Source organism: Chondromyces apiculatus DSM 436 (genome assembly GCF_000601485.1).
In the GTDB taxonomy this organism is placed as follows: Bacteria; Myxococcota_A; Polyangia; order Polyangiales; family Polyangiaceae; genus Chondromyces; species Chondromyces apiculatus.
The window spans coordinates 57,210-105,964 of sequence record NZ_ASRX01000049.1 but is presented as its reverse complement, the minus strand read 5'-3'; the positions used below and the strand labels follow the sequence as shown (position 1 = coordinate 105,964).

The 48,755-nt window shown below is 70.0% G+C and carries 48 protein-coding genes and 1 pseudogene; 24 read left to right on the top strand and 25 right to left on the bottom strand.

All coding sequences use genetic code 11. The features are described 5' to 3' along the window. Positions 1-15 precede the first annotated feature (15 nt). Together yddG and CAP_RS27695 are read left to right on the top strand one after the other, a co-directional pair. Positions 16-930, top strand: coding sequence for an aromatic amino acid exporter YddG (gene yddG / locus CAP_RS27700; protein WP_063748762.1), 915 nt, complete (start codon positions 16-18; stop codon positions 928-930). Between the two features lie 51 nt (positions 931-981). Beyond that, complete coding sequence (locus CAP_RS27695) at positions 982-2,097, top strand: STAS domain-containing protein (RefSeq protein WP_052376095.1); 1,116 nt, start codon at positions 982-984, stop codon at positions 2,095-2,097. A gap of 80 nt (positions 2,098-2,177) precedes the next feature. Here the strand turns inward: CAP_RS27695 and CAP_RS27690 are convergent, their stop codons facing one another. From CAP_RS27690 to metG, 6 genes are all read right to left on the bottom strand, one after another. Further along, positions 2,178-2,888: a hypothetical protein gene (locus CAP_RS27690; protein WP_052376093.1), complete on the bottom strand. Its 711-nt coding sequence runs from the start codon at positions 2,886-2,888 to the stop codon at positions 2,178-2,180. Between the two features lie 63 nt (positions 2,889-2,951). Beyond that, a complete protein-coding gene (locus CAP_RS27685) occupies positions 2,952-3,653 on the bottom strand; it encodes a hypothetical protein (protein ID WP_052376091.1) in 702 nt (233 codons plus the stop codon). Positions 3,654-4,002: 349 nt separating this feature from the next. Further along, positions 4,003-4,701, bottom strand: coding sequence for a hypothetical protein (locus CAP_RS27680; RefSeq protein WP_052376090.1), 699 nt, complete (start codon positions 4,699-4,701; stop codon positions 4,003-4,005). Between the two features lie 44 nt (positions 4,702-4,745). Continuing rightward, the gene (locus CAP_RS45650; protein ID WP_052376087.1) at positions 4,746-5,465 is read right to left on the bottom strand and encodes a hypothetical protein; all 720 of its coding nucleotides are present in this window, start codon (positions 5,463-5,465) and stop codon (positions 4,746-4,748) included. Between the two features lie 63 nt (positions 5,466-5,528). Continuing rightward, positions 5,529-6,257 carry a hypothetical protein gene (locus tag CAP_RS27670; RefSeq protein ID WP_052376085.1) on the bottom strand — a complete coding sequence of 243 codons (729 nt, stop codon included), beginning with the start codon at positions 6,255-6,257 and terminating at the stop codon, positions 5,529-5,531. Between the two features lie 360 nt (positions 6,258-6,617). Next, entirely contained in the window at positions 6,618-8,735 is a 2,118-nt protein-coding gene (gene metG, locus CAP_RS27665) for a methionine--tRNA ligase (protein WP_044246499.1), read from the bottom strand. Positions 8,736-8,920: 185 nt separating this feature from the next. Between metG and CAP_RS27660 the strand changes: the two genes are divergently transcribed. After that, positions 8,921-11,446, top strand: coding sequence for a penicillin acylase family protein (locus tag CAP_RS27660; RefSeq protein ID WP_044246440.1), 2,526 nt, complete (start codon positions 8,921-8,923; stop codon positions 11,444-11,446). A 149-nt stretch (positions 11,447-11,595) separates the two neighbouring features. On the opposite strand, the gene CAP_RS27655 is transcribed toward CAP_RS27660, so the two are convergent. After that, positions 11,596-12,318, bottom strand: a complete 723-nt coding sequence (locus CAP_RS27655; RefSeq protein ID WP_044246439.1) for a polyprenol monophosphomannose synthase — start codon at positions 12,316-12,318, stop codon at positions 11,596-11,598. A gap of 233 nt (positions 12,319-12,551) precedes the next feature. On the opposite strand from CAP_RS27655, the gene trxA reads away from it, so the two are divergent. From trxA to CAP_RS27600, 11 genes and pseudogenes are all read left to right on the top strand, one after another. After that, entirely contained in the window at positions 12,552-12,878 is a 327-nt protein-coding gene (gene trxA, locus CAP_RS27650; RefSeq protein WP_044246438.1) for a thioredoxin, read from the top strand. Between the two features lie 174 nt (positions 12,879-13,052). Continuing rightward, complete coding sequence (gene gap, locus CAP_RS27645) at positions 13,053-14,072, top strand: type I glyceraldehyde-3-phosphate dehydrogenase (RefSeq protein WP_044246437.1); 1,020 nt, start codon at positions 13,053-13,055, stop codon at positions 14,070-14,072. 188 nt (positions 14,073-14,260) lie between these two features. After that, a complete protein-coding gene (locus CAP_RS27640) occupies positions 14,261-15,433 on the top strand; it encodes a phosphoglycerate kinase (protein ID WP_044246496.1) in 1,173 nt (390 codons plus the stop codon). Next, the gene (gene tpiA, locus CAP_RS27635; protein ID WP_269324687.1) at positions 15,430-16,221 is read left to right on the top strand and encodes a triose-phosphate isomerase; all 792 of its coding nucleotides are present in this window, start codon (positions 15,430-15,432) and stop codon (positions 16,219-16,221) included. The genes CAP_RS27640 and tpiA overlap by 4 nt, the downstream gene beginning before the upstream one ends. A 73-nt stretch (positions 16,222-16,294) precedes the next feature. After that, positions 16,295-16,567, top strand: a complete 273-nt coding sequence (secG, locus tag CAP_RS27630; protein WP_044246436.1) for a preprotein translocase subunit SecG — start codon at positions 16,295-16,297, stop codon at positions 16,565-16,567. 7 nt (positions 16,568-16,574) lie between these two features. Then, positions 16,575-18,146, top strand: a complete 1,572-nt coding sequence (locus CAP_RS27625) for a hypothetical protein (RefSeq protein ID WP_052376083.1) — start codon at positions 16,575-16,577, stop codon at positions 18,144-18,146. Next, positions 18,143-18,862, top strand: a complete 720-nt coding sequence (locus CAP_RS27620) for an acyltransferase (RefSeq protein ID WP_044246435.1) — start codon at positions 18,143-18,145, stop codon at positions 18,860-18,862. The genes CAP_RS27625 and CAP_RS27620 overlap by 4 nt, the downstream gene beginning before the upstream one ends. Further along, a complete protein-coding gene (locus tag CAP_RS27615; protein WP_044246434.1) occupies positions 18,859-19,998 on the top strand; it encodes a DegT/DnrJ/EryC1/StrS family aminotransferase in 1,140 nt (379 codons plus the stop codon). Before CAP_RS27620 ends, CAP_RS27615 begins: the two co-directional genes overlap by 4 nt. A gap of 64 nt (positions 19,999-20,062) precedes the next feature. Next, positions 20,063-21,469, top strand: a complete 1,407-nt coding sequence (locus tag CAP_RS27610; RefSeq protein ID WP_231511726.1) for an ABC transporter substrate-binding protein — start codon at positions 20,063-20,065, stop codon at positions 21,467-21,469. 11 nt (positions 21,470-21,480) lie between these two features. Then, a pseudogene (locus CAP_RS55840) lies at positions 21,481-22,408 on the top strand (carbohydrate ABC transporter permease). Then, the gene (locus CAP_RS27600; RefSeq protein ID WP_044246433.1) at positions 22,408-23,250 is read left to right on the top strand and encodes a carbohydrate ABC transporter permease; all 843 of its coding nucleotides are present in this window, start codon (positions 22,408-22,410) and stop codon (positions 23,248-23,250) included. The pseudogene CAP_RS55840 and the gene CAP_RS27600 overlap by 1 nt, the downstream one beginning before the upstream one ends. A 10-nt stretch (positions 23,251-23,260) precedes the next feature. Here the strand turns inward: CAP_RS27600 and CAP_RS27595 are convergent, their stop codons facing one another. The 7 genes from CAP_RS27595 to CAP_RS27565 all read right to left on the bottom strand — a co-directional run bounded on the left by CAP_RS27595 (position 23,261) and on the right by CAP_RS27565 (position 29,018). Next, positions 23,261-23,620 (bottom strand): 2Fe-2S iron-sulfur cluster-binding protein, encoded by a 360-nt coding sequence (locus CAP_RS27595; RefSeq protein WP_044246432.1) that lies wholly within the window; start codon positions 23,618-23,620, stop codon positions 23,261-23,263. Further along, positions 23,620-25,560, bottom strand: coding sequence for a Fe-S protein assembly chaperone HscA (gene hscA / locus CAP_RS27590; RefSeq protein WP_063748761.1), 1,941 nt, complete (start codon positions 25,558-25,560; stop codon positions 23,620-23,622). Before hscA ends, CAP_RS27595 begins: the two co-directional genes overlap by 1 nt. Further along, positions 25,557-26,108, bottom strand: coding sequence for a Fe-S protein assembly co-chaperone HscB (gene hscB, locus CAP_RS27585; protein ID WP_044246431.1), 552 nt, complete (start codon positions 26,106-26,108; stop codon positions 25,557-25,559). The genes hscA and hscB overlap by 4 nt, the downstream gene beginning before the upstream one ends. A gap of 73 nt (positions 26,109-26,181) precedes the next feature. Continuing rightward, positions 26,182-26,622 carry a HesB/IscA family protein gene (locus tag CAP_RS27580; protein ID WP_044246486.1) on the bottom strand — a complete coding sequence of 147 codons (441 nt, stop codon included), beginning with the start codon at positions 26,620-26,622 and terminating at the stop codon, positions 26,182-26,184. An 11-nt stretch (positions 26,623-26,633) separates the two neighbouring features. Next, positions 26,634-27,071, bottom strand: coding sequence for a Fe-S cluster assembly scaffold IscU (gene iscU, locus CAP_RS27575; protein WP_044246430.1), 438 nt, complete (start codon positions 27,069-27,071; stop codon positions 26,634-26,636). Between the two features lie 94 nt (positions 27,072-27,165). Then, positions 27,166-28,383, bottom strand: a complete 1,218-nt coding sequence (locus tag CAP_RS27570; protein WP_197041385.1) for an IscS subfamily cysteine desulfurase — start codon at positions 28,381-28,383, stop codon at positions 27,166-27,168. Positions 28,384-28,403: 20 nt separating this feature from the next. Then, positions 28,404-29,018, bottom strand: a complete 615-nt coding sequence (locus CAP_RS27565; RefSeq protein WP_231511724.1) for a MerR family transcriptional regulator — start codon at positions 29,016-29,018, stop codon at positions 28,404-28,406. A 208-nt stretch (positions 29,019-29,226) separates the two neighbouring features. Here CAP_RS27565 and CAP_RS27560 point away from each other — a divergent pair, with 208 nt between their 5' ends. Next, positions 29,227-30,597 (top strand): hypothetical protein, encoded by a 1,371-nt coding sequence (locus CAP_RS27560; RefSeq protein ID WP_044246428.1) that lies wholly within the window; start codon positions 29,227-29,229, stop codon positions 30,595-30,597. Positions 30,598-30,669: 72 nt separating this feature from the next. On the opposite strand, the gene CAP_RS27555 is transcribed toward CAP_RS27560, so the two are convergent. From CAP_RS27555 to CAP_RS27545, 3 genes are read right to left on the bottom strand one after another with little or no spacing between them, the layout of a single operon-like run. Then, entirely contained in the window at positions 30,670-30,981 is a 312-nt protein-coding gene (locus CAP_RS27555; RefSeq protein WP_044246427.1) for a polyhydroxyalkanoic acid system family protein, read from the bottom strand. Beyond that, positions 30,978-32,228, bottom strand: coding sequence for a carcinine hydrolase/isopenicillin-N N-acyltransferase family protein (locus CAP_RS27550; protein ID WP_052376081.1), 1,251 nt, complete (start codon positions 32,226-32,228; stop codon positions 30,978-30,980). The genes CAP_RS27555 and CAP_RS27550 overlap by 4 nt, the downstream gene beginning before the upstream one ends. A gap of 11 nt (positions 32,229-32,239) precedes the next feature. Next, positions 32,240-34,141 (bottom strand): polysaccharide biosynthesis protein, encoded by a 1,902-nt coding sequence (locus tag CAP_RS27545; protein ID WP_044246426.1) that lies wholly within the window; start codon positions 34,139-34,141, stop codon positions 32,240-32,242. A 464-nt stretch (positions 34,142-34,605) separates the two neighbouring features. Between CAP_RS27545 and CAP_RS55190 the strand changes: the two genes are divergently transcribed. Beyond that, positions 34,606-37,191, top strand: coding sequence for an O-antigen ligase family protein (locus CAP_RS55190; protein WP_052376079.1), 2,586 nt, complete (start codon positions 34,606-34,608; stop codon positions 37,189-37,191). Positions 37,192-37,270: 79 nt separating this feature from the next. Here CAP_RS55190 and CAP_RS27535 read toward each other — a convergent pair whose 3' ends face one another. Further along, positions 37,271-37,867 carry a Uma2 family endonuclease gene (locus tag CAP_RS27535; protein WP_044246425.1) on the bottom strand — a complete coding sequence of 199 codons (597 nt, stop codon included), beginning with the start codon at positions 37,865-37,867 and terminating at the stop codon, positions 37,271-37,273. A 330-nt stretch (positions 37,868-38,197) separates the two neighbouring features. Here CAP_RS27535 and CAP_RS27530 point away from each other — a divergent pair, with 330 nt between their 5' ends. Beyond that, positions 38,198-38,941: a hypothetical protein gene (locus CAP_RS27530; RefSeq protein WP_044246424.1), complete on the top strand. Its 744-nt coding sequence runs from the start codon at positions 38,198-38,200 to the stop codon at positions 38,939-38,941. Between the two features lie 162 nt (positions 38,942-39,103). Continuing rightward, complete coding sequence (locus CAP_RS27525; RefSeq protein WP_044246423.1) at positions 39,104-39,649, top strand: EF-hand domain-containing protein; 546 nt, start codon at positions 39,104-39,106, stop codon at positions 39,647-39,649. 48 nt (positions 39,650-39,697) lie between these two features. Here the strand turns inward: CAP_RS27525 and CAP_RS27520 are convergent, their stop codons facing one another. Beyond that, positions 39,698-40,633 carry a LysR family transcriptional regulator gene (locus tag CAP_RS27520; RefSeq protein ID WP_044246422.1) on the bottom strand — a complete coding sequence of 312 codons (936 nt, stop codon included), beginning with the start codon at positions 40,631-40,633 and terminating at the stop codon, positions 39,698-39,700. A 213-nt stretch (positions 40,634-40,846) separates the two neighbouring features. Here CAP_RS27520 and CAP_RS27515 point away from each other — a divergent pair, with 213 nt between their 5' ends. Continuing rightward, positions 40,847-41,425 carry a sugar O-acetyltransferase gene (locus CAP_RS27515; protein WP_044246421.1) on the top strand — a complete coding sequence of 193 codons (579 nt, stop codon included), beginning with the start codon at positions 40,847-40,849 and terminating at the stop codon, positions 41,423-41,425. Here the strand turns inward: CAP_RS27515 and CAP_RS27510 are convergent. From CAP_RS27510 to CAP_RS48760, 3 genes are all read right to left on the bottom strand, one after another. Next, positions 41,418-41,861 carry a hypothetical protein gene (locus CAP_RS27510; protein ID WP_156041194.1) on the bottom strand — a complete coding sequence of 148 codons (444 nt, stop codon included), beginning with the start codon at positions 41,859-41,861 and terminating at the stop codon, positions 41,418-41,420. The two genes, CAP_RS27515 and CAP_RS27510, sit on opposite strands and share 8 nt — an antisense overlap. A 78-nt stretch (positions 41,862-41,939) precedes the next feature. Next, positions 41,940-42,251, bottom strand: coding sequence for a type II toxin-antitoxin system RelE/ParE family toxin (locus CAP_RS27505; protein ID WP_044246476.1), 312 nt, complete (start codon positions 42,249-42,251; stop codon positions 41,940-41,942). Continuing rightward, a complete protein-coding gene (locus CAP_RS48760) occupies positions 42,229-42,480 on the bottom strand; it encodes an addiction module protein (protein WP_081865313.1) in 252 nt (83 codons plus the stop codon). The genes CAP_RS27505 and CAP_RS48760 overlap by 23 nt, the downstream gene beginning before the upstream one ends. 174 nt (positions 42,481-42,654) lie before the next feature. Between CAP_RS48760 and CAP_RS27500 the strand changes: the two genes are divergently transcribed. After that, positions 42,655-43,236, top strand: coding sequence for an EF-hand domain-containing protein (locus CAP_RS27500; protein WP_231511723.1), 582 nt, complete (start codon positions 42,655-42,657; stop codon positions 43,234-43,236). Positions 43,237-43,315: 79 nt separating this feature from the next. Here CAP_RS27500 and CAP_RS27495 read toward each other — a convergent pair whose 3' ends face one another. Continuing rightward, positions 43,316-43,651: an alpha/beta fold hydrolase gene (locus CAP_RS27495; protein WP_052376075.1), complete on the bottom strand. Its 336-nt coding sequence runs from the start codon at positions 43,649-43,651 to the stop codon at positions 43,316-43,318. A gap of 39 nt (positions 43,652-43,690) precedes the next feature. Between CAP_RS27495 and CAP_RS50980 the strand changes: the two genes are divergently transcribed. Further along, positions 43,691-43,849 (top strand): hypothetical protein, encoded by a 159-nt coding sequence (locus tag CAP_RS50980; RefSeq protein ID WP_156041193.1) that lies wholly within the window; start codon positions 43,691-43,693, stop codon positions 43,847-43,849. Positions 43,850-43,854: 5 nt separating this feature from the next. Here the strand turns inward: CAP_RS50980 and CAP_RS27485 are convergent, their stop codons facing one another. Further along, on the bottom strand, positions 43,855-44,646 hold the full coding sequence (locus CAP_RS27485) for a hypothetical protein (RefSeq protein WP_044246419.1): 792 nt from the start codon (positions 44,644-44,646) through the stop codon (positions 43,855-43,857). Between the two features lie 189 nt (positions 44,647-44,835). Between CAP_RS27485 and CAP_RS27480 the strand changes: the two genes are divergently transcribed. From CAP_RS27480 to CAP_RS27470, 3 genes are all read left to right on the top strand, one after another. Continuing rightward, positions 44,836-45,699 (top strand): hypothetical protein, encoded by an 864-nt coding sequence (locus CAP_RS27480; RefSeq protein ID WP_156041192.1) that lies wholly within the window; start codon positions 44,836-44,838, stop codon positions 45,697-45,699. Between the two features lie 85 nt (positions 45,700-45,784). Then, positions 45,785-46,753 carry an alpha/beta hydrolase gene (locus CAP_RS27475; protein ID WP_156041191.1) on the top strand — a complete coding sequence of 323 codons (969 nt, stop codon included), beginning with the start codon at positions 45,785-45,787 and terminating at the stop codon, positions 46,751-46,753. A 113-nt stretch (positions 46,754-46,866) separates the two neighbouring features. Next, entirely contained in the window at positions 46,867-47,535 is a 669-nt protein-coding gene (locus CAP_RS27470) for a hydrolase (RefSeq protein WP_044246415.1), read from the top strand. A gap of 105 nt (positions 47,536-47,640) precedes the next feature. Here CAP_RS27470 and CAP_RS27465 read toward each other — a convergent pair whose 3' ends face one another. After that, the gene (locus CAP_RS27465; protein ID WP_197041379.1) at positions 47,641-48,534 is read right to left on the bottom strand and encodes a helix-turn-helix domain-containing protein; all 894 of its coding nucleotides are present in this window, start codon (positions 48,532-48,534) and stop codon (positions 47,641-47,643) included. Between the last annotated feature and the right edge of the window lie 221 nt (positions 48,535-48,755).

Below are 48,755 nucleotides of genomic sequence, written 5' to 3'. Positions count from 1 at the left end.
CACCCCCCCGCCCCCATGACCGCGCCCACCCTCTCCGGCCTCCTCGCCATCACCTTCTGGTCCACCCTCGCCCTCCTCACCACCACCACCGGCGCCCTCCCTCCCTTCCAGATCCTCGCCATCACCTTCGCCGTCTCCGCCCTCCTCGGCCTCGTTCTCCTCCTCCGCCCTGGTGGCCCTGGCCTCCTTGCCCTCCGCCAGCCCCCGCGTGCGGCTGCCCTCTCCACCCTCGCCCTCTTCGGCTACCACGCCCTCTATTTCGTCGCCCTCAAGCGCGCCCCTGCCGTCGAGGCCAACCTCCTCAACTACCTCTGGCCCCTCCTCATCGTCCTCTTCGCCGCCTTCCTCCCTGGCGCGCGCATCCGTGCCCCCCAGATTGTCGGCGCCCTCCTCGGCCTCCTCGCCGCCGTCCTCCTCCTCGGCCGCGGCCGCGTCCCTCACCTCGACCCTGCGTACCTCCCGGGCTATGCCGCCGCCCTCGCTGCGGCCCTCACCTGGTCGGCGTACTCCGTCGCCAACCGCCGCTTCAGCCACGTCTCCAGCGCTGCCATCGTCGGCCCTTGCCTTGCCGTCTCCCTCCTTGGTGCGGCCGCCCATGTCCTCGTCGAGCGCACCATCGCTCCCACCCCCTCCCAGTGGATCGTCCTCGCCGCCATGGGCCTTGGACCGGTCGGCGCCGCCTTCTGGCTCTGGGACACGGGCACCAAGCGTGGCGACATCGGCCTCCTCGGCACCCTCTCGTACGCTGCGCCCGTCCTCTCCACGGGCCTCCTCCTCGCCTTTGGACGTGCCGAGCCTCACTGGACCCAGGCTGCTGCCCTCGCGCTCCTCCTCCTTGGCGCCACCCTCAGCGTGCGCGCCTCTACAGCGCGCGGTGGCCTCGGTGAGCGTGGGGACCGCGGCGCGGGGGGCACGCACGCGCGATCGTGAAGATCTCGCGTGAAGGGGTGCATCGCCCTCGCGGTCTGGTAAGCCAGCCCGATGATCCTCGAGGAGCGCCTCGCCGCGCTACATCTCCTCGGCACGCCGGTCTGGGTGTACGACGTCACGGTCTATCGCATCCTCTGGGCGAACCGCGCTGCCGTCGCCCTCTGGCAAGCCGGGAGCGTCGAAGCGCTCCTCCAGCGGGACTTCTCGCCCCTGACCGACCTTGAGCGCACCCGCCAGAGCGTCAACCAGGAGTCCATCGAGCGCGGGCAGGTCCTGATCCAGGACCTCTCCATCTTCCCGAGCGGCGATCCCGTGAGGCTGCGCTGCATCCTCTCGGGCGTCCCCCTCGACGACGGCCGCATCGCGATGATGTGCGAGGCCCACGTCAAGCATGGTGTCGACCTTGTACAGCTCCGTGGCATCGAGGCCATCCGGCACACCTCGGCCCTGGTCACCCTCGCCACGCCCCTCGGCGAGGTGCTCATGCAGAACCCCGCCTCGCAGCGCGCTTACGGCGTGAGCGCCACGATCGAGGGCTGGTTCACGGATCCGGCGGTACTGCGGCGGATTCTCGAGCGCGCTGCCGACGAGGCTATCTACCGGGGCGAGGTGCAGATCGCCACCACCGAGGGGGCCCGGTGGCACCTGACCGAGTCACGTCCCACCCGGGATCCTGCCACGGGGGCGCCTGCGATCCTGATCCAGCAGGTCGACGTCCACGGCCTTCACGAGAGCCGCGCCCTCATCGACGCGCAGCGCGAGGAGATCCTGGCCCTCTCTGCTCCCATGCTCGACGTGGGCCAGCGCAGCCTGGTGATGCCGATCATCGGTGCCCTGGACCGCGCGCGGAGCGCCCAGATCTCCGAGTCGCTGCTCGCGCGCATCGTCGACCAGCAGGTCGAGAGCGTGATCCTCGACTTCACGGGCGCGAGCGCGATCTGCGTCCCGGAGCTCCTCTCGCTCCTGCGCGCGCTCTCCCTCCTCGGTGCTCGCCCCATCCTCTGCGGCGTGCGCCCCTCGCTCGCCCAGGAGCTGGTGGCGGGGGACGCTCCTCTGGGCGACGTCCTCATCCTGCGCGACCTGCGCCAGGCCATCGCCGCGTGCGTCAGGGCCGGGCCGCGCGGGCGGCGGCCCTCTCCTCCGGCCAGGGCGACCACGGGCGGTTGACCGAAGCTGGCAGCCCCGGGCTCGGCGGCCGGAGCGGTGGCCCACCAGGGCCATGCCGTCCCTGGACCCTCGGTGCCGGCTCAGTACACGATCTCGCTGAAGGGGCACTGCGCCGCGAGGTCGGCGGGGCAGTCGCTGGGCGGCATGCAGTTGTAGGTCTGCTCGCACTCGGCGCTCTGCTCGCAGCCGCAGCCGCAGGTGTTGCCGAACATGGTGGTGTTCTCGGGGCACACGTAGTCCGTGGTCGCGCAGGCTTCGGGGCTGTCGGCCACGTAGTCGCGGTACCACTCCTCCTCGGGGTTGCACTCGCAGGCCATCTCGGTGCAGCTCACGGCGCCGTTTTCCCCGCAGGTGCAGGTGTTGCAGCCGTCGATGGAGGGGAAGCTCTCGTAGGGTTGATAGGGCGTCCCCTCGTAGACGCACCCCTCGTCGCACCACATCGCGGTGCACGAGATGCCGTACTCGTCGCAGGTGCAGCTATTGCAGTCGTCCTGGAAGTCGGTCCCCCAGGGCACTGGGCCGCTGGGGGTGTCGCACGTCTCGGATGTCGAGGGGCAGCCCCTCTCGGTACACCCGACGCTGCCGTCGCTGTCGCAGAAGCAGGTGTTGCACCCGTCGTCTGCGGGGAAGGTCTCGCCAGCGTCGTACGCCGCGTCGCCGTAGAAGCACACCCCTTCGTCGTCGCCGCCATCGCCCCCCGAGACGACGACACAGCCCGTGAGCAGGGCGGGGACGAGCGCGGTGAGGGCGAGCAGGCTGCTTCGGAGGAACGAGGAAGGCGAGGTGTTCATGGCGGGTATCCCAGGGTCGGAGGTCAGGGTCGGAGGCGCTGCGTCATCGCGCTGCGCCCGGGATCAGTGGAGGATGGTGCTGTAGGGGCACTGCTCGGCGAGGTCGGCGGGGCAGTCGTTGGGCGGCTGGCAGTCGTAGGTCTGCTCGCACTCGGGGCTCTGCTCGCAGCCGCAGCCGCAGTCGTTCCCGAAGGCCGAGGTGTGCTCGGGGCAGTTGTAGTCGATGACCTCGCACTGGGCGGGGTCCAGGGAGACGTAGTCGCGGTACCACTCCGTGTCGGGATCGCAGGCGCACGCCGTGTCGGTGCAGGCGACGTTGCCGTCATCCATGCAGGTGCAGGTGTTGCAGCTATCCGCGTCGGGGAAGCTCTCACCGACGTGGTACATCTCCCCCTCGTAGTAGCAGGTATCGACACACCCGATGGCGGTGCACGCGACGTCGCCGGACGGCTGGCAGGTGCAGGTGTTGCAGTCGCTGGAGTAGCTCTCGCCAGCGGCAATCGGGCCCTGCGGGGTGTCACAGACCCCGGGGGGCTCGTCGCACGCCGCCAAGGTACACCCGACGCTGCCGTCGCTGTCACAGAAGCAGGTGTTGCAGCCGTCGCCGGCGGGGAAGTTCTCGCCAGCGTCGTACGTCTCGCCGTCGTAGTTGCAGGTCCCGTCGCCGCCCTCGGAGACGACGACACAGCCCGTGAGCAGGGCGGGGACGAGCGCGGTGAGGGCGAGCAGGCTGCTTCGGACGAACGAGAAGGAAGAGGTGTTCATGGCGGGTATCCAGGGTCGGAGGTCATGACCGGAGGCGCTGCGTCATCGCCCTGCACCCGGTGCTTGCGGGGAGGTCATCGCAACTGCTGTGCCAGCAGGGACAGAGCCGCGAGAGTTCCAGTTTTTCGCAGGGGTACGCGTTCTCCGGCCGGGCACCAAGGGGGGGTGTGCCTGCGCTCAGGCTCAGCCTGGCACAGGATCGGAAGAGGGCGTCAGGGCGAAGGGCAGGGGACCAGGGTGGTGTCCTCAGCGAGGGTCGCGAGGCGCTGCACTCCAGGTGCGATCGGTGACGCGCAGGCGCAGCCGCGAGGGGCCGCGCCGCGTTCAGCGAGGGTCAGTTCAGGGAGGGTCAGTTGAGGATGGTGCTGTAGGGGCACTGCTCGGCGAGGTCGGCGGGGCAGTCGTTGGGCGGCTGGCAGTCGTAGGTCTGCTCGCACTCGGGGCTCTGTTCGCAGCCGCAGCCGCAGCCGTTCCCGAAGGCCGAGGTGTGCTCGGGGCAGGCGTAGTCGATGACCTCGCACTGGGCGGGATCCTCAGAGACGTAGTCGCGGTACCACTCCGTGTCGGGATCGCAGGCGCACGCCGTGTCGGTGCAGGCGACGCTCCCGCTGTCCAGGCAGGTGCACGTGTTGCAGCCATCGGCCGCGGGGAAGCTCTCGCCGGAGGTGTACGTCTGGCCCTCGTACGTGCACTGCGGCGGGCAAGCGCCGGTGGTGCACCCCAGCTCGCCGCTGACGTCACAGATGCAGAAGCTGCAGCTCCCGTTGTCGGGAACGTAGATGTCTCCGACGAGTATCGGACCTTCCGGGGTATCGCAGTGAGGTGTGCAGCCGATCTGGGTGCACAGGACGCTGCCGTCGCTGTCGCAGGAGCAGGTGTTGCACCCGTCTTCCGCGGGGAAGGACTCGCCCTCGTCGTACGTCTCACCGCCGTAGCTGCAAGCGTCGTCGCCGCTGGAGACGATGACACACCCCGTGAGCAGGGCGGGGATGAGCGCGGTGAGGGTCAGCAGGCTGCTCTGGAGGAACGAGAAGGAAGAAGTGCTCATGGGGTAGGGCTCCTGGTCAGGGGACGCGTGTCCCTCGTGGAGACTCAAAGGACGATGGTGCTGAAGGGGCACTCGGTCTGGATGGCCTCGACGTCGCACTCCGCGGGCGGCGCGCAGTCGTAGGTCTGCTCGCACTCGGCGCTCTGCTCGCAGCCGCACCCGCAGCCGTTGCTGAAGTTGGTGAGGTGCTGGGGGCAGAGGAGGTCGACATCGGCGCACTCGGCGGGGCTGTGCCCCACGTACTCGCGGTACCACTCGGCCTCGGGGTCGCAGTCGCAGGACAGCTCGGTGCACGAGACGGAGCCGTCCTCCTGGCAGGTGCAGGTGTTGCAGCCGTCGGCGGCGGGGAAGGTCTGGTACTCGGTGTAGATCTGGCCCTCGTAGGTGCACAGCTCGCCGCAGTAGAAGGCGGTGGAGCACTCCAGCTCTCCCTCCGCGGTGCAGGTGCAGGTGTTGCACTCGTCGGGGTTCTCGTAGGTGCTCCCCACCGGGATAGGCCCGTTCGGGGTGTTGCAGGTGCCGAGAGGCTCGGGCGGTTCGCAGGGCTGGTCGTCGCTGCAGACCACGGTGCCGTCGCTCTGGCAGGAGCAACTTTCGCAGTCATAGGGCGAGGGCACCGTGTCGCCCACCTCGTACGTCTCGCCATCCATGGTGCAGGTCTCCCCCTCGACGGAGACGACGACGCACCCCGCGGCCAGGGCCGAGAGGAGGACGGAGAGGCCCAGCATGCTGCGCCGGAGGAGCGTGAGGGTCGCGGTGGTCATGGCAGTTGTTCCGGAGGGTCGCGGGGTGAAGGAGGTGGGCGGGTCGTGGTCAGGGCGCGGGGATCACTGCTCGATGGTGCTGAAGGGGCACTCGGCCTGGATGGCCTCGATGTCGCAGTCGGCGGGGATGGTGCAGTCGTAGCTCTCCTCGCACGAGGGGCCCTGCTCGCAGCCGCACCCGCAGTCGTTGGCGAAGTAGTTGGTGCCGGCGGTGCAGTCGAACTCGATGACCTGGCACTGCTCCGGGCTGTCCCCCACGTAGTCGCGGTTCCACTCGGCCTCGGGGTCGCACACGCAGGCCATCTCGGTGCAGCCGACGTTACCATCTTCGCCGCAGGTGCAGGTGTTGCAGCCGTCGCCCGCGTTGAAGGTCTCGCCAGTGGTGTAGGTCTCGCCGTTGTAGGTGCAGGCCGGGCCGCAGGCCATCAGGGTGCAGGCGACGGTGGTGCTGCCATCTTCGAGCTGCGCACAGCTACAGGTGTTGCAGCCGTCGTCGGCGGGGAAGCTCGTGCCCACGGGGACAGGGCCAGCAGGCGTGTCGCAGGTGATGGGCGCGCAGGCCGCCTCGGTGCAGGCGATGCCGCTCTCGGTGCAGGTGCAGGTGTTGCAGCCGTCGTCGGAGGGGAAGGAGTCGCCAACGTTGTAGCCCTGGCCCTCCATGGAGCAGGGAGCCCCGTCGTCGTTGCTGCTGCCGTCCGAGGAGACGATGATACACCCCGTGAGCACGGCGGGAGCGAGGGTGACGAGGGCCAGCAAGCTGCTCCGGAGGAACGAGAAGGACGAGGTGTTCATGGCATTGCTCCTGATCGAAGGTCGAGGGGGAGGGCAAAGGGCGCCGCGCCATCGGCGTTCGGGTCGGGCAGGTGTCTATTCAACGCGTGTGCCACCGCCGCGCGTGGGCGGTGGCGCCTGCTTCGCCGCACCGCTCCATGACCGCCCGCGCGGCTCCGGACAGCCGTCCAGGAGCAGCGAGCGCACGGAAATCAGGCCGGTTCCATGACACCGGCGCAGGTTTCCGGCGCACCGTGACACAGCGGCGGGGGCGCCCCACGGCCGAGGCACGACGCGGGACGTGCACGGCGCGGGACGGGGAGGATGACTGCGATGTCGTGGCCCGCGGCTGCGAGGGGACGCGCGTCCCCTCGTGGAGGCTCAGTGGACGCGCATACCGGGCTTCGCGCCGGAGTCGGGGGAGAGGAGGAAGGCGGTGTCTTTGCCGCCGGCGGCGAGGACCATGCCCTCGCTCAGGCCGAACTTCATCTGCCGGGGGGCGAGGTTGGCGCAGATGATCACGAGGCGGCCGATGAGGTCCTCGGGCTTGTAGTAGGCCTTGATGCCGGCGAAGACGTTGCGCTCCACGCCGCCGCCGAGGGAGACGCGCAGGCGCAGGAGCTTCTTGGCGCCCTCGACGCCCTCGGCCGCGACGATGCGGGCGACGCGGAGGTCGGCCTTGCCGAAGTCGTCGATGGTGCACTCCGGCGCGAGGGGCTCTTCCTGGAGGGCAGCGCCGTCGTCGTCGTAGGTGGTCGGCGTGGCGGGCGTGGCGGGCGTGGCGGGCGTGGCAGGCGCGCCGGGCGAGGCCGGGGCGGCAGGGGAGGCCGCCGCGCTCTGGGCCTCGGTGGTCTCGGGGGCGTTTGCGGCGGAGGTTTCGTTGACCATCTTCTGTGCAGACTCCAGTTCGGCGCGTTTCATGAGGTGCTGGTACGGGGCGACCGGGGTGCCGACGAGGTGCTCCTTCGCGAGCTCCCAGCGGTCCATGGCGCAGTTGAGAAGCTTGCCCGACTCCTCCGCGAGCTTCGGCAGCACGGGGGCCAGGTAGAGGGCGATCTGGCGGTACAGGTTGAGGGCGATGGAGCAGGCTGCCTGCACCTCGGCCTCCTTGCCGGGCTGCTTCGCGAGCGCCCAGGGCTGCGCCTTGTCGATGAACTCGTTGGCGCGATCGGCGAGAGCGACGATGGTGCGGATGGCGCGGGCGAAGTCGAAGGCCGCGTAGGCCGCTCCGATCTCGTCGCCGGCCGTGGCGCCCGCGGCGAAGAGGCCGCCGTCTTCGGGGTAGGCCGCGGAGAGGCCGGTCTTCTGCACGAAGCGCGAGGAGCGGCTGGCCAGGTTGACGATCTTGTTCACCAGCTCGGCGTTCACCCGCTGCACGAACTCCTCGATGTTGAGGTCGATGTCCTCCACCTTCGGGCCCAGCTTGCTCGCGTAGTAGTAGCGGAGGTACGCCGGATCGAGGTGCTTGAGGTAGGTGGACGCCATGATGAAGGTGCCCTTGCTCTTCGCCATCTTCTCGCCGTTGACGGTGAGGAAGCCGTGCACCTGGACGCGCGCGGGCAGGGAGAACTGCGCCGTCTTGAGCATGGTCGGCCAGAAGAGGGTGTGGAAGTAGACGATGTCCTTGCCGATGACGTGGATGATGTCGGTGTCCTCGGAGCGCCACCAGGCGTCGAGGCCCTCGCCCTGCTTCTCGCACCACTCCTGGGTGGCGGCGATGTAGCCGGTGGGCGCGTCGAACCACACGTACCAGTAGTGCCCGGGCTCGTCGGGGATCTCGAAGCCGAAGTACGGGGCGGCGCGGGAGACGTCCCAGTCCCGGAGGGGCTCGGAGAGGAAGTGGCCCGCGAGGTAGTTGGCGATCTCGCGGGGCATGCGGCCCTCGGACTGGGTGTAGCCGGTGAGGAAGGCGTGCTCGGACTCGATGGAGACGAACAGGTGCGGGGCGCTGCGCAGCTCGGGCTTGGCGCCCGAGAGGGTGCTCTTCGGGTCGACGAGGTCGGTGGGGGAGTAGGTGGAGCCACACTTGTCGCAGCTATCGCCGTACTGGTCGGCGGCGCCGCAGCGGGGACACGTGCCCTTCACGAAGCGGTCGGCGAGGAAGACACCTTCCTTGGGGTCGAAGAGCTGGGTGACCTCCCTGCGGCTCACCATGCCGGCGCCCCGGAGCGAGGCCCAGATCTGGTTGCACAGGACCTGGTTCGTGGGGGAGTTGGTGCTGCCGTAGTGGTCGAAGTGGATCTGGAAGCCGGCGAAGTCGCGCTGGTGCGCGGCGCTCATCTCCTCGATGACCTCGACCTCGCTGCGGCCCTCCTTGCGGGCGCGCATCATGATGGACGTCCCGTGCGTGTCGTCCGCGCAGATGTAGATGGCGCGGCGCCCGGTCATCCGCGAGTACCGGACGAAGATGTCCGTCTGGGTGTACTCGACGAGGTGGCCGAGGTGGATGTGTCCGTTGGCGTAGGGGAGGGCGCTGGTGACGAGCAGGCGTCTCATGATCGGGCGCGACTCTGCCCCAGATGGCCCTTGAGCGCTACCGGGCTGCGTCGCCGTGGGGCGCCGTGACGCGAGGCTTGCCGCCCGGATCGGGCGACCGTAACACTCGGGGGATGCGCTCTTCGCACCGCCGCCACCGCCGCCACCGCTGCCCCCATCGCCGCTCACCTTCGTACCTGCGTTCATCCTTGCATGCCGGCGTCGCCGCCGTCCTCGCCGCTGCCCTCGGCGGGTGCGGCGGTGATGAAGAGAAGGCCGGACCCACCGGCCCGGAGTTCACGCACCCGGTGGCGGCCGTCGACATCATGGTCGACGAGATGGGCATCTCCCACGTCTACGGGCAGAGCGACGAGGACGCGATGTTCGGGGCCGGCTACGCGATGGCGCGGGACCGGCTGTTCCACATGGAGGCCTTCCGGCGCAGGGCGCTCGGGCGGAGCGCCGAGGTCTTCGGCGAGGGCGCCATCAACGGCGACATCAGCGCGCGCGCGTTCGGCTTCGGGCGCCTCGGCGAGGCCGACTACGAGCGCCTCAAGAAGGATCGGCCCGAGGACGCTGGGCTCATCGACGCCTGGGTCCAGGGCGTGAACTTCCGCATCAAGGAGATCGAGACGGGGGCCGCGCCGCGCCCCTACGGCCTGCGGGAGGCGGAGCTCAACTTCGTGCCCGAGCGGTGGACACCCGCGCACACCCTGGCGATCGGCAAGGTGCTCTCGTTCGGGATGTCGAGCACGCTGGAGCAGGAGCTGCTGGCGACGCTGCTGGTGAGGCTCGCGCCTGACTCGCTGACCGAGCTGCCCTTCATGAAGCCGTCGAAGGACGTGTTCACCATGGGGATGGCCGCGCCGACCTCGGGGCCCGCCCCGGCGCCCTCGCCGCCCTCGCCGCCCTCGCCCTCGCAGCCGCGGCCGGAGATCCCGGAGGGGACGCGGTTCGACTTCTCCCCGCTCGCCGGGCCCCTGGCTTCCAACAACTGGGCGGTGGCGGGGGCGCACACCGAGAACGGCAAGCCGCTGCTCGCGGGCGACCCGCACCAGACGCTGACCAGCCCGAGCCGCTTCTGGCCGGTGCACATCAGCAGCGCGACCGGCACGCTCGACGTGGTCGGCTTCTCGTTCGTGGGCGTGCCGGGGGTGCAGCTCGGCCACAACGCGCACATCGGCTGGACCACCACCACGAACTTCGCCGACGTGATGGACATCTGGGAGGTCACCGAGGACACCGCCTGCGAGAAGGCGGAGGTGATGATCGGCGGGGAAGCGAAGGCCGTGGAGTCGCGGACGGAGACCATCGAGTACCGGACCGAGGCGGGGGGCACGGAGCGGAAGGAGGTCGTCATTCGCAGCGTGCCCGGGGTCGGGGTGTTCATCCCCGACGTCATCCTGCCGGCGCCGCGGGCGCTCATCGCGGGGGGCTGCCTGCTGATCGGGTGGACGGGCTTCGAGCCGACCATGGAGATCGGCGCGTATCTCGGCATGGACCGGGCGCGGAACCTCGACGAGTTCGAGAAGGCGGTGGACGTGCTGGAGGTGGGCGCGGCGAACTTCATCGCGGCCCACCCGGACGGGATCACCTACCACGTGAGCGCGCGCGTCCCCGACCGCGGCGATCCGTCGAGCAGGCCGATGCCATGGAAGGTGCTGCCTGCGAACGACACGAAGAACGTCTGGTCGGGCGCCTACCTGCCGCCGGAGAAGATGCCGCGGTGGCGCGATCCCGAGCGTGGCTACCTGGTCACCGCGAACAACGATCCGTTCGGCTTCACGGCCGACGGCACGGTGGAGAACGACCCCTACTACTACGGCGCGTTCTACGCGAACGGGTTCCGGGCGAGCCGCATCGAGCAGATGATCCAGGAGCAGATCGAGGGCACCGGGAAGATGACCGTGGCCGCGATGCAGGACATCCAGCGCGACGTGCGCTGGGAGCTGGCCGACGTGATGCTGCCCATCGTGACGACGGCGCTCGCGGACATGGCGACGGATCCGGCGCTGGCCGCCTACCAGGGGAATGAGGATCTGCCGAAGCTCGGCGCCATCCTGGCGGGCTGGGACAGCCGGCTGGACCGCGCCGAGGCGGGGGCGCTGGTGTTCCACGCGATGAGCTGGTTCGCGGCCAAGGAGGTGTTCGCGAGCGACGAGGCGTACACCTCGCTCCTGTTCGACGCCGTGCAGGAGTACAAGCCCACGGTCTTCCTCGGCACGCTCTACAACCTGCTCGCGGACCGCTTCGAGGCGGGCTCCACGTTCGTGAGCGATCCGCGGGTGCTGGTGCTCGACGCCCTCGCCGAGACGGCCACCTGGCTCACCGCGCGCTTCGGCTCCGTGGACGCGACCTACGCCTGGGGCGACCTGCACGTGGCCACGTTCCCCGCGGCATACGGCGGTGAGCTGTCGGTGACGCCGTTCGGGGTCGACGGCGGCGACGACACGGTGAACGTCTCCCCGGCGCCCTTCTTCGAGGGCGACGCGGTGCGCGAGCAGTTCGGCGCGGTGCAGGGCTCGCTCTACCGGATGGTGGTGGGCTTCGGCGAGGACAACACGCCCGAGGCGGTGGTGAACTTCTCGCGCGGGAGCAGCGAGGAGCCCGGGAGCCCGCACTTCGACGACCAGGACGCGGCCTGGGTGGCGGGGGAGTACGGCAAGCTCCTGTTCCGCAAGGCGGACGTCGAGGCCGGCGTCACGGACCGGATGACGCTCGAAGCGGCGAAGTAACCCGGCGCGTTCGATCAAAGGACACCCAGGGCGCGACGCTTTGCCAAGGGGCACTGCGTCGCGGCTGGCACGAGCGGTTCGCGGGGAGTGGGGCCCCGACGGGATTCACTCCCGGCGGGGCGAGGGGACTCGCGTCCCCTCGTGGAGACTCAAAGGCGGTGGCGGGCTGCGTCGAGGCGCAGCCGCCACACCTCGATCACGGCTTCCGCGAAGATCTTCCGGCTCATCTTGGAGTGGCCCGCGCGGCGGTCGACGAAGAGGATGGGGACCTCCACGACCCGCAGCCCGCGGCGCAGCGCGCGGTAGGTGGTCTCGACCTGGAAGGCGTACCCGTTCGAGCGGACGCGCGCGAGGTCCAGGGCCTGGAGGGCGCGGCGGGTGAAGGCCTTGTAGCCCGTGGTGAGGTCGCGGACGGAGACCCCGAGGATGAGGCGCGCGTAGAGCGAGCCGCCCTTGGAGAGGACGTGCCTTCCGGGGCCCCAGCCCTCGACGCCCCCGCCAGGCATGTTGCGCGAGCCGAGGACGACGTCGGCGCCGTCCGCGATGGCGTCGAGGAACCGGGGCAGGTAGCGCGGGTCGTGGGAGAGGTCGGCGTCCATCTCGAAGGCCACGTCGTAGCCCTCGTCGAGGGCGCGCCGGAAGCCTTCGAGGTACGCGGTCCCCAGCCCGAGCTTGGAGGGACGATGGAGGACGCGCACGCGAGGATCGCGGGAGGCGAGCGCGTCGGCGAGGGCGCCCGTGCCGTCGGGGGAGGCGTCGTCGATGATGAGCAGGTGTGCGTGCGGTGCTGTCGCGAGCACCGCGTGGACGAGTTCGCTCAGGTTGTCCCGCTCGTTGTACGTCGGGGTGATGATGAGGATCCGGGGCAGCATCGACGATCCCGACGGTCCGGTCGCTGTAGCAAAGCGGGTGCTGGGGCGGAAGCCTTCGCCCGACCGCGGTGCCCTTGCGAAGGGTGGATCGCGCGGTTAACGTTGAGCCACATGCATGGCCGGCTCTGACCGGTCCCGACGGCGCTTCCTCGGCCCTGGGCCCCGGTGTCGCTGCGCGGCAGCGAGGTGCATTCCCCCGGTAACCAGGTCATCAACCTACGGAGAGACTTCCGATGGCAGCGAGCAAGAACGTCCACGTTATCGACGACTCCAACTTCGAAGCCGAGGTGCTGAAGTCCGATGTGCCTGTGCTGGTGGATTTCGGCGCCACCTGGTGCGGCCCCTGCAAGGCGCTCGCGCCCATCGTCGACAAGATCGCCGATGATTTCGCGGGCAAGGTCAAGGTCGCCACGCTCGACATCGACGATGCCCCGAACACCACCAAGAAGTACTCCGTGAAGAGCGTGCCGACGGTGATCGTGTTCAAGGGCGGCGAGAAGGTAGCCACCCAGGTGGGCCTCTCGAACCGCGAGACGCTGATCAAGCTGCTCGGGGTCTGAGACCTCCCCGCTGGAGCGTCCCACCGCCTCCAGCCGTCACACCCGCCACGCTCCCTTCCCGGTACGTCCGCATCCCAGCACGTCCGCTCCAGCCCGCCGCGCTCCCTGCGCTTGACCGAGGGGCTAGCCCTGAGTACATCCGCGCGCGGACCCCTCACTTCTCAGGAGCGCGCCATGGCGACGAAGATCGCGATCAACGGTTTTGGACGGATTGGACGCTGCATCGTCCGGACGCTGGTGGAGCGCAACGTCAAGGACCTGGAAGTGGTCGCCATCAACGACCTCACCGATCCCAAGACCCTCGCCCACCTGTTCAAGTACGACTCGGTGCACCGCGAGTTCAAGGCGGCGCCGGTGTCGAGCGGCGACAAGTCTCTGCAGATCGGTGACCAGAAGGTGGAGGTCCTCGCGATGAAGGACCCCGGGGAGCTGCCCTGGAAGTCGCTGGGCGTGGACGTGGTGCTGGAGTGCACGGGCCTCTTCACCGACAAGGCGAAGGCCGAGGCGCACCTCAAGGCGGGCGCGAAGCGGGTGATCATCAGCGCCCCCGCCAAGAACCACGACGTGACCGTGGTGATGGGCGTGAACGAGGAGGCGTACGACGCCTCGAAGCACACCGTGATCTCCTGCGGCTCGTGCACCACGAACTGCCTCGCCCCGGTGGCCAAGGTGATGCTGGACAGCTTCGGCGTGGTCCACGGCCTGATGACCACCGTCCACTCGTACACGAACGACCAGCACATCCTCGACGTGCCGCACAGGAAGGGCGACCTCCGCCGGGCGCGCGCCGCGGCGACCAACATGATCCCCACCAGCAGCGGCGCGGCGAAGGCGCTGAGCGAGGTGATCCCGGCGCTGAAGGGCAAGTTCGACGGCCAGGCGATCCGGGTGCCGACCTACGATGTGTCGCTGGTGGACCTGACCATCGAGACCGAGAAGAAGGTCACCAAGGACGCGATCCACGCGGCGATGAAGGCGGCGGCCGAGGGCCCGATGAAGGGCGTGCTGCGGTACACCGACGAGGAGCTGGTCTCCGGCGACTACATCGGCGAGAAGGCGTCGAGCGTCTTCGACGCCACGCTGACCCAGGTGATCGGGGAGCGCTTCGCGAAGATCTTCTCCTGGTACGACAATGAGTGGGGCTTCTCGAACCGGATGATCGACCTGGCCCAGTTCGTGGCGACGAAGGGTTGAGGGGGGGCGCCGTGAAGCTCACCGGTATCAGGTCGATCGAGGATCTGGTCAAGCCCAAGGCCCCGGACGTGGCCGCGAAGGCGGACCCGCGCGGCGGGGCTCCCGGGAAGTTTGACCCGCGCGGAGGCGGCGCGGGCAGCGCGGGCGGCGCGGGCAGCGCAGGCAGTGCGGGCGATGGGACGAGCGGGATCGCTGGCAAGCGCGTCTTCATCCGCGTGGACTTCAACGTCCCCATGGACAAGAAGACGGGCGAGATCACCGATGACGCGCGCATCCGCGAGGCGATCCCCACCATCAAGCTGGTCATGGAGGCGGGCGCGAAGGTGGTCCTGGCCTCGCACCTCGGGCGCCCGAAGCCCGGCAAGCGGGACCTGAGCCTGGAGCCGGTGGGCGCGCGCCTCGCGGAGCTGACCGGCTACGAGGTGCACGTCCCCGAGGAGATCGTGGGCGACGCCCCGAAGAAGGTCATCTACGACCTGCGCGTCGGCCAGGTGTGCCTTCTTGAGAACCTCCGCTTCCACGAGGAGGAGGAGAAGAACGACGAGAACTTCGCGCGGCAGCTCGCGGAGCTGTGCGACGTGTACGTGAACGACGCCTTCGGGGCCGCGCACCGCGCCCACGCCTCGGTGCACGCCCTGCCGCGGCTGATGCGGGAGCGGGCCGCGGGCCTCCTGCTCCTCAAGGAGCTGCGCGCGCTCGGGCGCCTCGTCGACCGCCCCGAGAAGCCTTACGTGGCGGTGCTCGGGGGCGCGAAGGTCTCCGACAAGATCGACGTCGTCGAGGCTCTGCTCGGGGTGGTGGACACCCTGTGCATCGGCGGGGCGATGGCGAACACGTTCCTCGCCGCGCAGGGCAAGGACATGAAGAAGAGCAAGATCGAGGAGGACAAGCTCCCGCTCGCGCGCACCATCCTGAGCAAGGCGGGGAACCGCGGGGTGCAGATCCTCCTGCCCACCGACGTGGTGGTGGCGTCGAGCCTGGAAGCCGACGCGGGCTCGGCGGTCGCGGCCGACGCGGTCCCCGATGGCGCGATGGCGCTCGACATCGGGCCGAAGACGGTGGCGCTCTTCGCCGACTCCTTCAAGAGGGCGAAGACGGTCTTCTGGAACGGTCCGATGGGCCTCTTCGAGACGCCGGCCTTCTCGAAGGGCACCTTCGAGCTGGCGAAGCTGATGAGCAAGGCCTCCGGCTTCACGGTGGTGGGCGGCGGCGACAGCGCCGCGGCGGTGAAGCAGGCCGGCGACGAGGTGGCGAAGGGCTTCAAGCACATCTCGACCGGCGGCGGCGCGTCGCTGGAGCTCATCGAGGGCAAGAAGCTTCCGGGCGTCGAGGCGCTGCGCGCGACCGAGGGGGCCGAGTGAACTCCGCGCGACGTCCGCTCATCGCCGGCAACTGGAAGATGAACGTCGGCGGCCCGGAAGCCATGCCGCTCGCGGCGGGCGTCGCCAGGGCCGCGAAGGAGTTCAGCCGGGTGGAGGTGGTGGTGGCGCCCCCCTACACCGCGCTCGCCGCCGCGGCACACGAGCTTGCCGAGGCGAAGAGCGAGGTGGGCCTCGCTGCCCAGAACATGCACCCCGAGGTCTCCGGCGCCTTCACCGGCGAGATCTCGGCGGGGATGCTCCGGGACTCGGGGGCGAGCTGGGTGATCGTGGGTCACAGCGAGCGTCGGCAGCTCTTCGGAGAGACCGACGAGATGGTGACCCGCAAGGTGGCCGCCGCCATCGCCGCGGAGATCCGCCCCATCGCCTGCGTGGGGGAGACCCTGGAGGAGCGCGAGGCGGGTCAGACCCTGGCCGTGGTGGAGCGGCAGGTCCGGGCATTCCTCGACGAGCTGGCCAAGGCGCCGGGCTTCGGGGTCGTCGCCTACGAGCCGGTGTGGGCCATCGGGACCGGGAAGGTCGCGAGCCCGGCCGATGCGCAGGAGGTCCACGCCATGATCCGGGGGCTCCTCGCGCGGGCCTCGATCGGGCTGGCGAGCGCCACCCGGGTGCTCTACGGCGGGAGCGTCAAGGCGGACAACGCCGTGGGTCTCCTGGAGCAGGCGGACATCGACGGCGCGCTCGTCGGGGGAGCCTCCCTGGACGCGGCTGGCTTCAGGAAAATCATCGAAGCCGCGCACCGGCTGGCGGAGCGAGAAGAACAGGAGTAGATCGGGCTGCCCGAGGTAGGCTGTCTCCGCGCGGGCCAGCCCACCCCTTTCGCCGCGGTCATCAAGGACGCCGATGCTTCAGACGTTCCTCCACATCATCCACGTCATCGCCTGCCTGTTCCTGATCCTGGTCGTGCTGCTGCAGCAGGGGCGCGGGGGTGGCATGGGGTCGGCGTTCGGTGGGGCCTCTGCGCAGGTCTTCGGCGGGCGCGGCGCCGGCAACTTCCTGACCCGCCTGACGGCCATCTGCGCGGCCGTGTTCATGGCGACCAGCATGTCGCTCGCCTACCTGTCGTCCGCAGGCGACCGCGAGCTGCGCGAAATCGAGAACAGCCAGGACCAGTAGGTCGCGGATGCGGCTGCCCGGGCCGCCATGGCGAAGCCCGGGGCTCCGGGATCTGGGGGTCGTCCTCGCGGTCAAGGCCGCGGCCTCCGCGGTCACGCTGGGCCTTGGCTTCCGCGCCGTCAGCGACGACGACTTCGCGCGGGTGGTCCTCGCGCAAGCCTGGGCCCACGCCCCCAAGCTGGATCCGACCGGTACGAGCTGGTTGCCGGCGCCGTTCTGGCTGAGCGGCGCGCTGCTGCGGCTCTTCGGGACGGGCCTGGGCGCGGCGCGCGCCGTGGCGCTGGTGCTGGGCCTGGTGTCGGCGGCGCTGATCTACCTCGCTGCCCGGTGGATCACCGAGGAGGCCGGCGCGGGCGGCAGGCGGGGCGCGCTCGCAGGGGCGCTCGTGGCGGCGGTGTTTCCGTGGAGCGCGCGGCTCGGGGTCGCGACGGTGCCGGAGCTGCCCACGGCCGCGTTGACGCTGCTCGGGGTCGCGGCGTTGACCACGCCGTCCGCGAACCGACGGCTGTGGGGGGCACTCGCGCTCCTCTGGGCCACCCTGTCCCGGTACGAGCCGTGGCCCCTCGCGGCGGTGTTCGCGGCGTGGTCCCTGCTCAGCGCGCTGCGGCTCGGGCAGAGCCGCGGAGACCAGGCGAAGCTCGTGGTCGCGGCGCTGATCGCGCTGGCGGGGCCCGCGGCGTGGGTCGCCTGGAACCACGTGGCGCACGGGGACGCGCTCCAGTTCCTGGCGCGCGTGGCCGCCTACCGGCAAGCGCTGGGCAGCGGGGGAGGGGACGGCCTGGTGTCGCGGCTGCTGGCGTACCCGGGCGCGATGCTGCGCGAGGAGCCCGAGCTGGTGCTGGCGCCGCTCGCGCTGTGGCTCGCGGTGCAGGGGACTCCGGGCGCTGCGAGGTTCACCGAGGCATTGCGGCCCTACCGGGTGCCGGCGGCGCTGGCTTCCCTGCAGATCGCCGCCCTGTCGGCAGCCCTGGTGCGGGATGGCGCGCCGACGCACCACCCCGAGCGGGCCACGCTGGTGGGGCTCTTGGTCCTGGCGCTCGTCGTGGGTGACGTGGGGGCCCAGGTGGTGGCCACCGGGGGTCCGGCGCTCCGGCGGAGGGCGGGGGCCGCGGTGGTGGCGCTGCTGCTCGTCGGGGGCCTTTTTGTACGGCGCTACTTCCGGCGCGAGCACTTCAACCCGCGCCTGGACGAGGTGGCGGTGGGCGAGGCCGCCGCCGCGCGGGTGCCTGGAGGGGCGCCCATCCTGCTGGAGGTGCCTCACTACGGGTACTTCGCGGTGATGGCAGCCCTGGGGAGGCCCGGGCAGGTGGTGCTCGACCGCAGCATCGATCCGCGTGACCCGCCGACCGCGTCGAGCTTCGTGGACGCGGCTGCCTTGCGGCGCAGGCTCGTCGCGGCCGGTGCGGACTGGTTCGTCGCGCAGCCGACGGAGGCGCTCCTGGGCATCGCCGGGGCGTCCGTGGAGGGGCAGGGGGCGTGGGCGCTGTGGTCGGCGGGCGAGGTTCGGGCGTCGGGCGAGCGGAGGCTCTCGCCCTCTCTGGGGAGGCCGGCATCGGTCGAGAGGGGAGCCACGCCATGACCGCACCGGAGCGGCGCTTCTTCGTGCACGCCTCCGCGTGGGTGGACGAGCCAGCGACGGTCGGGGAGGGGACCCAGATCTGGCACTTCTGCCACGTCGCTGCGGGGGCGCGCATCGGTCGCGGGTGCGTGCTCGGGCAGAACGTTTACGTCGCCGGGGGCGCCGTGCTCGGCGACGGGGTGCGGGTGCAGAACAACGTGTCCATCTACGACGGCGTGGTCATCGAGGACGACGTGTTCCTCGGTCCCTCGGCGGTGCTGACCAACGTGTCGAACCCGCGCGCCGCCGTCGATCGCCGGGCCTTCTACGAGCCCACGCGCATCCGCCGGGGCGCCACCGTCGGCGCCAACGCGACGCTCGTCTGCGGTGTCACCATCGGGCGTCACGCCTTCGTGGGCGCAGGGGCGGTGGTGACCCGGGACGTGCCGGACTACGCACTCGTGGTGGGCGTGTCGGCGCGGCGCACGGGATGGATGGGCCGGCACGGGCACCGGCTCGTCGCGGTGGAAGGCAGCGGTGAGGGCGAGGGGCTCTGGCGCTGCCCGGAGAGCGGCTACCGCTATGTGCGGGCGGCGGGCGGCGGCCTGCGGTGCCTGGATCTGGACGAGGACGCGCCGCTGCCGGGCGGGGACGGGGGTCGGGTGGTGGGCGTGCGGCCCTACCGCGAGGAAGGCGCCGCGCGAGGAGCCGTGCGCGAGGACAAGGGGCACGGATGACGGCGATCCCTTTCTTCGACCGCACCCGGGTGGATGCGCCGCTCGAGGCCGAGCTGACCGAGGTGTTCCAGCGGGTGCTCCGCTCGGGCCGTTACATCCTCGGCCAGGAAGTGGAGGCCTTCGAGGCCGCGTGCGCAGCCTACCTGAACGTGTCCTGTGCCGTGGGCGTCTCCTCGGGCACGGACGCGCTGATCGTCGCGCTCAGCGCCCACGGCATCGGCCCTGGAGACGAGGTGATCTGCCCGGCGTTCACGTTCGCCGCCACCGCGCTCGCCGTGGCGCGGGTCGGCGCGCGCCCGGTGTTCGCCGACATCGACGCGGCCTCCTTCCTGCTCGACCCGGCCTCCGTGTCCGCGGTGACGACCGCGCGCACCCGGGCCATCGTGGCCGTGCACCTGTTCGGGCGCTGCGCCCCCATGGACGCGCTGCACGCCCTGGCGGCTCCCCGAGGCATCGCCGTGATCGAGGACGCCGCGCAGGCCTTCGGCGCCGATCTCGGAGGCACGCGCGCCGGGGCGCTGGGCACCGTCGGATGCTTCTCCCTCTTCCCCACCAAGAACCTCGGCGGCTTCGGAGACGGTGGCCTCGTCACCACACCGGACACGGCCCTCGCCGAGCGGGCGAGGGTGCTCCGTGCCCAGGGCACCCGGCGCAAATACCACCACGAGCTGGTCGGCGGGAACTTCCGCCTCGACGCCTTGCAGGCCGCGCTGCTGCGCCGGATGCTCCCGCACCTCGACGCGCGGCTCGCCATGCGCCGCCACCTCGCGGCCCGCTACGACGCCTTGCTCGCCAGCGCTGGCGTGCCGGTGAGCGCGCCCTCGCTGTCACCGGGCCACACCTACAACCAGTACGTGGTCCGGGTGCACGGCGGCCAGCGCGATGCGCTCCGGGCGTTCCTCGCAGCGCGCGGCGTCGGCACCGAGGTCTACTACCCGGAGCCCCTGCACGTGCAGCCCTGCTTCGCCGGTCCCGGCGCCGTGGCCGGCCCGAGCGCGGCAGAAACGAGCTTGCCCGTCGCCGAGGCGGCCACCCGCGAGGCGCTCGCCCTGCCCATCTTCCCCGGGCTCACCGAGGAGGAGGTCACGCGCGTCGTGGCCGAGATCGCAGCCTTCCCTGGCTGGTCGTCCACCTGATCGGTCCCGTCGGGAAGCACCCTCAGCGTGCCGCCTCGCTCCGGATGAAAGGAGCACAAAGGGGTTGACCGAGCCCAGTGGGGGCGACCAGATGCTGGAGGGGCTGGAGATGGCGCACGCTGGCAGGGAGAACCGACGCACCTTCCTCGCCGCGGGGCTCCTCTGTCCCCTCGCCGCAGCGCTCCCCGGGTGCCGTGGGGACGCCTCGGCTCCCTCGGGCGAAGCGGAGACGCTGCCGGAGGTGGGGCTGCCAGCGCCCGCGGTTCCGGGCGCGGACGAGGCCCGGCGGCACGCAGGCGGAAGGCTGACGTACTACGCCGAGTCCGTGGGCATCGGCGGCGCCATCGACCGCGCGCTCTGCGGCCGCTTCACCGCGGACACCGGCATCTCCGTCAACGTGGTGATGCGTCCCCGCGACTCCACGGAGACCTACGCCACCTACCAGCGGCTCTTCCAGGCGCGATCACCGGACGTCGATGTGGTGACGCTCGACGTGATCTGGCCAGGCACCTTCGCCGCGCACCTCGTCGACCTCAAGCCGGCGCTGGGCACGGCAGCGGCAGCGCATCTCGAGGCCCTGGTGCAGAACGACACGGTGGAGGGCAGGCTGGTGGCCATGCCGTGGTTCACCGACTTCGGCATGCTCTACTACCGCACCGACCTGCTCCAGAAGTACGGCTACGGCGGCCCCCCGACCACCTGGGACGAGCTCGGGCAGATGGCGGAGCGCATCCAGGCCGGAGAGCGCCCGTCCTCGCGGGTGTTCCAGGGCTTCGTCTGGCAGGGCAAGGCCTACGAGGGCCTGACCTGCAACGCCCTGGAGTGGGTGCGCTCACATGGCGGCGGCAACCTGCTGGAGGGCCGCACGCCGACCGTGAACAACCCTGAGGCCGCGCGCGCCCTCGCCCGCGCGAGGTCCTGGATCCGCGCCATCTCGCCGGTGGGAGTCACGGGCTACGAGGAGGAGGACAGCCGCAACGTCTTCCAGGGAGGCAACGCGGCGTTCCTGAGGAGCTGGCCCTACGTGTACTCGGCGGCCAGCGCGGAGGGCTCGCGGGTGAAGGGGCGCTTCGACGTCGCTCCCATGCCGCACGAGCCCGGGCAACCCAGCGTGGCCACCGCCGGGGGATGGCAGCTCGGCGTCTCGACGTACACGCGCCACGAGGGCGCCGCGACCGCGCTGGTGGGCTACCTGTCGAGCCCCGAGGTGCAGCGGTTCCGCGCGCTCGCGGGCGGCTACATCCCGACCCTCCAGGCCGTGCAGCGCGATCCGGCCGTGGTCCGTAAGCTCCCCTTCCTGGAGCGCATGGCAGGCGCGACCCTGGTGGCGCGCCCATCGAGCGACGCCGGGCCGCGCTACAACGAGATCTCCATCGCCTTCTACCAGGGCGTGAGCAAGGCGCTGCACGGCACGGCGCCGGAGGAAGCGCTGGAGCAGATCGCGCAGCGCATGCAGCGCGCGCTGCGCTGAGGGAGGGCACCATGGACGGGGGCGCGGGCGAGGCGGTGCTGCAAGCAGAGGAGGGCGCGGGCTCGCTCGCGCGGCGCAAGGCGCGCTGGGCCTGGGTCTTCCTGACGCCGGCCCTCGTCGTGGTGGCGTTCGTCGCCCTCTACCCCCTGGTGCGCACCTTCTGGCTGAGCCTCACCGACACCCGCCTCGGCAGCGAGGCGCCCCCGCGCTTCGTGGGCCTCCGCAACTACCGGGACCTCCTCGTCGACGGCTTCTTCCTCGACGCCCTGCTCCTGACGGTGCTCTTCACCGTGGTCACGGTGCTCCTGGAGCTGATCCTGGGGCTCGCCATCGCCCTCCTCGTCGACTCGCGCTTCCGGGGGCGCTCGGCCGTACGCGCCGCCATGCTCATCCCCTGGGCCATCCCCACCGCCATCTCCGCGCAGATGTGGAAGTGGATGTACAACGACGTCTACGGCGTCTTCAACGACCTGCTCGTGAACCGCCTCGGCCTGCTCTCCGAGCCCATCGCGTTCGTCGCGGACGACGCGCTCTCCCTGCCCGCGGTGGTGCTCGTCGATGTCTGGAAGGCGACCCCCCTTCATGGCGCTGCTGCTCCTCGCGGGCCTCCAGCTCATCCCCCGGGACCTCTACGAGGCGGCGCGCGTCGACGGCGCGACCCGGTGGCAGACCTTCACTCGGGTGACGCTCCCGCTGCTCAAGCCCTCCCTGCTCGTGGCGCTCATCTTCCGCACCCTCGACGCCCTGAGGGTCTTCGACGTCTTCTACGTCATGTTCGGGAGCCGCCCCGACATGCAGACCATGGCCACCTACGCGCAGGAGATCCTGGTGAGCATCTCCGACGTCGGCTACGGCTCCGCCATCTCCATGGCCATCTTCCTGGTGATCGCGGTGTTCATCGGGCTCTACGTGGTCGTCTTCCGCCGGGAGAACGCCTGATGGTGCTCGGGGTCCTCCGCCGCCTGGCCCTCGCGGTGCTCGTGCTGGCCTTCCTCCTCTTCACGGTCTTCCCCCTCCTGTGGGCGCTCCTCTCGTCCATCAAGCCGAGCGAGGAGCTGTTCTCAACTCCCGTACGCTTCTGGCCGGCGCGACCCACCCTGGAGCATTACCGGGGCGTGCTCTCGAACGGCGACTTCCTCACGGCAGCGCTGAACAGCGTGATCGTGGCGGCCTCGGTCACCGCCGCCTCGATCGGCATCGGCGCGCTGGCCGCCTTCGCGCTCGGCAGGTTCAAGTTCCGGGGACGCAGCGTGGTCCTCTACGCCGTGCTGGCGATGACCCTCTTCCCCCAGATCGCGGTGCTCGGCGCGCTCTTCCAGCTCGTCAACGCCCTCGGGCTCTTCAACCAGCTCCCGGCGCTCACGCTGACGTACCTGATCTTCACCCTGCCGTTCACGGTCTGGGTGCTCACCGGCTTCCTGGAGGCGGTGCCCGTGGAGGTGGAAGAGGCGGCCTACATCGACGGCGCGACCCCGCTCCAGGTGTTCGTGAAGATCATGCTGCCGCTCTCCGTGCCCGGCATGGTGACCACCGGGCTGCTCGCCTTCATCGCCGCGTGGAACGAGCTCCTCTTCGCGCTCTCGTTCACGCAGACTCCTGACAAGCGCACGGTGACCTACGCCATCATGTCGTTCTCGGCGACCACCAGCTCGGCGTACGAGGTCCCCTGGGGGCAGATGATGGCGGCGTCCGTGCTGGTGACGGCCCCGCTCCTCGTGCTGGCGCTGGTGTTCCAGCGGCGCATCCTGGCGGGGCTCACGGCGGGCGCGGTGAAGGGATGATCAGCGAGGATCAGCGCGCCTTGCGCGGATCTGGCACCTGCGGATGCTCGTTGTAGAAGGCATCGAGGCTCTCGCGGGTGATCTCCACCTCCACCTCGCCATCCTTGTCGATGCGCGCCTGACAGCCGAGTCGGCTGTTCGCCCGCACGTCGAAGGCCTTGTCGAGGATGTCCTCCTCGTCCTCCTCCGCATCGCTGAGCAGATCCCGGCCCTTCACCACGTACACGTGGCAGGTGGAGCACCCGCACACCCCGCCGCAGGCGTCGCCTTCGGGCGCGTCCGCGCGCTTCGAGGCACCGAGCAGGGTGGTACCCACCGGCACCTCGACGTCCCAGGTCCGCCCGTGGGCGTTGAACCGTACCGTCGCCATCAGCCACCTCCACCGGCGTTCGCCCGGTGCTCCGCCACGTGCTGGTCCACGCCCTTCGAGTGCGCCACCTCGGACTCCAGGTCCTCCACCTGCCGCCCCGCGATCGCCCGCGCGACAGCCCGGTCCATCCGCCGCCCTGCCCAGCCGTGCGTCGCCTCGTCGAGCGCCTCGATGCGGCGCTGCAGCACCCCGGCCCGCGTCCCCTTCATCGCCTGCTCGAGCGCCGTCATGGCCTCCTCGACGCGCTCCCGCTCCCCGGCCTCCAGCAGGTCGGCGTCGGCCGCCAGCGCCTTGCGCGTCGCCAGCAGCACCCGGTCCGCCTCCACCCGGCCCTCCACGAGCCGCCGCTGCTCCAGGTCCTCCTCGCCGTGGTCGAGCGCCGCGAGGAGCATCTCCTCCACCTGCTCGTCGGTCAGCCCGTAGCTCGGCTTGACCTCCACCTTCTGCTCCACGCCCGTGGTCAGCTCCTTGGCCGTCACGCTGAGCAGCCCATCGGCATCCACCCGGAAGGTCACCTCCAGGCGCGCCAGGCCCGCCGGCATGGGAGGAATGCCCTTCAGCGTGAAGCGCGCGAGGGACCTGCAGTCCGACGCCATCTCCCGCTCGCCCTGCACGATGTGCAGATCGAAGCCGGTCTGGTTGTCGGCGTACGTCGTGAAGGTCTGGCGCGCGCCCGTGGGGATCGTCGTGTTGCGGGGGAGGATCTTCTCGGCCACCCCGCCCATCGTCTCCAGCCCGAGCGACAGCGGGAGCACGTCGAGGAGCAGCACCTCGTCGGCGCGCTCCTGCGACCCCGCGAGGATGTCGGCCTGGATCGCGGCCCCGAGCGCCACCACCTCGTCGGGATCGATGTCCCCGAGCGGCTCCTTGCCGAAGATGCGCGCCACGTAGGACCGCACGAAGGGCACCCGCGTCGACCCGCCCACCAGGATCACGCCCGTCAGCTCCGACGCCTGCACCCCCGCATCGCGCAGCGCCCTCCGGCATGCCACGCCCGTGCGCTCCACGATGGGCGCCACGAGCGCGTCGAACTCATCGCGCGTCACCGTGATCTGCCGGGTCGCGTCCGCGCTGCCGGCCACCGGGATCTCCACCTCGACCGCCGGGCTCTCCGTGAGGCGGTGCTTCACGTCCCGGGCCAGGTCGAGCGCCAGGCGCACCACCTCCGGCTCCGTCGCCCCCTCGACGCCCATCTCGGCGAGCAGGCGCCCCGCGAGCGCGCGGTCCATGTCATCCCCGCCGAGGGCGCTGTCGCCGCCCGTGGACTTGACCTGGAACACCCCATCGTCGAGCAGGAGCACCGTGATGTCGAACGTCCCCCCGCCGAGGTCGTACACCGCAAACAGCCCGTTCTGCTGCTTGTCCAGCCCGTAGGCGAGCGCCGCGGCGGTGGGCTCGTTGAGCAGCCGCAGCACCTCCAGGCCCGCCAGCCTCCCCGCGTCCTTCGTCGCCTGCCGCTGCGCATCGTCGAAGTAGGCCGGCACGGTGATCACCGCCGGCCCCACCGAGCGCAGCTCCCGCTCCGCCGACGTGCGCAGCTCCTTCAGCAGCTCGGCCGACACCTCCACCGGCGTCACCGCGCGCCCGCGCACCTGGAAGCGCACGCTCTTCGCCTCCTCGGGCGTGCTCGGCGCCATGAACTCGTACGGCCCGAGCCGCCGGGTCTCCGGATCGTCCGCGCCGCGGCCCATGAACCGCTTCACGCTGACGATGGTCTCGCGCGGGTGCGCCTGCGCCAGGCGCTTCGCCGCGTGGCCCACGGTGGTCCCCCCGCGCGCGTCGTAGTGCACCACCGAGGGGACGAGCCGCTCGCCGTTGCAGTCGTCGATCACGAACGGCTTGCCGTCGCGCACCCGGGCCACGAGCGAGTTCGTCGTGCCGAGATCGATGCCGATCGGGGTGGGCCGGGCCTTGGGGTCGAAGATGTCGATCAGGGTCATGGTAGAGCGTCCGTCAGGTCTTCCTCGATCGCGCTCACCTCGTCGAGGAACCGTCGAAAGTATTTGAGCTCTGCGAGGTGCGGGAGCGCCTTCTCCACGTCCTTCGCGGCGCCCTTCGCGTCATCCCCCCCGCTGTCGAGCAGCGCCCCGAGCGCCCCGAGCGCCTTCTCCTCGCGCGCCCGCACCTGTCCGGCGAGCGCCGCGAGCCGCCCCCGGTCCTTCTTCCGCGCCACCTCCGAAAGCTCCTCGCGCAGCTCCATGATCTCCATCAGGAACGCCGGGTCGGCCTTGGGAGCTGCCTCCTCGCGCAGCGTCACCCCCGCGAGCGCCACCAGCGCCTCCGCGCGGCGGATGGGATCCCGCAGCACGCGCCAGGCCTCGTTCACCTCGATGGCCCGACCGAGCGCCAGCCTCCGCTCTGCGGCGGGCGCGCCCGCGTAGCGATCGGGGTGGAGGGTGCGGCTCAGCTCCCGGTGCCGCTGCTCCACGGCGCGGAGATCGAGGCCGAACCTGGGCTCGACGCCCAGGGTGGCGAAGGGATCGTTCATGGTGCGCTGACTCTCGTGGACTCTCGTGCGCTCTCGCGCGCTGTCGTGCGCTGTCGTGCGCTCTCGCGCGGCTTCAGCCGACCTGGAAGGAGTGGCCGCAGCCGCAGCGCGACGCCTCCTGGGGGTTCAGGAACTTGAAGCCCTGGTGCATGAGCTTCTTCTCCCAGTCGAGCGCGGAGCCCGCCAGGTAGATGATGCTCTTCTTGTCGCAGTACACCCGCACCTTCGCCTTGCCCTCGTCGGCGAACTCCATCACCAGGTCGCCCGTGCGCGGCGCCTTGTCGTCGAACTCGATGACGTACGAGAAGCCCGAGCAGCCACCACCCCGGATGCCCACGCGGATCGCGGCGTCTGGCGTCCCGCGCTTCGCGAGCTGACCCCGCATCGCCTCCACGGCGGCGGGGGTGATCGTCAGCGAGCGCTTCGGCTTCTCCTCGACGCTCGGAGCGCTCGGAGCGCTCGGAGCGCTCCGAGCGCTCGGCGTGGTCGTGGTGGTCTCTTCCATCGTCGTCATGGCGTCCCCGTTCACTCTGCTGCGCGTGGCGTCGCGCCCTGGGCCTCCGGCTCGGAGGCGAGTGTGCGCCGGGCCGACTGCTTCGAGCGGAAGTCGGCGATGGCGCTCTTGATCGCGTCCTCCGCGAGGACAGAGCAGTGGATCTTCACCGGGGGCAGGTTCAGCTCCTCGGCGATCATGCTGTTCTTGATCGTCTCGGCCTCGTCCACGGTCTTGCCCTTCAGCCACTCGGTCGCGAGCGACGACGAGGCGATGGCCGAGCCGCAGCCGAAGGTCTTGAACTTGGCGTCCTCGATGATGCCGTCCTTCACCTTGATCTGGAGGCGCATCACGTCACCGCACGCGGGCGCGCCAACGAGGCCGGTGCCCACCTCGGGATCTTCCTTGTCCAGAGCGCCGACGTTCTTCGGGTTCTCGTAGTGCTCGATCAGTTTCTCGCTGTATGCCATGGCTGTTGCTCCGGTCTTCCCTTCGTGACGCCCTTCGAATTCTAACACCCGATCGCGGCCGCCGCGCGTGTTCCCCGCGCGATTCCAGCGTCGATCAGTGCGCCGCCCACTGCACGCTGTTCAGATCGATTCCCTCCTTGAACATCTCGTAGAGGGGCGACATGTCGCGCAGCTTCTTCACCTTGCCGATCACCAGATCAGCCACGTAGTCGATCTCTTCCTCGGTGTTGAACCGGCCGATGCCGAACCGGATGGACGAGTGCGCGAGGTCGTCGCCGACGCCCATCGCGTGGAGCACGTACGAGGGCTCCAGGCTGGCGCTGGTGCAGGCCGAGCCGCTGGAGACGGCCACATCCTTGATGGCCATCATCAGCGCCTCGCCCTCGACGAAGCTGAACGACACGTTCAGGTTGCCGGGCAACCGGTTGTCCATCGACCCGTTCACCTTCACCTCGTCGAGCTCCTTCATCAGCCGGGTGCGCAGACGCTCGCGCAGCGCGAAGAGCTTCTTCGACTCGGCCTCGCTCTCCTGGAGCATGATCTCCGCCGCCTTCGCGAAGCCCACGATGCCGGGCACGTTGAGCGTGCCGGAGCGCATCCCGAACTCATGCCCCCCGCCGTCCATCTGCGCGGTCAGGCGCACCCGCGGCTTCGAGCGCCGCACGTAGAGGCAGCCCACGCCCTTCGGCCCGTACATTTTGTGCGCGGTCACGCTCGCCAGGTCGACGTTCATCTTCTCCACGTCGAAGGGCACCTTCCCGATCCCCTGCACCGCGTCCGAGTGGAGGAGCACCCCCTTCTCGCGGGTGATCTTGCCGATCTCCCCGATGGGCTGCACCGATCCCACCTCGTTGTTCGCGAGCATCACCGACACGAGCAGCGTCCGGTCGGTGATCGCCTTGCGCACGTCGTCGGGGTCGACGAGCCCCTCCTTGTCGACGTTCAGGTAGGTGACCTCGTAGCCCTGCTTCTCCAGGCGCTTGCACGTGTCGAGGATCGCCTTGTGCTCGACCACCGTGGTGATGATGTGGTTGCCCTTCTCCTTGTAGAACTCGGCCACACCCTTCAGCGCCAGGTTGTCGCTCTCGGTGGCGCCGGAGGTGAACACGATCTCCTTCGGGTTCGAGGCGCCGATGAGCTTCGCGATGGTCTCGCGCGCCTTCGACACGGCCTCCTCGGCGGTCCAGCCATACGCATGGCTCCGGCTCGCGGCGTTGCCGAACTTCCCCGTGAAGTAGGGAAGCATGGCCTCGAGCACGCGCGGATCGACCGGGGTCGTCGCGTGGTTGTCCATGTAGATGGGGAACTGAATGGCCATGATGTCTCTCGGGGTCAGCGGGGTGAAATCAGGGGGCGGCGCCCGTTGCCGCCGTGGATGCCTGCGACCAGATCGGGCTGGGCGTCGGCTGCGTCGTGGTGGTTGCAGCGCGAGCACGAGACGACGATCCGTCCTGGATCGCAGGTCTCGCACGTGTCGAGGTAAGCGAGGCTCGCCTCCAGCTCGCGCTCCAGCGCGGACAGGTGGGCGATCTGCGCGCGCGTCTCTTCGAGCTTCTGCTGGTACACGGTGCGCACGTGGGCCATCCCCTCGGGCGCCGAAGAGCTCGACTTCCAGTGGCTCACGATCTGCTGGATCTGTCCGAGCGACAGCCCGAGATCGCAGAGCTTGCCGATCCAGCGCACCCGGGTGAGCGCCCCCTCGTCGTAGAGGCGGTAGCGGCCCTTCGAGCGCGCGTGGGGGGTCAGGAGGCCCAGCTCTTCGTAGTGATGGATGGCCCGGACCGTCTTGCCCGTGGCCTTCGCCAGGTCGCCGACCTGGAAGAGGCGCTCGTCGTCCCCGCCCCCCTCGCCCGGACCCCCAGACAGGTCCGTCCGGACATCCGGCGGCGTGACCGCGGTGCCGGAATCCTGGGCAAGAGGGAGGTGGTGGCGCTGCGCCATGGTCATGAACTCGAACCCTTACGTATGCGTTAGGGTTAGGGATGTCATAGGCGGCAGCTCCGATGATGTCAACCTGCCTGGATCCGCCGCCATCCACCGGACGGGCGGGTCCAATGTGAACGGAGATCCGTGCTGCTTGACGGCAGAGCGCGGAGTCGTGTTCCTTTGCAGAAGGGTCGACGTGAGGCCCGGAGGAGGCCGGCAACGGCGATCGATGAGCCTCGACGAGTACAGGGACCAGTGTCTGGCGAAGCTCGGGTGGGCGTTCGGGCGTCTCGGCCTCGGCGTCGCCGCGGCGGAGCTAGAGCCAGTGGCAGAGCTCATCGTCCAGACGATGACCGGCCCGTGGCGGTACTTTCATACGCCCGATCACATCTTCGAGGTCGGCGGCAACGAGGATCCCATCGAGGTCCTCGCCGCGCTGTTCCACGACATCGTGTACGTCCAGGTGGATCGCGGCATCCACTTCAACCTGGCGCCCTACCTCACCCCGTTCATCGAGCAGGACGGAGAGAAGCTGCGCCTCCGTGAGGCGGACGCGCTCCCGGCGAACGACGCGGAGATGTCTCTCATCTTCACGCTCTTCGACTTCGCCCCGGGCCAGGTGCTCTCGCCCTTTGGTGGCCAGAACGAGCTGCTCAGCGCCTTCGTCGCCGCCAAGGTCCTCTGCACCTGGCTCACCCCCGGCCTCCTCAGCCAGGTCGTGGTGTGCATCGAGGCCACCATCCCGTTCCGCAAGCCCAGCGCGGACGGCACCTCGGTCGCCGAGGGCCTCTACGCGCGCCTCTGCGCCGCGAACGAGCGCTTCGGCCTAAAGCTCGGCGAGGCAGAGATCATCGAAGCGGTGATCCGCAGCGTGCGCCTCTCGAACCGCGACGTGAACGGCTTCGGCGACACCAGCGCCAGGTTCCTCGACAACACCTGGAGCCTCCTGCCGGAGACCAACACCCACTTCAAGAGCCCCCACAGCTACACCGCGCGGGAGTACCGCACCTCGCTGCAGAAGACCTCGGGCTTCCTCCACTCGCTCGACCCCAAGGTCATCTTCCGCAAGTTCCACGGCGAACCTGACGAGGCCACCTACCAGCACCTCGTCGCGCGCGCCGATCACAACCTGGCGGTGGGCCGCCTCTACCTCGGCACCAAGATCGTCACCATGGCGCTCATCGAAGCGCTCTCCCGCCGCATCGGCCCCGACGTCCCCCTCACCCTGATGCTCGGCCAGCTCCCCACCTCCGGCGAGCCCTCCGGCCGCCTTGCCGACCTCTTGCCCGGCCCGAAGCGCCCTTGCATCCCCCAGGGCACCGTGGAGAACGAGGTCTTCGACCTGCTCGACAAGGGACGCAGCCGCGAGTCCGAGTACGACCTCCGCAACTCCCCCATGAGCGTCTTCTTGGTGCACGCCATCGGCTTCGACGGCGTCCGCGAAGAGCTGCCGCGCGCGCAGGCCTTCTTCGACGGCAAGCTGAGCGCCGAGGAGTACCTGAAGGGCGGCCCCACCGACGCCATCGGCCCCCTCGTGCAGGGCATCGCCGAGCTGTTCGCGCAGCGCAAGCAGGCGATCACCATCTCCGCGCGCGCCTGACACCACCCCGGAAATGAAAACGGCAGGAGCAACCGCCCCTGCCGCGTGAAGATCCCGAGCGGGAAGGTGGGCTCAGATCCGGCCGGCCTTCGCCTCGCCGATCCAGTGTTTGATCTGCTCGTCGATGACCGACATCGCCTTCCCCTTGAAGGGCTTGAGGAGGAACGGCACGTCGAGATCCATCTCGATCTTCCCGGGGCTCAGCTCGAACGCGCCCTTCAGCGAGATCCCCTTGGCCGAGAACCCGACCTCGGCCCGCTTGTCGGAGGACCAGTTCATGGTCGGGCTGTACTCGGCGAAGCGCTCCTTGTAGGAGTTGAAGGCTTTTTCGGTGACCCGGCGCGCGGTCTCCGGGTCCAGATCATGCTCGACGACGTGCTTCATGGGTCCGGAGCATAGCCAGGACCAGGGCCGCGCGCAGTCGGGCTGGACCGGACACCGGCCCAGGTGTTGCGCTTTTCCCAGTACCGCTTTACCCAGGCGGGGCGCACGTCCCTCGGTGCGGCCCCGTACCCTGCCGCGGCCACCCGCTGCTCCCAGCGCCCCAGCAGCGTTTCTGCCTCGCTGAACGCTTCCGCGGGGGCTGGAGGCTCGAGCACCCAGCGCGCCTCCACCGCATCGCGCTCCGCCGTATAGAGCGGCAGCAGCCGCGCCGGATCGCGCATCACCTCCCGGTGAAGACGCTCGTGCCGCCACCACAGGCTGCGCGCGTCCGCGCAATCGGTCGGCGCTGTCCCCAGATCGAGCGGCTCCCCCACCCGGACCGGCTTGAAGAGCCCCGTGCAAGGCGCCGCGGTCCCCGTCACCCAGTGCGAGACGCCCCCGGGCGACAGCTCCGCCACCCACGACGCGGTGGTCTGCGCGTTCGCCAGCAGACCACCGGCGTGCATGCAGGCCGCCCCCATCCCCCCGCTCGCCGCCGAGTACGCAGGACTGCGGCGCCCCTCCCCGTGATCGCGGAGCAGCCACATCAGATCCGCCACCCCCCACGCCGACCGCGCGAGGTGCTCGCTGCGCGCCCGCCGCACCCGGCAGCGGCTCACCGCAGTGCGCACCGGATCGGCATGACGTGCCGCGAAGTCCGCGATGGTGAGCCCATTGGAGATGCTCCGCACCCCGCCCGTGACCACCTCCACCGCCACCTCGCGCCCTGCCGTCTCCAGAACGAAGGCCCCCCCCGGATCCGCGACGAGAAAGCTGTTGTGGTACGTGAACCCCCGATCCTCGTGCCCGCAGCCCCCACCCTGCCCGTGCGCCGCGAGCAGCCCCTGGATCACCCCCACCGCCTCCTCAGCCGTGCCCGCGCGCTCCAGGGCCAGGCGCAGCAGATCCATCCCCGTGAGCCCCGACGCGGCGAGCGGCGCCCGCGTGAACACCGCCTCGTTCCCCACCACCACCCCGTGCTCGTTGGCCCCCATCTCCGCCCCCCACATCCAGAAGGGTCGGCTCAGCAGCACCGCGTGCGTCCGCCGCACCTGCGGGATGGTGAGCCACGTGCAGCGCACCTCCGCACCCTCCACGTGTTCCCGCGCCGTCTGCCACTCCAGGAGCTGCGCCTCGTTGGGATCACGGTCGGAGTTCTTCGCGAAGAGGACCCGCTGATCCTCCACCACCACGACCGTGTCGCACATGAACGCGCGCTCTACGCCGGCGACGGGGCGGGCGAAAGAGCGGGCGCAGACACTGTCGCCGCCTCCGGAGGCGACAGCGTCGACTCGGGCACCAGCTCCGCCAGGAACCGCCTCACCGCCGCATCGTCGTTCGCGTCGGCCGCAGCGCGCAGTCCTGAAAGCCCCCGCTCCAGCCGCTCCCGCGCCGTCGGCTGGATCTTCCCCACCCGGATCTTCGGGTGCGGCGTGCGCGCGTAACGCTCATCGTCCAGGAGCAGCTCCTCGAACAGCTTCTCTCCGGGTCTCAGCCCCACGAACTCCACCTTGATGTCCACGTCCGGCGTGAACCCCGACAGCTCGATCATGTCGCGCGCCAGGTCCACGATCCGCACCGGCTCCCCCATGTCGAGCACGAAGATCTCGCTCCGCTCCGCGATCGCCCCTGCCTGCAGCACGAGCTGCGTCGCCTCGGGGATGGTCATGAAGTACCGGCGCATCTCCGGGTGGGTCACCGTCACCGGCCCGCCCCGCGCGATCTGCTCCCGGAACAGCGGCACCACGCTCCCCGTCGAGGCCAGCACGTTCCCGAACCGCACCGTCACGTAGCGCGTCCTGCTCGCCTCCGCGCGCGCCTGCAGCGCCATCTCCGCCACCCGCTTCGTCGCCCCCATGATCGACGTCGGGTTCACCGCCTTGTCCGTGGAGATCATCACGAACGTATCGGCCCCCGACGCATGCGCCGCGTCCGCCACCGCCACCGTCCCGAAGACGTTGTTCTTCACCGCCTCCGGACTGTTCGCCTCCATCATCGGCACGTGCTTGTGCGCCGCCGCGTGGATCACCACCTCGGGCCGGTAGCGCCGGAACAGCGCGTCGAGCCGCCCCCGGTCCGTGATGTCGCAGACCAGCGGCACCACGCTCGCCTCCGGGAACCGCTGCCTCAGCTCCCGCTCGATGAAGTACAGCCCATTCTCGCTGTGATCGAGCAGCAGCAGCAGCCCCGGCTTGAAGCGCAGCGCCTGCCTGCACAGCTCCCCGCCGATGCTCCCCCCCGCGCCCGTGACCAGCACCGTCCGCCCCTCGAGCAGCCCCTCCACCTGCTCCACGTCGAGGCTCACCGGCGCCCGGCGCAGCAGATCCTCGATGGCCACCTCCCGGATCGTCGCCACGCTGAAGTCTTCGATCCGCTCCGAGATGCTGGGCACCGTGCGCACCGGCACCTCCAGCTTCTGGCAGATCCGCACGATGTCCCGCGTCCGCGGCCCATCCACCGTCGGCATCGCCAGCAGCACCAGCTTCACCTCGCGCTCCACCACCACCCGCCGCAGCGTCGCCTCGTCGGCGCCCCCGAGCACGCGCACATCGCGCACCAGCGCCCCCCGCTTCAGCGGATCATCGTCGAGGAACCCGCACACCTCCCACCGCCGGTCCGGCATGCGTTGGATGTCCCGCAGCAGGCTCTCCCCCGCGTCCCCCGCCCCCAGGATCAGCGTCTGCAGCGCATCCGGGTGGCGCCTCCGCCCCTGCCGCTGCTCGTGCGCGAGCCGGATCGCGAACCGCAGCCCCCCCACGAGCACGATCGACGCCAGCCACTCCCCCACGTACAGCGACCGCGGCATCGGCACCCCGGCCATGGTGGCGAGCACCACGAACGCCACCGACCCCGCCGTCGTCGTCTTGATCAGGTTCAGCAGCTCCGGCAGCCCGGCGTACCGCCACAGCCCGTGGAACAGCCCCCCTGCGTAGAACGCGACTGCCCGGCAGACCAGCAGCAGCCCCAGCGCATAGGGCCAGGTCCTGGCGAACGGCTCCGAGATCGCACCCCCCTCGAAGCGGAGCTGCAGGGCCAGGTGGAACGCCGCCGTCCACAGGAGCGCGTGGATCAGCACAATGGCTGCGCGTCGCAGGATGCTGGAGCTCCAGGCTTTCTTCATGGGAACCGGATCGCGAGCAGTCTGTTGCGCCGGAGCGCCCCGACGTTCAGCCCCCCTCCCCAAGAAAGCAGAGACACCCCGGCGCGCAGGACGCGGGAGACGTAGGAGGAGAGGGCCTCCCGTTGAACGAGGAAACCGCCCCGTGGAGCCACGGCCAGCACCATAGCTCTGGACGGCTCTTGACGCCCCCTTCTGCGTGGAAGGAGAGCATCGATGGCAGCCTGGCGCGTTGAACGTTTGCGCACCGCGCGCAACCAGGGTTGAATCGGAGAGACCTGGACAACGTGCGTACAGGACAGGGGGCAAGGCGCGGCGGGCGCAGCGAACGCAGCAGCCGCGGTGATCGCGGTGATCGCGGTGATCGCAGCAGCCGCGGCGAACGCAGCAGCCGCGATCAAGCAGCACGGCGACGCTGGCAGTCCGCCGCGGCAGCCTGGACGCTGGCACTCCCAGTCACCGGCTCCGTGCTCGCCATCGGCGCCGTGCATCTCCCCGTGCTGATCGCGGTCTCCCTGACCGTGCTCGCCGCCGTCATCCAGGGAATGCTCCTCCGCGCAGGCGACGACACCGACGACGGCACCAGCGCTTCCCGAGGCGAGCCCCGACGCCCAGCCGCCCCCGTGCTCGCCCTCCTCGCCCTCTCCCTGGTGTGCCTCCTCCAGACCGTCCCGCTGCCCCTCTCCTGGCTCGCGCGCCTCGCCCCCACCACCGCCGACGTCTGGTCCCGCGCCCTCCTCCCCCTCGGCGAAGCACCACCCCCCCACGCCCCCCTCTCCCTCGACCCGGGCGCCACCCTCGTCGAAGCCCTCCGCTGGGCCACCTACGCTGGCGTCTTCCACGCCGCCGCGACCACCGCCAGGCGCCGCGGCGCCGCCTGGGGCATCGCCCTCGTCTTCGCCAGCGCCCTCGCCGCGGCCCTCACCACCCTCGCCCACGGACTCGCGGGCGCCACGCACGTCTTCGGCCTCTACGCCCCCCGCTTCCCCGCCGCCCCCTGGCACGTCGGCCCCCTGCTCAACCCCAATAACCTCGCCGGCTACCTCGACCTCGGCGCCTTCTGCGGCGTCGGCCTCTACCTCATGCGCCGCCCCCTGCTGCCCCGCTGGCTCGTGGCCGCTGGCGTCGCCCTCCTCATCGCCATCGCCTTCACCAGCGCCTCCCGCGCCGGCCTCGCCGTCATCCCCATCGGCGCTGCCCTCCTCGTCGCCCTCCTCGCCCGCCGCAGCGCCCGCCACGGCACCGACATCCCTGCTTCCCGCCGCGCCCTCGTCGGCCTCGCCGCGGTCGCCCTCGGCGGCGGCGCCAGCCTCGCCCTCCTCGGCAGCTCCACCATGACCTGGATGGAGCTCGGCGAACGCGACATTAGCAAGCTCGACCTCTTCCGCTCCATCCTCCCCATGCTCGCCGACTACCCCTGGTTCGGCGTCGGCCGCGGCGCCTTCGAGAGCGTCTACCCCGCCTACCGCTTCGCCTCCGGCAACGTCGTCTTCACCCACGCCGAGAGCTTCCCCCTCCAGTGGGCGGCCGAGTGGGGCCTCCCCCTCGCCGCCCTCTCCCTCGCCGGCCTCGCCCTCCTCCTCCGCCCTGCCCGCCTCGGCGTCCCCCGCAGCGCCGTCGCCACCGGCGCCTGGGTCGGCGTTGTCGCCCTCCTCCTCCAGAACCTCGCCGACCTCGCCCTGGAAGTCCCCGCCATCCCCATCGCCGTCGCCACCGTCTGCGGCTCCCTCTGGGGCGACCCCCGCCGCCGCGGCCTCTCCTCACGCTCCGACCCCCGCCGCACCGCCTCCCGCGCCTCCGACCCTTCCGCGCCCGACGCCCTGCCCCACCCCCTGCAACGCTTCGCGCGCCTCGCCCTCGTCGTCGGCGGCGCCATCGCCCTCATGGGCGCCGCCCTCCTCCGCGGCACCCCCGACCTCGACGCCGACCGCGCCCTCACCCGCGCCGCCTTCGCCTCCTGGCGCCCCACCGACGACCCCGCCCCCGTCCGTGCCTCCCTCCGCGCGGCCATGCACCGCCACCCTGCCGACCCTTACTTCCCCCTCCTCGGCGCCCTCCTCGCCTTCCAGTCCGACCGCGAGAGCCCCATGCCCTGGCTCCAGCGCACCCTGGAGCGCTCCCAGCGCAGCGGCCGCGCCCACCTCCTCCTCGCCGAAGTCCTCGCTGCCGAAGGCGCCACCACCCAGGCCCTCCTCGAACTGCGCTTCGCCCTCGACGACGACCCCGAGCTGACCACCCAGTCCGCCCAGCTCGCCGTCCGCTGGACCCGCAACCTCGACGACCTCCTCCGCGCCGTCCCCGAGGGCAAGCGCGGCACCCTCCTCCTCACCGCCTACGCCCGCCGCCTCGACCGCCCTGGCGAAGAAGACGCCCGCCTCCGCGCCGCCCAGGAAGCCCTCCGCCGCGACCCTGAAGCCCTCGACCCCCGCTGGGTCATCGGCGACGTCCTCCTCGGCGCCCTCACCGGCGGCCCTGCCGCCCCTCGTTGCGAGGGCCCCCAGCGCGCCACCTGCGTCACCGACATCGAGACCCAGGCCCGCATGATCGAAGCCGGCGCCAGCAACTCCTGGCTCGCCCCCGACCTCCGCGCCCGCCTCCTCATGGCCGAAGGCCGCCCTGCCCAGGCCGAGCAGCTCCTCGCCGAGTCCTGCAACCGCGTCCTCGAACGCGCCTCCTGCCTCCGCCTCCGCGTCCAGGCCGCAGCCGCCTCCGACCTCCCCCCCCGCGTGGCCGCCGCCACCCGCGACCTCCTTGGCGAAGCCTGCGGCCCCCCTGCCACCTGCGCCCGCGCCGCCACCTGGCTGGGCGACCTCATGGCCTCCCGCAAAGCCTGGGGCACCGCCCTCTCCCACTACGAGCGCGCCGTCACCGAGGAAGCCTCCGATCTCCGCTGGGAAAAGCTCGCCGAAGCCGCGGCAAACGCCGGCTCCCTCGTCCGCGCCGTGGAGGCCCTGGAGAAGGTCCGACGCGCCCGCGGCGTCCCCGACCCCACCCTGGACATCCGAATCCGCGACCTCAAGGCCAGGGCCGCCGGCAAGCTCCTCGTCCCTTGAGCCCTCTCACGAAAGGCTTCAGGTCACCCCAGCGGAGGAGGGCAACGGTACCGCCCTGTTCCCTGCTGCCCGCTCTCCCTCACCCCTTGCTGCCAGTCCCACCCTGACGCTTCCAGAGAGCCGAGAGCGGCAACGCAATGGCCTCGAACGGCACGACACGCACCACCTCATCACCCCGGTAGACGGCGTCCATCACGTACCGCCCACCTGCCCCGAGGTGATGAACCTCGACCGCCCGTTTGATCGGATCGATGAGCCAGACCAGCCCCACACCCTCTCGCCCGTAGACAGGCAGCTTGTCGTACCGGTCATCCGGCGCCGTGGACGGCGAGAGCACCTCGCACACCCAGTCCGGAGCGAGTGAGGTGGACGCTGTCTCCGGAAACTCCGGCATCCGCTCCCAGCGCCAGCCCGCGACATCTGGAATGAGCACGTCATCGTCAAGGTGCAGCTCCGGCTCGTCCATGATCCACCAGCCCCCTGGACCTCCCATCCCGAGCTGGAAGGGCGGCCCGAGAATCATCCCCAGCGTCGAGGCTGCGAGCACGTGTTTGAGAGCGGGGCGTGGTGACACGTAGAGCGTCCCTGCAATGATCTCGGCCACGAGGTGCTCAGGTACAGCCTCCAGATCGGCGTACGTCGCGGGGCGCTGCTGCTTCTCGGCCGGCTGTCCCATCCTCCCCGTGAGCGTAATGTCTCCTTGACGGCGCTGCACGTCTCCTCGACGGCGCGGCGCGTCCCCTTCACGTCCCTGCACGCCTCTCATCCGTCGCTGCACGTCCCCTTCACGCCGCTGCCCATCCCTTTCACGCCGCTGCACGTCCCCTTCCCCCGGTGTTCCACCCCACGCCGCCCGCCACCTCGCCCTTCCGCAGCGTCCCCCTCCGGGAAAAACGACCGCCCCCTGGAATGCCCCCTGGGTGCCCGGGCAGAGTCCAACTGTCCCCGGCGCTTCAGTCCCGGCGGCGACCCCTCCACCCCGACATGCACCCCCAGGAGCCATCCCATGCCCTTCGACCCGAGCGCCCTCTCCCCTCACGCCCGCGCGGCTTACATCCGGCTGGGCTGGGCCTACAGCTCGACCGACACCCTCACCCAGGCGAATGAGGTCCTCAACGCCCTGGAGAAGCACACCCCCCACCTCGCCCAGCACGGATTCGACGCCACCGACGCCGCCCGCCTCGCCGACGCCCGCGACGCCCTCGAAGCCGCTGGCGTGCACCGCACCGAACAGGCCGGCGCCAAGCAGCGCGGCCGCCTCGCCTTCACCGACGCCATCCAGCAAGCCATGGACGCCCGCGCCACCTCCAGCGCCGTGCTGGCAGCCGTGCGCACCGCCTTGCGCGACACCGGCGCGCCCGAGGACCCGCTCCGCCTCGCCACGACCACCCTCTCCCAGACCGCCCGTCTCCCCCGCGAAGGCATCCGGGCCGTCGGCCTTCACACCCAGCTCGAACTGCTGCTCGCCGCCTTCGCCGACCACCACATCGCCGGGGCCGCCACCGCGCGTGGTGGCCCGGCGACGGTCGCTGCGCTGACGGCCTCCATCACCACCCTCCTGGCGGCCACCCGCGACAGACCCGCCCGCCGAGGAACGCCCGAGGAAACGGAGTTCCTCGACAACCAGCCCCGCCGACCGAGGGCCGACCCCCCTGGAGGCCTCGACACCTCCCAGGGTTCCCGCTCCGCGGACCCGGAGCGCATGAGCCCAGCTCCGTCAGACCCATCCCCATCCTCACACCCCAGGTGAATGACCTCGGCCTGCACCGCGGCGCCGCCATCCCTGAAGCTATCTTGCTGTCGTGAATGAACTGCTCTACCGATCGCAGCGCAGCTCACCAGGCCGGTACGTCGCCAGAGATTCCCCACGGAAATCCGGAGCGGCCCGGCTCACCCGAAAGAGTTTCCCCCGATGACGCAGGACCTGCAGACCAAGAAGTTCGAGTACATCTTCACCTGGTTCGACCAGAATGGCGACGGCTGGCTCACCCGCGACGACTTCGAGAAGATCGCCGCGCTGTTCACCGCCCTTGCGGACGAGAACGACCACAAGAACAGGACGGCCATGAAGAACGCCTTCATGCACTGGTGGGACCTTCTGGTGAAGGCCGGTGAGGGCACCCCGGGCGAGAAGATCGGCAAGGAGGAATTCCTCCGCATCATGAAGGCCAGCATCATCGCCCCGGAGAACTTCGAGAATGCCGTGGGGCGCATCGTCGATGGAATGATTGGAGCCCTCGACCGCGACGGCAATGGTTCCCTCTCGCAGGAAGAGTACGTGCGGATGTACGACGCGCTCGGCATCCCTACCGCCACGTCCACCGAGGCCTTCAAGCGGCTCGATCGCGATGGCAGCGGTGAGCTGAGCTATGCCGAGTTCCGGCAGGCCATCGTCGAGTTCTACCTGAGCGCGGACCCCAGCGCCCCCGGCCACTGGCCGCTCGGCCCCCTGGAATAGGCCGGGTCGCCGTCCAGGCATCCTGGCGGGTGTGATCGCGGCCCACGCTCAGCGATTCGCCCACCTCGGCGTCCACGCCTGCGGGTGCCGGTACCGATCCGCTCTGGAGCAGAGATAGCCGCGGAGCTTCGCGAGCCCGGGGTGCGCATTGTCGCTCCGCCACAGCAACGAATGCGGATAGACCACCATGGGCTCACGGATGGGAATGCGGCGGAGGTCGTACTCGGGTGGCCACACCAGCTTGATGTGCTCACCCACCAGGGTCGCGAGCGTCGACGAGCCCGCGATGGCCTCCAGGAGCGTGTCCATCCCGAAGTTGGGGCCAGCCGTGTCAATCCTCACCCCGAAGCTCGCGGACAGCTCCTCGTAGTAGGACGACCACTCCGTGCCTGGAACATTGCTGGGCATCCAGATCCTGTGCGCCGCGAGTTCGGCGGGCGTCACCGACGCTGCCATGGCCAGCGCGTGAGCGTGGCTCGTGAGAAGCTCCAGCGGATCGTCGAGCACCCGAACCGCCTCGATGTCGCCTGCGAGCTGCTCCGCGGGCCTCGTCACCGCGCGAAACGTCGCGTCGATGGCCCCCGACCTCAACGCGGCCAGCGCAGCCTCCACATCGAAGAGGTGCGTCACGACGCGGATCTCGACCTCGGCATGGGCGCTGTGAAACTCGCGAACGACGCGCCCGGGGCCGATCTGGGTGCTGAGCACATCGACCCGCAGCGGCCGGCGATCGGGACGCACCGAGTTCACGGCCCTCTCTTCCGCTGCGAGAAGCTCACGCGCGTGGGGCAGGAACACCTGCCCGTCCGGGGTGAGCTGCGCCCCCCGCGGCGTGCGCACGAACAGCCGCACGCCGAGCGCCGCCTCCAGCGCAGCGACCCGCTTCGAGACAGCCTGCTGGGTGACCGACAGCCTCGCCGCTGCCTCCTGAAACTGCCCTGTCTCGGCGACGGCAACGAACGTGCGCACACCCTCGAGATCCACGTGGACTCACCTTCGTTCCTGCGTGACCAGCGCCGCGACGTACCAGCTCACCGAGCGCGAGGCCAGGTGTCGCGGCGAGGCCCCACGGCACAACCTGTCGTTGTCGACCCGTGAAAAGTCGTTGTTTGACTGCCCCAAGCGTCGCCAGCATGGTCCGTCGTGCGCGGCGAATGCGTCGCAAGAACACACGATTGAAGAAAGGTCGTCTCGCCGATGAACGGTGATGTCGCGTTCGAGCCCAGGGTGATCGAGATTGGCACGAAGGAGTCCGAGGTCATGTTCGCCAGCATCCGGCGCGCCATGCGCCTGACCGCGGAGATGAACAAGCTCTCCTTCGACGACGCCGAGGAAGTCCGGAGACTGTTCAGCGAGCTCACTGGCAGGAGCATCGACCGCACGTTCTCCCTCATCCCGCCTTTCTATACCGATCACGGCATCAACATCCGCGTCGGGAAGAACGTCTTCATCAACCAATGCTGCACCTTGATGGACATCGGAGGCATCGACATCGCGGACGACGTGATGATCGGACCCAAGGTCAACCTCGTCACGTCGAGTCACCCCGTGGAGCCCGCGGAGCGGCGCGCCCGCGCCCTGGCAGAGCCCATCTCCCTCAAGAAGAACGTGTGGATCTCGACGGCGGCCACCATCCTGGCGGGCGTCACGGTGGGCGAATACTCTGTCGTGGCAGCCGGAGCCGTGGTGACCCGGGACGTCCCCCCGAACAGCCTCGTGGCGGGTGTTCCCGCGCGGGTGATTCGCGAGTTCGCGCGGCCGGAGCCAGTCACTTGACGGGAACCTCGACCGGCAACAGCTCCAGGTGGTTGCTGACTGCCTGAACCTTGATCCTGCGAAGCGCCTGCGGATCGCCCACGCCCCTGCCGCGAAGCCACACCTCGGGTTTCACCAGATACCCATCGGCCTCATTGTACGTCACGTCGAACGGACACAGCTCGCGGAGCCGCTGCGCGAGGATGGCCTCTCGCGTCTCATCATGGGCATCGGCCCACTCCTCCCCGCGTCGCCCACGCCGTCGCTTGGCTTTGACCATGGCGCCTGCGGCGAGAATGCTGACGACCTTGGCGATGGGCACGATGTACCGGCCGCCCTTGCAGGGCTCCTGCCGACAGAACCCGAGAATGGCGTACGCCAGCAGATCATAGTCGGGCCCGAAGATGCTCTCCACCTGCTGAGGGCGCCGTGCTGCATACCAGTCGAACCTTGCCACCGTCGCCTGCCGCTCCTGTTACTTCCATCCTGACTGTTGGCCGGTGGATGGCCAATCATGAGCGCGCCAGATACCAGATCAGCGAGTGCGTGTGAGCCAGTAGAAGGGCCGCCGCTTCGCGTGGGCAATCGCCAGGACGAGCACGTGCTGTGAGTGCACCTCGAAGGCGATGAGATAGGGAAAACGCGGCGTGACGGCCCGGTGAATGGGGGAATGGCCAGCGGGGAGTTCAGGCCATCCTGGAAAGGAGAAAGGTACTTCGGTGATCCGTTCGAGGACCGACGAGACGCTGGCGACGAACTCGTCACCGAGGCCAGGCCGCTGCTCCTCGTACCACAAGGCTGCAGCGCGAAGCTCGGTACGGGCGTCAGGATGCAGCGCGATGCGCACGGCGCTGTTCAAGCTCTTCGAGGAGCTCGGTGCGTGTGGTGCTCCAGTCGACCGGCTGAGCGTGTCCTTCGGCAACTTCGCGCGAGCGCCGGGTCAGCTCATCTGCCCAGGCGGCTGCGACGGCTTCGTCGTCAGGCTCTTCCAGGCTTGAGAGAAGTTCCTCGGCGACGCGTGCCCGTTCCTGGCGAGGGAGCCGCAGGAGCTGCGCCAGGAGTTCATCGGTCGGCATGAAAATAAAGATAGCACAAAGCCGGAGCCCCGGAAGACTGGCTCCAGCGGCCGCGAGCTTCCCTCCCGAGGGCGGTGCGGCAGCTCTGACAGCACCAGCAGGGCGTGCTTCGATCTCGGACGGGCCTGCGGGTCAGGGCTTCCACGTTGTGAGAGGAGGAACGATCTTGCTGTCGTGAATGAACTGCTCTACTGCGATCCGATGACGCAGGAATTGCAGTTCAAGAAATTCGAAAATGTGTTCACCTGGTTCGACCAGAATGGCGACGGGTGGCTCACCCCGGACGACTTCGAGAAGATGGCCGCGCTGTTCATCTCCGTGGCGGACGAGAACGATCACAAGAACAGAGCACTGATGAAGGAGGGCTTCACGCTCTGGTGGGGACTTCTGGTGAAAGCCAATGAGGGCACGTCCGGAGAGAAGATCAGCAAGGAAGACTTCGTCCGCATCATGAAGGGCGTCACCGTTGCGCCGGGGGACTTCGAGAAAGTGCTGAGCGGCGTCATCGACGGGCTGATTGGAGCCCTCGACCGTGACGGCAATGGCTCCCTCTCGCAGGAGGAGTACGTGCGCATGTACGACGCGATCGGCGTCCCTCCCGCGACCTCCACCGAGGCCTTCAAGCGGCTCGATCGAGACGGCAGCGGTGAACTCAGCTATGACGAGTTCCGGCAGGCCGTCTTCGAATACTACCTGCGCGCGGACCCCGATGCCCCGGGCAACTGGCTGGTCGGCTCCATGGAAGGGGTCGGGTAGCTGGCCCCAGCCTCCGCCGCCGCTCTCCCTCGCAGCAGCCGGCGCTGACGCGCCTCGCCGACACGCCTCGCCGACGGGCTCAGGTCACCCGATCGAGAAACCCACGGATCACCGGCACGGCCACCCCTGGATCCGTGAACACCCCGTGGTCTCGCCCCTCGATCTCCGCGACCTCCCACCCCATCCTCTCCAGCTCAGCCCTCCGCGCCCGCAGCGTCGGCGCAATCTTCAGGTCGACCCCTCCCGGATAGGCCATCTCGTCCTTCTCCCCCACGTACGCCATCCGCGGACAACCGATGCGCCGCACCGCTTCCGCCTCCGGCCAGTCCTGGATGCTCTCGTAGAACGTCACGAACTGGCTCACGTTCACGGGCACCTCGGGCGCATCGACCTCGCGCTCCTGAAGGCGCAGCACCGCAAGGCGACGGCAAACCGTGACGGCCTGGAAAGGCTGATGCCGAGCTTCCCGCAGCGCGACGACCCGCCCCACATGCAGGACCTGCTCTCCCTCTGGAGCGGCGCGCTGGGGTCCACCGCCGCCTGGACCGAGACGCTCATCGCGCGCCTGGAGGCGGGGGAGTACGTGATGGCCGGCGAAGCACGACGTGAATGAGGGCGTCACTTGCGGATGGTGAAGGCGATCAGCGCGCAGACCACAGCCCACACCCCGAGCAGGATCGGCAGCGCCTGAGGCCAGTAGATGCCCTCGAGCGCGCGGAGCTGGTGGCGTCGGGCGCGCTGCTGCCCGCTCCAGTTCGTGGTGGTCTTCGAGACTTCGAGCAGCACGTAGGAGCGGATGGGCAGCAAGGGAATGCCAGCAAGCACCAGCCACTGCGTGCCGACGCGCCCCCTGGGCGTCATCCGTCGGCCGTAGAGGGCCGTCCCGATGCCGTTGACGGTCGAGAAGTCCGCCGCCTGCTTGCCGAGCCACCACGCGAGGCCGAGGATGGCCGCGAGCACCGCCAGGGCGAGGGGCACAGGCACGAGTGGGTTGTCGTCGCGCACCGAGAAGAACTCGACGCAGGCGGCGAGGTACCACATGCCCCCCAGGAGGGGCAGCGTGAGCGCGCTCGCCGTCGCCGCCTTGCTCGGGCGTTCGGTGACGGCGCGGAGCTGCGCGCCCATGCGCGCCGCGCTGTAGTACAGGAGGCTTTCGTGGGTGATGCGCAGCTTGTCTCCGCTGCCGGTGACCTGCAGCGCTCCCGCCGCGATGATGTCCCGCACCTGATCGGCTTCCAGCGAGAGCCGCGACGCAGCATCCTCGACCGTGTACCCGATGCCTTCACCTTCGCGGGGCGGGTCGCTCTCTTTCTCGCTCTCGCTCTCGGGCGCGCTCGCGTTCTCGGGTGCGCTCGCGTTCTCGGGCGCGCTGGCCCTGTCGTCCTCGGCCTTCGTCTGGAGATCGCTCACGAGCGTAGGTCGTCCTTCCTTCGAGCACACAAGCAAACTCGGTGAGCGCATCGCGGTGCGCGGGACCCGGCGCTCACGTCGGGGGCCGCTCCAGGGTAGAGAGCATACACGCGGCCGGGGAGGGGTTGAATCGCGCGGGGGCGCCCGGCCGAGGTACGATGGCCAGGTCGTCGCGGAAAGGGCATGGTCATGGGTCGGGACAGCATGTTCAGGGTGTGGATGGGGGCCGTTCTGAGCATGGTCGTGGGCTGCGGTGGAGCCGCGTCGACGACAGGGGCGAAGGCGCCGACGGGGAGTGACGCCAGCGCCGCTGACAGCGACAGGCCCCCGGTGAAGTCGGGCAGCGACAAGGAGCACCCCGCGCTGCGTTGCGGACCCCGCGACAGCTACGCCTTCGTGGCGAGCTACACCTGTGCGGACGGCTCCGTACCCCTCGCCGGGGACGTGGAAGCAGGGCGAGAAGCCCGCACGGGCAACGTGGGCGAGAACGCCATGGGCCACGTCATCGACCACTACCGGGTGCCCTGCCCCGAGGGCGACGTGGCGCTGTTCGTGGACATGTACGGCTGCCCCGAGATGGCGGCCAAGCTCGCCGCCCCCGACCCCGTGGAGAAGAAGGGCGAGCACCTCTCCCAGCAGGAGCTGATGCAGGTGGCTGGTCGCATCCACGCCGTGAGGAACCAGCCCTTCGAGGACTGGGCGCTCGCCTCGCTCGACCCGCTCATGGTGTGGCTCGACACCAGCCCCGATGTGAAGATCGTCCTGTGCAAGCCGATGCTGGCGATGTTCATCGACGAGCAGATGGACGACGCCCTCGGCAAGGTCATGCTCGCCCACGCGATGCTGACCATGGCGCAGCACACCATCATGGGCGTGAAGGGCAACGAGATGCTGCGCCAGCTCCTCGGCCTCGACGCAGCCCTCCACGTGTACGAGCAGTGGCGGACCGTCGCCAACGGCAAGCCGGTCCCCAAGGTGGAGCGCCTGCGCGCGCTGCGCAAAGCCAAGCGCCTCGGCGACGCCTTCCCCCCGGGCTTCACGTGCACGCCCTGAGCTGCCGCCGAGGGCAGCAACCCGGACGCGCCCCGGGAACGGCCCGAGCCGCGCGCCTGGCCCCAGGGTTGCTCCGGCGGTAGGCATGCGCCGAGTGCTCCTGGGAATCGCCATGCTCGTGGGAGGGTGCGCGGCGAGGGGACACCTCGCAGGGGAAGGGACACCGGGGGAGGGAACGCCGGGGGAGGGAACGCCGGATGCAGCGCCCGCCTCAGGGGCTCCGCACACCACCGGGCAAGGGCCGCACCGCGAGAGCCAGGCCGGCACTGCGCGCGAGGACGACAGGTGCGCCCAGGGGGACCTCGCGCCCCTGGCTGCAGCGGGAGAGATGGTCGGCTTGCCCGTGGAGCGCCACCTGCCGGCGGTGGTGTCCGTGCCGCTCGGCGCCACGTCGGCGCGCCCCGTGCTGGTGGTGGCGCACGGAGCCGGCGACAGGCCGGAATGGCAATGCGGCGTGTGGCGCGCAATCGTACGGAACCGTGGATTCGTGCTGTGCGTGCGCGGCTTCCCCACCAACCGTTACGTCCCCGAATCGCACACGGGCTACTTCTACACGGACCACCACGCGCTCGGACGCGAGATCACGCTGGCCATGGCGGCGCTGGAGGCGCGGTTCGGGGCCCACGTCGACACCCGCGCGCCTGCCTACGCGGGCTTCTCGCAGGGAGCCATCATGGGCGCCATGCTCCTGCCGCGGCACCCGGCGCAGTTCTCCCGGGCAGCGCTGGTCGAAGGAGGCCACGGGTTCTTCCAGGAATGGAACGTGCTGGTGGCGCAGCGGTTCAAGCAAGGAGGCGGCGAGCGGGTGCTCCTGGCGTGCGGGCGCGCCCAGTGCGCGGAGCTGGCGCGCACCTCGGCCTTCTACCTGCGGCGCGGCGGCCTGGACGCCCGGGTGATCCACGCCGAAGGCGCGGGGCACAGCTACGGCGGCAGCATGGCGGACGCCGTGGGGAGGGCCTTCTGGTGGGTGGTCGACGGGGACGCGCGGTGGTGCGGCGGAGAGGGCGGCGGAGAGGGCGAGGGCGGGGGCGAGGGCGGGACGCAGGAGCGGTGAGTGCGCGCGGTGCGCGTTTCGGTCAAAGGATGGCGGGAACCTTCAATCCTTGCGATCGGCGCCTCGATACCTTGCGCGCAGAGAGGCTTTCTCCCCTCTCACGGAGGCGAACCATGGGTGATTCGACGAAGGGCAAGGTCGGGCTCGAAGCGCTGCTGACCCCGGACAACTGCGTGCTGATCCTGATCGACCACCAGCCGTTCCAGGTGAGCGGAGTCCAGAACGTGGACCCCACGCTGATGATCAACAACGTGGTGGCGCTGGCCAAGGGCGCGAAGGCCTACGGGGTGCCCACGCTGCTTACCACGGTGGTCGAAGAGCGTGGCGGCTACCTCATCAAGCCCCTGCAGGACGTGTTCCCCGAGCAGAAGCCGATCGACCGCACCACGATCAACACCTGGGAGGACCAGCGCTGCGTCGACTGGGTGAAGAAGTCGGGCCGCAAGAAGGTGGTCATGGCGGCGCTGTGGACCGAGATCTGCCTGGCGTTCCCGGTGATCCACGCACTGGGCGACGGCTACGAGGTCTACATCGTCACCGACGCCTCGGGCGGCGTGAGCAAGGAGGCGCACGAGGTGGCCATCCAGCGGATGGTCCAGGCCGGCGCCGTGCCGCTCACCACCTGGGTCTTCATGTCGGAGCTGCAGCGCGACTGGGCGCGAGAGGATCACGCCGCCGACCTGACCGAGATCATCCTCCAGCATGGCGGCCCGATCGGCACGAACCTCGCCTGGGAACTGCAACTGCTGAAGGGCTCCGGAGTGACCAAGCCGGGCGTGTGACGTGTGCAGAGGGGGGCTGCGCTCATCCGGGGGGGGGGGCGCGTGAGCGACGGTCACGCGCGGCGGTCACGCGCAGTGGTCACGCGCGGCGGTCACGCGCGGTGGTCACGCGCGGTGGTCGCGGCGCCAGGCGCCCGGGGAGGTGCCGACGAGCTGACGGAACACGCGCGTGAAGTGGCTCTGCTCGGCGAAGCCGGTGACGAGGGCGACCTCGGCGAGGGACATGGGGCTGCTCAGGAGGAGCTGCTGGGCCTTTTGAACGCGCTCGTTCACTTGCCAGCGGTGGGGGGGCAGGCCCGTGGAGGCCTTGAAGGCGCGACCGAACTGCGATTGCGAGAGGCCAGTCATGGCGGCCAGCTCGGCGAGCTGGATGGCGGCCGAGAGGTGCTCGCGCATGTAGTCGGTCACCCGGCGTAGCTGCCAGCGGGCGAGGCCACCGCGCCCGGAAGTCCGGGGCGGGATCTTGCCGAAGCGCAGGAGATCGACGACGAGGGCCACGGTGAGGCTGTCGCCGTAGAGCTGGCTGAGGGGGTCGGGGGCCTCGCACTGCTGCGCGAGGAGCGCGCAGAGCTGCCAGATGCGGTTGTCGTGAAAGAGCGGCAGGGGCACCTGGAGCTGCGAGAGATCGAGGTACTCGCCCAGCTTCTCGCCGAGGGCGACGAGGTCGAAGTTGAGGCGGGCCTCGCGCACGATGTGTGAGCCGCCCGTGTAGCCCCACAGGGTCATGCCGGCCGGGATGAAGCTCATGGGCCAGGGACCGTCGTGGTGCGCCGGGAGGGACTGGCCGATCTTCAGGCGGGGCTCCACAGGGCCGCCGCGCGTCTCGATGACGGCCGACAGGCAGGTCTGGTCACTCGCCAGGAGGCTCCAGGCTTCACCAGGGCGGATCTGGAAGGTGATCGCGTGCACGGTGATGCCGTTCCAGGTCCGGCTCCTGGTCTGGACGGCCTCGATGTTGTGGGGGAAGCGGGCCACCGTTTCGCCCGGACTCGTGTTCACGCCGCGCATCATAACGGCGCGCGGAGCTGGAAGATCACGCTGTGGTGGCAGGCGTGATGCCTTCGTGCGCGGAGGTCCGATTTCAGGGAACGAAATGCCCTAGTCCGTCGTGAGAGGAGCGTGCCGGCGTGACCCCCGACGATGGAAAAATACAAAAAGAATCGGATAACCGGGTTAACTCTGAGCCTCCTGGCAGGAGGGGATGAGGCCGCGAGCCGGCT

What these genes read in the sequence shown, in the direction of transcription:
- hscA (WP_063748761.1), bottom strand. Translation starts at nt 25,560, where the DNA reads ATGACCCTGATCGACATCTTCGACCCCAAGGCCCGGCCCACCCCGATC.
- CAP_RS50980 (WP_156041193.1), top strand. Translation starts at nt 43,691, where the DNA reads ATGCCGAGCTTCCCGCAGCGCGACGACCCGCCCCACATGCAGGACCTG.
- CAP_RS27525 (WP_044246423.1), top strand. Translation starts at nt 39,104, where the DNA reads ATGACGCAGGACCTGCAGACCAAGAAGTTCGAGTACATCTTCACCTGG.
- trxA (WP_044246438.1), top strand. Translation starts at nt 12,552, where the DNA reads ATGGCAGCGAGCAAGAACGTCCACGTTATCGACGACTCCAACTTCGAA.
- CAP_RS27670 (WP_052376085.1), bottom strand. Translation starts at nt 6,257, where the DNA reads ATGAACACCTCGTCCTTCTCGTTCCTCCGGAGCAGCTTGCTGGCCCTC.
- CAP_RS27580 (WP_044246486.1), bottom strand. Translation starts at nt 26,622, where the DNA reads ATGACGACGATGGAAGAGACCACCACGACCACGCCGAGCGCTCGGAGC.
- hscB (WP_044246431.1), bottom strand. Translation starts at nt 26,108, where the DNA reads ATGAACGATCCCTTCGCCACCCTGGGCGTCGAGCCCAGGTTCGGCCTC.
- iscU (WP_044246430.1), bottom strand. Translation starts at nt 27,071, where the DNA reads ATGGCATACAGCGAGAAACTGATCGAGCACTACGAGAACCCGAAGAAC.
- CAP_RS27560 (WP_044246428.1), top strand. Translation starts at nt 29,227, where the DNA reads ATGAGCCTCGACGAGTACAGGGACCAGTGTCTGGCGAAGCTCGGGTGG.
- gap (WP_044246437.1), top strand. Translation starts at nt 13,053, where the DNA reads ATGGCGACGAAGATCGCGATCAACGGTTTTGGACGGATTGGACGCTGC.
- CAP_RS27475 (WP_156041191.1), top strand. Translation starts at nt 45,785, where the DNA reads ATGCGCCGAGTGCTCCTGGGAATCGCCATGCTCGTGGGAGGGTGCGCG.
- CAP_RS27685 (WP_052376091.1), bottom strand. Translation starts at nt 3,653, where the DNA reads ATGAACACCTCTTCCTTCTCGTTCGTCCGAAGCAGCCTGCTCGCCCTC.
- secG (WP_044246436.1), top strand. Translation starts at nt 16,295, where the DNA reads ATGCTTCAGACGTTCCTCCACATCATCCACGTCATCGCCTGCCTGTTC.
- CAP_RS27535 (WP_044246425.1), bottom strand. Translation starts at nt 37,867, where the DNA reads ATGGGACAGCCGGCCGAGAAGCAGCAGCGCCCCGCGACGTACGCCGAT.
- CAP_RS27595 (WP_044246432.1), bottom strand. Translation starts at nt 23,620, where the DNA reads ATGGCGACGGTACGGTTCAACGCCCACGGGCGGACCTGGGACGTCGAG.
- CAP_RS27625 (WP_052376083.1), top strand. Translation starts at nt 16,575, where the DNA reads ATGCGGCTGCCCGGGCCGCCATGGCGAAGCCCGGGGCTCCGGGATCTG.
- CAP_RS27565 (WP_231511724.1), bottom strand. Translation starts at nt 29,018, where the DNA reads ATGACCATGGCGCAGCGCCACCACCTCCCTCTTGCCCAGGATTCCGGC.
- CAP_RS27615 (WP_044246434.1), top strand. Translation starts at nt 18,859, where the DNA reads ATGACGGCGATCCCTTTCTTCGACCGCACCCGGGTGGATGCGCCGCTC.
- CAP_RS27550 (WP_052376081.1), bottom strand. Translation starts at nt 32,228, where the DNA reads ATGTGCGACACGGTCGTGGTGGTGGAGGATCAGCGGGTCCTCTTCGCG.
- CAP_RS27690 (WP_052376093.1), bottom strand. Translation starts at nt 2,888, where the DNA reads ATGAACACCTCGCCTTCCTCGTTCCTCCGAAGCAGCCTGCTCGCCCTC.
- CAP_RS48760 (WP_081865313.1), bottom strand. Translation starts at nt 42,480, where the DNA reads ATGCCGACCGATGAACTCCTGGCGCAGCTCCTGCGGCTCCCTCGCCAG.
- CAP_RS27545 (WP_044246426.1), bottom strand. Translation starts at nt 34,141, where the DNA reads ATGAAGAAAGCCTGGAGCTCCAGCATCCTGCGACGCGCAGCCATTGTG.
- CAP_RS27655 (WP_044246439.1), bottom strand. Translation starts at nt 12,318, where the DNA reads ATGCTGCCCCGGATCCTCATCATCACCCCGACGTACAACGAGCGGGAC.
- CAP_RS27530 (WP_044246424.1), top strand. Translation starts at nt 38,198, where the DNA reads ATGCCCTTCGACCCGAGCGCCCTCTCCCCTCACGCCCGCGCGGCTTAC.
- CAP_RS27515 (WP_044246421.1), top strand. Translation starts at nt 40,847, where the DNA reads ATGAACGGTGATGTCGCGTTCGAGCCCAGGGTGATCGAGATTGGCACG.
- CAP_RS27480 (WP_156041192.1), top strand. Translation starts at nt 44,836, where the DNA reads ATGGGTCGGGACAGCATGTTCAGGGTGTGGATGGGGGCCGTTCTGAGC.
- CAP_RS27470 (WP_044246415.1), top strand. Translation starts at nt 46,867, where the DNA reads ATGGGTGATTCGACGAAGGGCAAGGTCGGGCTCGAAGCGCTGCTGACC.
- yddG (WP_063748762.1), top strand. Translation starts at nt 16, where the DNA reads ATGACCGCGCCCACCCTCTCCGGCCTCCTCGCCATCACCTTCTGGTCC.
- CAP_RS27695 (WP_052376095.1), top strand. Translation starts at nt 982, where the DNA reads ATGATCCTCGAGGAGCGCCTCGCCGCGCTACATCTCCTCGGCACGCCG.
- CAP_RS45650 (WP_052376087.1), bottom strand. Translation starts at nt 5,465, where the DNA reads ATGACCACCGCGACCCTCACGCTCCTCCGGCGCAGCATGCTGGGCCTC.
- CAP_RS27600 (WP_044246433.1), top strand. Translation starts at nt 22,408, where the DNA reads ATGGTGCTCGGGGTCCTCCGCCGCCTGGCCCTCGCGGTGCTCGTGCTG.
- CAP_RS27555 (WP_044246427.1), bottom strand. Translation starts at nt 30,981, where the DNA reads ATGAAGCACGTCGTCGAGCATGATCTGGACCCGGAGACCGCGCGCCGG.
- CAP_RS27680 (WP_052376090.1), bottom strand. Translation starts at nt 4,701, where the DNA reads ATGAGCACTTCTTCCTTCTCGTTCCTCCAGAGCAGCCTGCTGACCCTC.
- CAP_RS27620 (WP_044246435.1), top strand. Translation starts at nt 18,143, where the DNA reads ATGACCGCACCGGAGCGGCGCTTCTTCGTGCACGCCTCCGCGTGGGTG.